Genomic DNA, 57,671 nt, shown 5'->3' with positions numbered 1-57,671 from the left:
GATGAAATAGCTAATGAAATACTACCAGGTACAAAATTTGCCTTGATTACAGGACCAAGTTTTGCGAAAGAAGTTGCTCAAAAGCTTCCGACAGCTGTAGTTGTAGCATCGAAAGATATTAAATATGCCAAAGAAGTTCAGCAACTTTTTAGTAATGAAAATTTTAGATGCTATACCACAACAGACATTATAGGTGCTCAAATTGGTGGAGCAGTTAAGAATGTTTTAGCAATTGCTGCAGGGATAGCTGCGGGAATGAATTTTGGAGTAAATGCCCATGCTGCACTTATAACAAGGGGATTAGCTGAGATTAAAAAACTTGGACTTAAGTTAGGGGCTGATTCAGAAACCTTTATAGGTCTTAGTTGCTTAGGCGATTTGTTATTAACATGTTCAGATAATCAGTCACGAAATCGTAGGTTTGGGTTATATATTGGTCAGGGCTATTCTATAGAGGAATCTCTAAAGATGGTTAATAATGTTGTAGAGGGCTATTTTACTGCTCAAGCAGTTTATAACTTAGCTAAGAAGCATAAAGTTGATATGCCATTGGTGTTTGCTACATACCAAGTATTGTATGAATCGGCTGAACCAAAAAATATAGTTAAACAGCTTATGCAACGTGAGCTTAAAGGTGAAAGTTAGCCACCAGCAACTTCTTTAGGAACATAATCTTTTAGATTTGTTTCTTGCATTTTCACTTTAGTGTTAAAAGCATAGTCGCCAACTTTTACTAATTTTGGTACAAAAACGGAATTTTCCCAAAGAGAACTATCTTTTATTGAATCAAAAGAGTTAAGAGTAGAACAAATTATGGCAAATATAAAACTGTAGCGAATAATAGCAATAAAAAAAGCAAATAACGTGTTTGATAAAGTTTCTTTTTCTTTATTATTTTTCATGAAAACTTTCATGACACCAAATATTATAAGATATGCACCAATAAGGACTAAAATAAAAGATACTACATAAGCAGTGCCAGGATCACTTACTATAGAATTAATATAACTTTGCTGTATTTTTTGAGCTAAAATACCTGCTAGTATTACAGCAAAAATCATAAGAATAAGTAGTACTATATTTTTAAATAGCCCCTTTACAGCTGCAAACAAGCTTAATGTCAAGCTCAAAATGATAATCAAAATATCTAAAAAGTTAAGACTTTCTAAAAGATTCATAGTAATTTATCCCGTAATTATATCTTTAAGCTGGTTAAGGTTAGTTATACCTGTTATTTCTACATTATCGTTTTTTACTAGTTTGGAAATATTAGCTTTAGGAACAATTATTTTTTTAAAACCATGTTTTTTAGCTTCATTTATCCTTTCAACACCGTATGGTATGGGGCGTATTTCACCAGATAAACCTACTTCACCCATGATTAACATATCATGAGGTATCTCTAGTTCTTTTACGCTAGAGTAGATTATTGAGATAAGAGCTAAGTCTATACTTGTTTCTGTAATTTTTATACCACCAACTACATTTAAAAATACATCTTTATCATATAAATCAAGGTGCATATATCTTTGTACGATAGCTAAAATCATAGCTAATCTATTATTATCAATTCCTACACAAAGTCTTTTGGGCGGTTGGTTTATATTTTTATCGACAACGAGTGATTGTAGCTCTACTAGTAGAGGTCTTGTGCCTTCCCAAACTGAAACTATAACACTTCCAATCAAGTTCGTGCGACCATTATTAAGAAAGATAGCTGAAGGATTTTTAACTTCTTTCATGCCTTTATCAGTCATTGCAAATACGCCAATCTCATTAACAGCACCAAACCTATTTTTTAGAGTACGCATTAGGCGGTATCTACCATTGTCTTGGGATTCAATAAATACTACAGCATCTACTATATGTTCTAAAACTCTAGGTCCAGCAACATCTCCTGATTTGGTAACGTGGCCAACTAGAAATACAGAAATATCATATTGTTTAGCAACTTGAGTTATATATGCTGTAGACTCACGGACTTGCGATACTCCACCAACCATGGACTGTAACTCTGGATTATAGATTGTCTGAATAGAATCTATAACTACAACTTCAGGCTTATTTTTAATAATATAATCCGCGATTGTCTCAATATTCGTTTCACACATTACTAAAAGATTATCTTTAGGCAAATCAAGCCTTTCAGCACGTAGAGCGATTTGCTCTAGAGATTCTTCACCACTTACATATAAGACTTTCTTTTTTAGAGACAAAACAGCCATTATTTGTAGTAATATTGATGATTTCCCAATACCAGGATCACCGCCTACTAGGGTTACAGACCCTTTTACAATACCGCCTCCAAGCACTCTATCAAATTCTTGGATATAAGTGGAAGTACGTGTATGCTCTTTGCCTTTTATCTCAGCTAAAGAGATTGCTTTAGAGACACTGCCAGCAAACCCCATGCGTGATTTAGCTGGCTTTTTAGTGTCTGTTTGTATCTCTTCGACAAAAGTATCCCATTGATTGCAGCTATGACATTGACCTTGCCAGCGCGGCGAGGTTGCTCCGCATTCTTGACAAATAAAAGCTGTTTTATGTTTTGCCATGTGATTATTTTATTTTATAACCTAATAAGTATTTTGAAATTACTCTATCTGTTTCTGGTGCGTTAGGACCTATAAATTGTACTATATAATGATATTTATTACTGTCATTTTTTTCTGCAGTACGAATATTATGAGGAAATGCTGATATAATTCTAGCTTCACATCCTACTTGCTCTTTAAGCTCGGTTAACGTTACAGAAATCCTAACAATGTCATCAAGGTGTAAAATTTTTGATGTGTTGATTTCCATTCCACCACCTTTAATTACTTTTATATATAAGTAGTATATATCTTCGCGGTGATCAAAAACATACTCTAACTCTTGTTTAATATCAGCATCGCTATAGTTAACCCCGAGGTTGCCCTCTACTATATCGACGGTTTCATCATCAATATCATCAGAAGTTTTTTTATCATTTGAATCTAACTCTTTGTCTGTATTATCATCAATATCTTCAATGAAAGAACTTTCAAGGTTGATACCTTCGCTGTCATTAATATCTATTTCTATGACATTAACACTCTCTTTATCAATATCATCAGAATTTGAATTGTTATCTTCTAGTGCAGATGGAGTAAGCTCATTTTTAAAATCATCAGCACTTAAAAAATCATCAGTTGTGATATTTTTTTCTCTCAGCTGCTTTTGTTGAGCTTTGTCATCTAGCATCCCACTTCGTCTAGTGGATTTAGCAGATTCATCTTTTTGTACTGTATTAGCTTTTTTTAAAAGATCTAACCGACTCATTTGATTCGCCTCTTTGCTTTGGAACATACTATTTTATAACTAAAATATATGACACTTGAAATTAAAATAAGTATAAATATCGATAAGTATTTATTACTTGATATCCATTCTACAATATGTACATGGTCAACAAAGTTTAAGATTGCGTGACCGAAAAAAAAACCTAAAGTTATGTATATAAATGCCCAAACAAAGCTACTTATAGCGTCTAAGGTTATAAATTTTAACTTACTAACTTTGCTAAGACCAACTATAAATATAGTTATGGTTCTTAATCCATACAAAAATCTAATACTAAGAATTGCCCAATGATCATATTTATCTAAAAGTTTTAAAGATTGGTTGGCTCGTGCTTGCCATGATTGCTTTCTTTCAATAAATTTTTTGCCTGTAAGTTTTGAAAAAATAAAAACACCGTTATCATGAATTATGGCTCCTATAGTTGCTGCAACTATCACTAAAGGGTAGTTAAATAAAGAAGCTGCTGTGGCAATACCAACCATGACTAGAAATATTTCACCCTCTATTAAAACAGCTATAGCTACAGCAAAATAGCCCCAATCAATTAACAGTTGCCAAAAATCGTGTTCACTCATTAGAATATTCTCTATAGGCATTTGTAAATAGTAACTCATCAACTAAAACTAAAGCTAACATTGCCTCAGCTATAGGTACACCACGGATACCAACACATGGATCATGTCTACCTTTGGTAATTACTATAGTATCTTGTCCATGTGTGTCAATACTTTTGCCAGGTTTTAATATACTTGAGGTTGGTTTAAAAGCTAATTTAGCTATTACATCTTGCCCAGTAGATATGCCTCCTAAGATACCACCAGCATGATTAGATAAAAAGCCTTGCTCTTGGGAAATTTCGTCACGATGTTGACTTCCTTTTTGGGTTACGCATTCAAAGCCATCTCCAATACTTACAGCTTTTACAGCATTTATACTCATTAAAGCATAAGCAATATTAGCATCAAGTCTATCAAATACTGGTCTACCAAACCCAGCTTGCATGCCTGTTGCTATAACAGTTACCTCCGCACCCACTGAATCACCTTCTTTGCGTATTTGATGTATTAGCTCTTCACATTTTGTTTGAGCATCTATGTCTGCTATAAAAAAAGGATTTTGGTTAATAAAACCCTTATCTTTGAAGCTTATTTTTAAGTCACCTATTTGTGAACAAAAACCATAAATCTCAATACCATGCTGTTTGAGTATCTTCTTTGCTATTGCACCAGCAGCGACACGCATAGCAGTTTCTCGTGCAGAAGAGCGACCGCCACCTCTATAGTCACGAATACCATATTTTTTAAAATAAGTATAATCAGCATGACCAGGTCGAAATTTATCTTTTATTTCCCCATAATCTTTTGATTTTTGATCTTGATTTTTAATAACCAAGCCAATAGGGGTACCTGTTGTTTTACCTTCAAAAATACCAGAGATTATTTTTACTTCATCAGGCTCTTTGCGTTGTGTAGTAAATTTAGATTGGCCTGGTTTGCGTCTGTCTAAGTCTTGTTGAATATCAGCTTCAGAGAGTTCTATATTAGCAGGACAACCATCAATGATTGCTAAAAGAGAATCGCCATGGCTTTCACCACAAGTTGTTACTGTGAAAATTTTACCGAACGTATTACCTGACATAGCTATAAATTATCAAAAAAGTATAGGAATTATTTAGTTATAATAACATAAAATAATAAATGTAATCTTGTTGATTTAATTATTTTTTGTAAATGAATGGGTTGAGTAAGTTTAGCCTAAGTTTAGTATTTAAGTGCTCCATAAGCACTTTTTCTTGGAGTAGGTTGCTTAAGCTAGTAAAGAGCTATTTAAATGAGTATTATTAATATGCAAAATTAGGAAATAAGGGAGCTATATGAAGAAAAGATATAAATTATTTGGTGTTGGTTTTGTAGTATTGTTGTCAAGTTGTAGTTTTTTTAACAGTGATAAATCTTATGATTTAGAGCATGATGGTGAGCTAATTGTTCATCTAAAAAATACCCAAACTGGTAAAGATGTTGGTACAGTAACTATTTCTCCATATATTGCCGATAAAGAAATTCAGGGTATGATTTTTACGCCACATTTATATAATTTGCCACCTTCAAGTACACATGGGTTTCATATACATGTTAATCCAAGCTGCAGTAACAAAGGTATGGCAGCAGGTGGGCATTGGGACCCGGACAATACAGGTAAGCATTTAGGTCCATATAATGATAAAGGTCATAAAGGTGATTTACCAAAATTAATAGTCAAAGCTGACGGTACAGCAACTAAACCAATAATCGCACCAAAGCTGAAATCTCTAGAAGAGTTAGAAGGACATAGTTTAATGATTCACGAAGGTTCAGATAACTATTCTGATGATCCCAAGCCTTTAGGCGGTGGAGAGGCCAGAATGTGGTGCGGCGTTATTACAGATTAAACTTGAATAGATAACGTTTTTGGTCAATAATTAATGTTTATTTTACAAAAGTTTATGAAATTGGGATTTTATGGCTTCTAATATTAATCAGATTGGAAAAATTTATCAGCGTCCTTGGGGTACGTATCAAACCCTTAATTTTACAGAAAAAAGCCAAACTAAAATAATAACAGTTAAACCCAAAGGACAACTGTCTTTACAAAAGCATTTTAAGAGAGCAGAACACTGGGTTGTAGTTACTGGTAATCCAACTATTACAGTTGATGATAATGTATGTGAATATAAAGTTGGTGACCATATTTTCATACCTAAAGAGTCTATTCATAGGCTTGAAAATTTTACAGATAGTGATATTCAAATAATTGAGGTCCAAGTTGGTGATTATTTAGGAGAAGATGATATCGTACGTTTAGAAGATATTTATAAACGTGACTAAAATTGAAGGTTGATTATCAATATTTAACGTTTAAAAAGTGCTAGAGCAAGCCGGCGGTACGTTACTAGTCGTTAGACTTGAAGCATTAGAGTTATGTGAGCACGTCCAATTAAACATGCTACCGCTAATAACCCCAGTAAGTTTGATAGTGTCATTAGGATTTGTAAATGTGTCGGGGTTTGTTTTGCTTAAGTTAACCTCAATTGTGCCGCCAGATGAGCTACCATTAATTACTGAGACACCCTGGGGAGTTTCGTAAGTTTGGGTAGATATATCTATATTGTTATTTATATTGTCTTCTATTTTTGCTTTTATTCCACCTATGCTATTTATAGCACTAGTAATTTGTGCTCGTTCTTTATAGTTGGCATATATTGGAATAGCTATTGCTGCTAGGATGGCAATAATTGCAATCACCATCATTAGTTCAATGAGGGAAAAGCCTTTTTGTGTTGTTTTTTTCATATTGTATCCATAATTATAGTTAAAAGCCAAAAATACAAGACACTAAAATCTTGTAATTATATATTATAGGATAAAATATAACTTCATTTATAGTAAGTAGACGAAAGTTGTGACACAATTTAGTCATCAGACTTAAAATAAAGCATTTAGTTTTCGTATGAGAAAAGCTACTTATGTAGCTTTTGATATTGGAGATTAGTTATTTGTGCAATTAGAAGGAACTTGAGACGAAGTTACACCACTTACGTTACAAGCCCAAGTAATTGCGCCAGATGCTGCAGTAGGTGTAAGTGTTATTGTAGCACCAGATACCTCTGTTGATGTTAATGAGATTACACCATCAGTTACAGAAGCTCCACTTGGCAAGTCTGATGCCGTTACACCAGTTACAGATCCATTGTTATTAGCGATACCTTCAGCAACCTGAGCTTTTGCGCCGCCTAATTTTGAAAGCTCAGAACCTATCTTAGCACGAGTAGTATAGTTTGAATACATAGGTACAGCTACTGCTGCTAGAATAGCGATAATAGCAATCACTACCATTAACTCAACAAGTGAGAAACCTTTTTGGTTTGTCTTTTTCATAATTTGTTTCCTTAGTTTTTTGTTAGCTAAATGTTGTTAATTTTTCTTGAGAGTATAAGTCAAGGTTAAAACTATCAAGTACTAGCAATTATAAGGAGAATTTTTTGTACTTCAAGCAGTTTGTGGGACTTTTTTATCAAAATATACACAAAGCGTGTGGATAGGCATAATTTCTCTCCAAATAAATGCCAATTATTATTTAAACTGATTAAAAAATGGTTGAGAAGGTAGGAATTTTTAAGAAATAAAGATTTAGGGTTTTGTAGATCTTAATTAATAATTCTATTATTCGTGTTGTATACTATCATGTTAACTTAAATAGGGATATATGAGAGTTTGCCTTGTTTATTAAATAACCTAATTCAGCAATAGACTTATTATAGGATCTAAACTTCGTAGGAGTTTATTGAATGAAATAAGTAATCTTACCTAATAAATTCAACCATTCTTATCTTAAATTTGTTATCATATATATACCTTTTACTTTATTAAAAGTATAGTTGATCAGTCATGACTTTAATCGACGGTAAAGCTCTATCGCAAAATCTAAAGGTGCAACTTAAAGAGCAAATTCAAGAATACAAAAACAAAACCAATATCACGCCAAAACTTGTAGCTATAATAGTGGGGGATGATCCAGCTAGCCAAGTTTATGTTAGCTCTAAATCTAAAACCTGTGCTCAAGTGGGTATGGATTCAGATGTTATAAAACTACCAGAAAAAACCTCAGAAGAGGAGCTTTTGCAATTGGTTAAACAACTTAATAATGATAAACAAGTACATGCTATACTGGTACAGTTACCATTGCCAAAGCATATTGATAGCCAAAAAGTTATTAATTTTATAGCAGTAGAAAAAGATGTTGATGGCTTTCACCCAACAAATATAGGCAAACTACAAATAGGTGATAAAACTTGCTTACAACCATGTACCCCAAAGGGTATTATGACAATGCTTAAAAAGTATAATATTGATCTTATTGGAGCTAATGCTGTAGTAGTCGGTGCTAGCAATATCGTTGGTAAACCTATAGCACAAATGCTACTAAATGCTAAAGCAACAGTGACAGTATGTAATAGTAAAACAAAAGATCTTAGATCACATACCCAAACAGCTGATATTTTAGTGGTGGCGATTGGGAAAGCTAGGTTTATAACTGCAGATATGGTCAAATCAGGTGCGGTTGTGATTGATGTTGGTATCAATCGTGTAGATGGTAAACTATATGGCGATGTTGATTTTGAAGGTGTGAAAGATAAAGTTTCTGCTATAACTCCAGTACCAGGAGGTGTTGGTCCTATGACAATTACAGAGCTTTTGTTTAACACTTTCCAATGCGCTCAGGAGTTGAATGGGTAGTAGATGTATCTAAATAAAATAAAAAAATGAGTCCATCCTGAACTTGATTTAGGATCTTTAGTGTGTTGGTTATAAGTTAAGAGATTCAGAATCGGTGTCCGGAATGACAGGGCATTTTGAATTGATTAAAAAGGAAATAAAATGGCAGATCTAAAATATGAAGACGCTGGTGTAAGTATTGAGGCAGGTAACCAAGCCGTAGACAGAATGAAAAAGCATGTCAAAAAAACTTTTACAAAAAACGTGCTAACAGGTTTAGGTAGCTTTGGTTCTTTATTCTCACTGAAAGATATTGTTAATAATTATAAAGATCCAGTATTAGTACAGTCTATAGACGGTGTTGGCACTAAAACAAAAGTTGCTGTAATGTGTAACAAATTTGAAAATCTTGGTTATGATCTTTTTTCAGCTGCAACCAATGATATTGTAGTAATGGGTGCTAAGCCTATTACATTTTTAGATTATGTTGCCCATGATAAGTTAGATCCAGCTATTATGGAAGAACTTGTTAAAGGAATGTCAAAAGCATGTGCTGAATCTGGTGTATCTCTAGTAGGTGGCGAAACAGCTGAGATGCCAGGGGTTTACCAACCTGGTGAAATAGATATGGTTGGAGTAATCACTGGTATTGTTGAAAAAGACAAAATTATCAATGGTGAAAATATCCAACAAGGTGATGTTATATTTGGTCTTAGCTCCTCAGGATTGCATACAAACGGTTACTCATTTGCACGTAAGCTTTTCTTTGATGTTGCTAATAACAAGCATACAGATACTTATCCTGAGTTTGCTGGTAAAACTATAGGTGATATCTTGCTAGAGCCACATATCAATTATACAAATATTATCCATGACTTCTTAGATAATGGCGTTGATATCAAAGGTATGGCTCATATTACAGGTGGCGGGTTTATTGAAAATATTCCACGTGTGTTACCAAAAGGCTTGGGAGCTAAAATTAGTAAGGAAAGTTTTGAAGTTCCGGCAGTTTTTAAAGTTATGCAAAAAATTGGTAATATCAGTGATTTTGAAATGTACCGTTCATTTAATATGGGTATAGGTATGACTATAATCACAAACCAAGATCAATATCAAAAAATGCGTAAGCTAGCTTCTAAGTATACTAATACTAAACTGTATCAAATTGGTACTATTACAAACTCAGCTAAGGTGGAAATAGTCTAATGATTGATAAACAAATCATTATAAATAATATTAAAAATGTGTTGAAATCAACTAATTTAGATATCAAAGATAAGTACATTGGTAAAGTTAGAGACATGTATTTTGCTGATGATAAAAGTATTTTGATATCAACTGATAGACAGTCTGCTTTTGACAGATCATTAGGTTTTATTCCTTTTAAAGGGCAAATTCTAGCACAATCTTCAGTATGGTGGTTTAAAGAAACTGCTCATATAGTAAAAAATCATTTTATCACATCACCTGATCCAAATGTAATTGTAGCAAGAAGAGCCAAAGTATTACCTATCGAGTTTGTTGTAAGAGGTTATATCACAGGCTCAACATCAACATCATTATGGACACACTACAAAAATGGTAGTAGAGACTATTGTGGAAATATTCTCCCGGAGGGTTTAAGCAAAAACCAAAAGCTTCCTCATAATATTCTAACTCCTACAACCAAAGAGCAAGATCATGATAGACCAATATCAGCACAAGATATTGTTAAAGAAGGTTGGCTTACACAACAACAATGGGATTTTGCATCACAAAGGGCTTTAGAACTTTTTGAGTTTGGTCAAAAAATAGCTCAAGAACATGGTTTGATACTTGCAGATACTAAATATGAGTTTGGTATAGACCAGCTTACAGGTGAGATTATCTTAATTGATGAAATTCATACTCCAGATAGTTCTAGATTTTGGCTAAAAGATAGCTACCAAGATAGATTTGAAAAAGGCTTAGAGCCTGAAAATATCGATAAAGAGTTTTTTAGACTATGGTTTGCAAAAAATTGTGATCCGTATAATGATAAAGTTTTACCACAAGCACCAGAGGAGCTAGTTGTAGAACTATCACAAAAGTATATTACTCTTTTTGAAATGATTACAGGACAAACATTTGTTCCACCATCGGATAAAGAAGATATTAATAAGCGTATAGAAAAAAATGTTAAAAATTATCTAAATATGGAGAAAAATATGAATATTCTTCTAATAGGCTCAGGTAGTAGAGAGCATGCTATTGCAAAAGCTGTTAAAAGAAGTTCGATAGAAAATAAACTATTTTGTATAAGTAATGCTACAAATCCAGGTATTACTAAGCTATCTGCTGGCTATAAATTAGCAGATATATGTGATTGTGAGGCTATTGTAGATTATGCAAAATCACAAGGTATAAATCTTGCAATTATTGGTCCTGAGGCTCCATTAGAGATTGGGTTGGCAGATAGGCTAAAAGCAAATGGGGTCAATGTTGTGGGGCCTACTAAGGAGCATGCTCAATTAGAAACATCTAAAGGCTTTACTCGTGAGCTTATAGAGGAGTATAAAATTGGAGCTAATCCGTTTTTTAAAAAATTCAATTCTATGGATGGCGTTGAAGAAACACTTAAAAAATACCAAAAGCAATTTGTAATAAAAGCAGATGGTTTATGTGGTGGTAAAGGTGTACTTGTATGGGGAGATCACCTTCATACAATGAAAGAGGCTATTAAACATTGTCAATCATTAGTAGATGCTGGTAAAGAATTTGTTATTGAAGAAAAGCTTCATGGTGAAGAATTTTCTTTAATATCTTTTACTGATGGTGAAAACTTTATACACATGCCAGTTGTCCAAGATCATAAACGCGCCCATGAAGGCGATAGAGGGCCGAATACAGGCGGTATGGGTACGTATTCAGACGTAAATCATAGCTTACCATTTTTGTCTGATAGTGATATTCAAAGAGCTAAGGAAATCAACGAAAAAGTTATTCACGCATTAGCTGATAAGTTTGGGTCTCCTTATCAAGGGATCATTTATGGTGGTTTTATGGCAACAATTAATGACACTAAAGTCATAGAGTATAACGCCCGTTTTGGAGATCCAGAAGCTATGAATTTGCTGACTTTATTAGAAGGTGATTTTGTGGAAATAGCTAAAGCGGTAGCTACAGGTGATTTACAAGACGTTAAGGCAAGCTTTAAAAAACAGGCTACAGTATGCAAGTATTTAGTGCCTCTGGGGTATCCAAATCACTCGGTAAAAAACTTTGAAATCGATATATCTCAATGTCCTAGTGATGTTGAGCTATTTTTTGGTGCAGTAGATGAAAGAGAGGGTAAACTTATTGGGACAGGTTCAAGAGCTATAGCTGTGTTAGGTTTAGGTGACAATATTGCTGAAGCTGAGCAAAAAGCAGAAAATGGTGTGAAAAATATTTATGGTAAATTATTCCATCGACCAGATATAGGAACCAAGAAGCTTATAAATAAGCGTATTAACCATATGAATATTTTACGTGGTAAAAAATACAAAGAACTTAGCTAGTACGATGTCAAAATTAAAACTTGTAATTTTGGGCTCCACTCGCGGTAGCAATATGCAAGCTATAATAGATGCAATTACTATTAAGCAAGTTGATGCTAATATAGAGCTTGTAATCTCAAATAAGAAAGAAGCATATATTTTACAAAGAGCAAAAGAACATAATATACCAAACAAGTTTTTAAGTGCTAAAGGACTTGATCGTGAACAGTACGATCAGTTATTAATCCAAGAAATACAATCATATAACCCAGATTTGATAATGCTTATAGGCTTTATGCGAATATTAGGTAAAGATTTTATAAACTATTTTAGAGGTAAAATTCTAAATATACATCCTTCTTTATTACCAAAATATGCTGGTTTGATGGATTTAGCTGTACACCAGTCTGTAATTGATGCTAAAGAGATAAAATCTGGTTGTACTATTCATCAGGTTACAGAAGATGTTGATGGTGGTCAGGTAGTACTGCAACTAGAATGTGATGTTTTAGCTACAGATATGGCTGAAACTTTAAAAGAAAGAGTACAAAAGTTAGAAAGTAAAGCTTGGGTTGAGGTTATTAAAAATTGGAGAAAAAGTAATAAAAATTTGTGATAGAGCTAACAACACACAGGTTAGCTCCTGCGGATAAATATAAAAAAATAACAATGAAATGTAGGAGTCGATCAGTGTATCGACCCGGTATAGTTAAAATGGATACCACGATCAAGTCGTGGTATGACAGATTTTGAGTTATACAAGAATTGGAGAAATAAAAAATGAGCATAGACATTGGCGTGATAATGGGTTCTAAGTCTGATTGGAGCACAATGAAAGAGTGTTGTGATATCCTTGACCAACTTGGTATTGGCTATGAGTGTGAGGTAGTATCAGCACACCGTACACCAGATAAGATGTTTACATATGCAGAAACTGCTAAAAAACGTGGCTTAAAGGTTATAATAGCTGGAGCAGGTGGAGCAGCACATTTACCAGGTATGGTAGCTGCAAAAACAGAGCTTCCTGTGTTAGGAGTACCTGTGAAATCTAGTATATTAAATGGTAAAGATAGTTTATTATCCATAGTACAGATGCCTGCTGGTATTCCAGTAGCTACGTTTGCGATAGGGGTTGCAGGTAGTAAAAATGCTGCACTTTTTGCAGCTAGTATATTGCAATTTACAGATTCTAAAATAGCTGAAGCTTTAGTTAAATTTAGAGCTGACCAAACTCAAAACGTTTTAGAAAATCCAAATCCTAGAGAGCAATAATTATGAGAATAGGTATTATCGGAGCAGGGCAACTTGCAAGGATGTTAAGTATAGCTGGTACCCCATTAGGTTTTGAATTTCACTGTTTAGGCGAAGCTGGCGATTGTGCCCAAGAGGTTGTAAAAAGTGTTACAGATATACCATTAGATAACATTAATGAAGTCGTAAATTGGGCAAAACAATTTGATGTAATTACATTTGAGAATGAAAATATTTCTCATGAGCTTATTCAAGCAATTAATCATGAGGTAAATGTTTACCCATCAGCTAAGTCTATAGCTATTTCTCAAGATAGGTTGCTTGAAAAATCATTTATGCAGGATCATGGTATTGCTACAGCTCAGTTTGCAAATATTGATAGTTTGGTAAAGTTGGAAAAAGCAGTTAAAGAGTTTGGCTTACCAGCTATAGTCAAAACTCGAAGGTTTGGCTATGATGGTAAAGGTCAATTTGTGATAAAAACTCAACAAGACATAATAAAAGCTTGGAATGCCTTAAAAGATGCGCAAGATGGTTTAATATATGAAGCATTTGTTGATTTTAATTATGAGGTTTCTCAAATTTGTACAGCTGATGTTAAGGGTAATATAGCTTTTTATCCATTAGCTAAAAATATCCATAAACAAGGTATTTTAATTGAGTCTATAGCACCATTTGAAAATGATATTCTTTCTCAGAAAGCACAAGAAATAACAAAAATTCTAGTTAAAGAATTAGACTATGTTGGTACCTTAGCGATAGAATTTTTTGTAAAAGGTGATGAGTTGATAGTTAATGAGATAGCACCACGAGTACATAATAGTGGCCACTGGAGTATAGATGGTGCAGTTACATCACAATTTGAAAATCATATAAGGGCTATTACAGGACTCATACTTGGTGCTACAGATAGTCAAAAAACTATAATGTTAAATTGTATTGGTAATATGCCTCCTACTAGGGATTTAGCAGCTTTAGACTATGTAAAAATACACAGCTATAATAAAGCTCCAAGAAAAGGGCGAAAAGTTGGACACCTTAACTTAAATCTAAAAGATGAAACAAGTGAGTATCAGCTTTTGCAAGCTAGGAAGCTGATTGTTCTTTCTGAAGAGTTATAGATTAACTGTAGCTTTCATATTTACTATCGGTTTTATCATTATTCAGATCTTAATAAATATACGGGGTTTGTGAATTTTTTATAACTTAAGTTACTTAATTTTATATAAACTTATATTTTAAATAATTTTTTGATTTTCATAATTTACTTATGACTAGCTTGATTAGCGGCGATTAACATTTATATCTCACCTGTTGAATTGTCTGCGTTTTTGTAGACTTGGCGAGTAACCACAAGACTATAGTTTATATCTTTTAAATAAACTTTCATAGTCTCATGTTCTTGTAATTCTAATTCATCTATCCTACAGTAATTACCAGCTTTAGCATCAGCCTTACTCTTAGCCACTAAACGGTTACTGCATATACCTAAAACAAATTTGATCTTATGTTTGTTAAAGAAGTTTAAATTAGCTTTTGAGGCAAAATACCTATCTGCTATAAGATAATTAAAGCTTCCAATATTTTTTAGTACTTGTAAGACAATACTTCTAGCTAGTTGATTAATTGTATAACGTGCCTTACGCTTTAATCTATCCTTACCATACTTATCTTTCTCAACTACAAGCTGGTCTTTGATTTGCACTTCAAAACATACTGGAATATCAGCTTTACCTGAATGTAGTAAAGCACTAATTAGATTAATGCCTTTAACAGCTTTACCAACAGAATAATCATAAAACCAGTTTATTAATTCATTTATCTTACTATCGAGCTTATGAATTATCGTATTGTCTAGTGATAGTAATTTAAAGGAATTCTGTAGAGTTTTTAATACTGATTTACCTTTATTCCAAACATAATGACTACTGTAATCTCCTACTTGAAGCATCCTTGAAAAACTATCATGTTTTACTACATTATTTAACATGCTTGAACACATCGTTGCACTTGCTTGGGAATTTTGGCATAACAAAAATTCTGTGTACGAATTAGAACTTTCCTGTAGCTTTATATTTTACATATTTACATTAGTCGATTACTCTAAAAATAAGGTCTGATAAATATTTTTAAACCAAAAGTCCGTAACTTCAGTTCTTAAATCATTAAGACTTATCATTTCTATTTGATTCATAGCTAAATAAATTTCACGTAACTTTTACTACACATATTTTAACAAAATTTGCAATTGTCAGCTTTAGATTTCAACACTCCCATATTAGAGTCTCTAAAAAGTTGAAACCATGTCTGTGAATCTCACAAGTTTAGAAATAAAACCAGATTCAAACTGATGGACGACTGTTAGATGAAAGAGCCAAACTTATCGTGGTATTCTTCCTCTTCTTCAGAATCATCTTCTCTTTCTGCCTCAAGATATTTATTTTTTTCACCAGGAATAACCCATATTATTTGTTGATTATCTTTGCTATCAATACGCTGAATTTTAGAGAATTTAGTATCTTCTATTGAGAAATCAGCTAAATACCCTGCCCATGGATCAACCATCAAATATCGAGCTGGTTCAAAGTCAAAAATATGCCCAGGGTCACGTTGAGGATTTCCTTCGAAATCATATAAAACTAAAGCATGATCAACACCTACTAGCCCAACAGGATAAGCAACTCCTCCGCCTTTATGACGATTTAATATTTCCGCCATTGATCTAGCTTGATCTCCGCAGTTACCTATATTAGTCCTAGTAGTAATTGTCCGCCACTGTTCTTTTGATAAAAATTGGTTTTTACGCAATTCCGTCACTTTTTGGTTAGCGACTTTTTCAGGAGTTTTCATATAAACTTGCTTACGTTCAGGAGTCATTTTATCATAATTCATTGAAACTCCAGTATTTGAAACTTGAACTTTAGAAATGTACCAGTCAAATTCTCTTTGAATAATTTGTCTTTTTTGCTCTTTATTATTGAGCCTATTTTTAATATCTCTAAAGTACCCTATAATCGTTTCTTGCTTTTTTAAAGCGTCATGGTTTTTGTTGAAAAGGTGTCTGTCCAAGCCATTAATATATTCACGAAAATATTCCACTATTTGTTTAGGTGACTTGAAATGCGAAAAATTAGATTTATCTAACAAAGATGTTCCTGAGTCAAGACTTTTACAATCTACTTCGCTTTTTGAATTAAGGTGGTTTTTAAATAATTGTTTGTTGATAGGTGATTTATTAATAGTTTTAATTAAAAGCTTTGTGGTATTTGTTATATTACTTCTATTCCAATCTCCTCTTCTATTAATACTACTAATAAATATTATTAAATTGCATATAAGCGTGGACTGTAATTCATTAAAGGCATACAAATTTTTATTATATGAATGGATCTCTAAAATACGCGATTGTAGAAGTTTGAACAAGTCATACTTAAAATTCCCAGTGTTTCCAAAGAAATCTTTATTCTCTTTAATCAAAATATCCAATATTTGGATAAGCGCGTGAAAATTTGACATATGTTCTCCCCCAATTTTTTTGTATTTATTTAAGTTTTTATTTACTATAGCGAATCTTTACATATAGATAATACAAGTTAATGTGTATCGATCATATACGGGGAATTTAATAGAGAATAGGGCTTTTTAATAATAGACCTCTTGCATAACTTGCTGAATTGGTTAAACTTTTTATTTTTATTGGAATGATGTTGATGAAATTTGAGCAGATTAAAGATGAGTCACCAGAAGGATTTCGTAGACTTACAGGCGTTAAACGCACTACTTTTACTGTCATGACAATGATATTAAAAGAAGCGCAAGTCCACCTAAAAGCACAAGGAGGTAAGCCGAATAAATTGTCTATAGAAGATGGACTGCTTATGGCGCTGGAATATTTACGCGAATATAGAACATATTTTCATATTTCACGCAGCTATGGTCTAAGTGAAAGTGCTTGTTATCGTAATATACGCTGGGTTGAAGATACTCTGATTAAAGATGGGCAATTCTCATTGCCTGGACGTAAGGCATTATTAAAAAGTGATGTTGACTATGAGGTTGTACTGATAGATGCAACTGAAACACCCATTGAACGACCTAAAAAAACAAAAAAGCTTTTATTCTGGCAAAAAGAAGCGGCATACGTTAAAGACGTAAATTATCGTTGATAAAAAGAAAAACCGTGAACTGTCTAGTCAACATGTTCTGAATGAGAATGTGATCAGCATGGTTAAGCGATTTAAAATTATTGCCGATCGTTATAGAAATAGAAGAAAAAGATTTGGACTAAGATTCAATTTAATAGCTGGCATTTATAACCTGGAGTTACATAAATGAGTTTCGAAAGAGGTCTATTTTAGTTTATGTAATAATTTGCCCATATTCTCAATATTATCTTCGAATTCTTGTACATTTGTAGCTATAGAATCTTCAGTTAATTTCTTAGTTTTTAAATTATCCTCGATTATTTTTCTGTCGAAAGACTCTTTGGAAAATAAATAAATTGACAGAAGCCATTGTATAAGTGGTTTGAAGCATACGTTAGTTTGGAGCTTATTAGCGTAATCCTCTAACTCATTTAAAGTTTTTTTATATGAATATAACCCTTCGTGGAAATCATTCGCTGAGGTCTCGAGTAAGAAATTGAGAGCATAATAGATAATTTCTAAAGCTATTGAGTTATTCTTACTATTTTCAAAATCATGTTCATAAGCGAGCAAATATCCTTGATTATATAGAGTTTTAAATTGCTTATACTCATTCATAAGTGGTTTTTTATATTTTATATGTCCTTTCGTAGCATTACGGCCAGTATAAGCACTTACGTCATAAGTGATCTTGCCATTATCATGGTAAGCAGTTACTGAATGTTCACAGGTCTTGTTAAAATTAGGGTAAGAAGAATTTTCAAGTAATCCAGAGAGTTTAAGTTTATCGAATTGGGTAGATACTATTGTTAAGTAACCTTTGACATGAATATTGCATGAAAGTCCTTTTTGCAAAATTGAGTTTATAACATCAAAAGAATTAGTATCACCTGTTGCACCACTACAGTTAAGTAAGTTTACTTTTATTGGAATGGAATTTGATATTGACTTGCGTATAAATGAACAGATCCGTCCAAGCTCTTCTGCACTAATATTAGCACCTGAATCAGAAGCAAAAATCGCATGATTAGGCGCCCCATGCCCCATTAAAATTATTTTGATTTTTTGAAGATTTTGTATAGTTTTCAAATTTTGAATATAACGTTGTATATGAGGTTTTAAGACAGTGTCGCCTGTATGAAGATCAATCACATCAAATTTAGATTCAGGCGATTTAACTTTAGTATATTTTTTAGTTACAAAATTGCTAAGGATGTCATCTTTTGAATTTATAAACCTATAATGAAGTTTATTTCCTACTCTATCGAATGATCCTCGATATCCAAAAAAATCTTCATAAAATCTTGGTCTAATTCTGAAGCAAATATGTAATATCATATATTTTATTTCCTATGGTTTATAGTATTTTAGAGGTAGGCAACTTTTACTCAGTGTAGGTAAATTATATAAAGGTTAAGGTTTAATTTTATGTATAGTATATTTGATAGGGAGTAAAAAATTTTGATAAATATGGGAAAAAAATTATACATTAATGGGGTTCTCATAGTCAATTTAAAAGCAGTTACTCTCCAGGGCAATTGCATTAAAAATGTCTTGACAACCTTATCATTTTACAGTTATAACCAGTAAAGCTACTATTTTTGGTAGAGTGTCCACCTAAAATGCCTATAAATACAGCTTATTTAACGAAGTTATAAATAATAAAGCGTCATTTTAATCATGATCAGTTAATTTTAGGAGATCTGAAATCGCTTGCATTGATCTTTTAAAGAAGTTACACAGTTATTTGGAAAGTCCCGTTTAAGGATGTATAGCTAAACCAGTGTTTTAAAACCAGGTTATAATAAACTAATTATATTTTATTTTTAATTTATATATTATTTATTTTTTAAAAACCTTATGTTATATTGGCTAATAATTAATATTATAGAGTTATATGGTTATTCCTGTAAGTTACTAAAAGAGACTTTATAGTGTAAGTCAATTGGGTGGAGACTTTGAAAAATCGTTACTTTGGAAAATATAATGAGCTATTATGACAATTTAATAAAAAATATAAAAGATATTTCGGAATACTGTGGCTGGGGAGATTATTATACTGCTTTAGGGTTGCCCAAAGGTTTATGTTTTGGTATGGCTGCCATGTGGGGTCAAGCGTATCTATCTGATGATGTTGATACTTTTCATAAAAGATTACAACTACTTACAAGAGATAGTATATCGATATCGTTTAATAACAATAATTATAATAAACTAACTGACCTTATCAATGCTGTATGTAATTATGAAAAGCGATCATTTAAATGCAACACTAGACAGGTTGATCGTTATAGTAACCTAGAAATGCGCGAAAAGAAAATATACGATAATGTTATATCAATACGAGCTTTCTTAGATGGATTACTTGCATATCACACACCTTGCAATACATTCTTAAATAGCCTTGAAGGCAATAAAATAATATATCAAAATGTAGTAAAAACTTCACCGTTTGTTATAAACGAAAAATTAACTGCCGTTAGTCAAAAAATATTTGATAATCAAAGACCTAATATTACTTATCAAAAGGTTTCCCCGTTTATAGAAGTATATAATTATCCTTTTATTGGCAAAAAAGAAAATTACTGTAGTTTCTTAAAACCATTATTTATTAGGCAACTTAATAAAAGCAACTTTAACTTTTGCGTTAGCGTAAATAGTTTAGACCATGCAATTACATTTAATTCTAATTTAGAGTTATATGATGCTAATATGTTAAGTCTTGATAACTTTAAGGCCAGCAAATATTTCGATATTGAAAATTTAGTTATTAATATTTTTAAATCTTTTGATTTTAATATAGAACGAGATGGTCTTTTAGCTCTAAATATATTAGTTTATATAAGTCCCAAACATAGAGATTATATACCTGATTTAAAAAAAAGTCTTGGTAAGATTAAAATAGAAATAGACAATAGGTTACATAGATATATAAATAGTTTTTTTAAATGGAAAAATCATAAAAAACGCGCAACCTATACTAGGAATAAAGTAAGAGAAATAGATGTAGGCAAACTTCATACATTTATTAAAGAAGAAAACTATCTCTTACAAGGAGAAGGAAACTTAAGTAATCTAAAAGAAGCACATTACAAAAATAATAGGCAATCATCAGATAATAGTTTAAATAGGTCAAGATATAAGCAGATTATTGTCGAATCACTAAAAAATATTAGTGACACTTACGCTAATACTATAGTAGGTGATAAGGACTACTATAAAGTTGAATTACAAAAAGTCATTTCTAAAGGATATCACCAGAATACTAATTTACTATATATTGCATGTGAGAGGGGTCATAAGGAAATAGTTGAGTTACTACTAGCTAACGATGTTAATATAAATAAAGCTACAGATACTGGAGCAACCCCTTTATATATTACTTGTGCCAGAGGTTATAAAAAAATAGTTGGGTTATTATTAGCTAAACATGATATTAATATAAATCAAACAATTGATACTGGAGCAACCCCTTTATATGTTGCATGTGAGAAGGGTCATAAAGAAATAGTCGAATTATTGTTGGAGAATAGTGCTGCTATAAATCTTCCACAAAATACTGGAGCAACCCCTTTATATGTTGCATGTGAGAAGGGTCATAAAGAAATAGCCGAATTATTGTTGGAGAATAGTGCTGCCATAAATCTTCCACAAAATGCTGGAGCAACCCCTTTATATGTTGCTTGCCAGGAAGGTCATAAAGACATAGTGGGGTTATTACTAGCTAAACATGATATTAATATAAATCAAACAATTGATACTGGAGCAACCCCTTTATATGTTGCTTGTCAGGAGGGACGTACAGAAATAGTTGAGCTATTATTAAGTGAAATTTTATTAGCGACAAATAGCAACGCTATTGCCAGTTATTTTGTAGCAGGATGTAGCAAAGGATCAAACAATCAAGTCTTAGCATTGTTAAAAAGGCATTTTTGTGGGCATAATATTAATGCTCCATGGGATATGCCACTAGGAGGTGGGACAAAAAAACAGATAACTCCTTTATTGTATGGATGTCGTTTTATGTATAATAGAAGCATTAAATGGCTTTTAGATAATTATAGTTGTTTGAAAAATACCATCAGTGTAAATGGTTCATGTGCTTTAGAATGGTATCGAGTTTATAAAGACACAATAGGTTATGATCAGCATATAGAACAAAAATTAGAGTCATTAAGCTATAAGCGAATTAAAAGAAGCCGTTCAGTAACGTTAGCTAAAAATAATAGTCTTTAGGTAAGAGCTTACTCCTTATCCCAAAATTTTTTAAAGAGATAAATGGAAGTGTACATACCTAAAGCTAAACCAAATATTACATCGCTTGGATAGTGTTTTAAAACTATTACTCTTGTTGAAGCTATAAAGATCGCTAAAATTAACCATAGATACCTATGCTTTGGAAATATAAGCATTAAGCAAGCAAACAAACTTCCTATAGTTGTAGAGTGTCCAGAAGGCATGCTTGAAAAACCAGCTTCAAAAAAGTTAAAATGATGAAAATATGCTGCTCCATGCTCACTAAAAAGTACAGGTCTTGCTCTACCAATTATACATTTTAAAATTTGAACCAAAATCCCACTTAAAACGACACTTGAAAGTATAAATACACTAGGAGATAAAAGCTTATATATATTATGAGAAGTTATAGCTTCTTTTTTCCTAATTTTATAGACTGTTAAAGTAATGATTATTAGTAAAGTTGAAATTATTATCCAGCTTGAGTCTCCTAAAAAAGTTATAACCTTAAAAATTGATCTAATATGTTCTGGGATAAGTAGAACGAGATTTTCAGCCCTTACATCTATAAAGTAATAGAAAAAAATCACCATTATAGCTATAGGTAAGATTGAGTATTTAAGTTGTAAGTATTTTAGAAGTTTATATTCTTTTAAAAATTGTGGTTTTTCCATTGTTGTTTTGCCTTATCGTTACCTAGTATTATATATGGATGAAGATTTTTTATTACGCTAATATTTTTTGATTTATAATCAATATCTAAACCATCTCTTGTTATTAGATAGTGTGGATATTTGTTAGATACTTTAGCATCTAGCTCATTTAAATTGTTTATAATAGTATAGTTTTCTATACCTTGCGCTTTATTTGATTTTGCGTATTCTGTTGCAAAAGCATAATCATTGATTTTATCAGTGTTGAGATAGTAGTGTAGAGATGGCTTCATAATTGCTAATTCACTAACTACTGAATTTTTAGTTAGTTTACTTTTTAACTCAGTAGCCATATTTATCGCTGGCGTTTGTAACCATGAAATAGAAATAAAAAATATTAGTATAGCTAATAAGCTATATAAAAATCCACCAATGATAGTAGTTAATATCATGAAGTTAATATTTTTTCTACGATAAAAATACTTAAATAAGAAAATCACTAAAATACTTACAATACCAAGTAAAAACAATATCCATAGATAATTAGGTAAAGTTGCAGGTAGCGCATATTCAGTTGGGTTAAAATCTTGACTAACTGCATTACTAATACTGTCCCATCCAAAATAAATAGCAAAAGGGGCTACAAAACTAACTACAATGATAAGTAAAGAGCTTAGATAAGATATTGTCCAAAAAACACTTTTATATGGTATAAAAAAGTTGTTGCTAGTTTTTACATTGAGCCAAAAATAACCTACTAATATACCTAAAAATGGATAAATTGGTAGTATGTAATAAGGTAACTTAGTAGCAGATAAGCTAAATATTATTATAGTGATAATACTAAATACAGCTGATAGTAAAGCTAATTTATCCCAGGTGGATTCTCTAGATTCTAAACCTTTATTTAATGCTAATAAAAATCCAGATACTGCTGGAGCAATAAATGGGATTGTAGTTAATAAGATCGTAGCTATATAAAAAAATGCACCCCCTAAATTTGCAAATATTGCTGTACCACCAACTAAGCTTTTTGAGCTTCTATTAAATATTTGCTGGATAAAAAAATCATTCCAAAACTTATACCCAAGTTTCCAAAAAACTATAAAGTACCAAAAGTTGACGAAACAAAATATTAATATTCCGACAGGTATGTTTGCTCTAAAAAAAACATGCCAAAATCTACGTTGGATTAATAAATATATAAACATAGCTGGTAAAATTATAGCTACACCTACTGGACCTTTAGCTAAAAAGCTTAAGCCTAAAAAAAACCATGAAAAATAATACCATTTTCTATCGCAAGACTTATCCCTTTCCGTAGCTATAAAAAAACACAATAAAGTCAAAGTTGTAGAAAGAACTAAAGGAATGTCTATCATAGTAGTTCTAGATATAACTATTAGCAAAGGCATAAATGCTATAGAGGCACAAATTATAAGGCTAAGAGTTTTATCTTTTATAATTTTTCTAAGCAAAAAATTCATAGACAGAATTAATAATACTCCACAACAAGCAGCAGGAAGTCTAAAAGCAAAGATACTCTTACCAAGTAATAATGTTGAAGTTTGTATTAACCAATATAGCAAAATAGGTTTTTCAAGCCAATACTCATTATTATAAATAGGTAATAGGTAGTTGTGGTTATTAAGCATATTCATTACAACAGAGACATAATAACCTTCATCACGATCAAATAAAGGAGTAGCTCCAATAAACAACAAATACATTAAAGCTACTGATATTATAAAAACTAAAAATATGTTTTTTTTCAAAAAATTATACATTGCAAGCGTAGCTAATAATTAATGACCTGGAGCGTATTCTATACCAAAAATTGAGCTTTGTCTAAATTGAGGTTTGTTTTTTATCTTCGAATAAAAATTTATGCATTTCTTGCTGTAAGAATTCTTTAGCTTTGGGTTCTATCAAGTTAAGACGATATTCATTAATTAAAATTGTCTGGTGAGCAAGCCAATCTTGCCAAGCTTTATTCGAAATTTCAGCTTGAATTTTTTCTCCTAACTCACCTGGTAACGGTTTGTAGGGAATAGCGTCAAGTTGTTGGTTATATTTTTTACATAATACTTTAGTCATCTTTTCCTCTATATACATCTTTTAGGTTTTGGAAGCCCCGCTAATTTTGCAGCTTGAACAGCAGGAGAAATAGGAAACAAAACCTGTAAATATAAGCTGCTACCTAATTTATCACCGTATTCTTTCTTTAATGCTCCAACAAGCTCTCTTATTGCTGGGGATTTTTCATGTTTTTTATAAAAACTTCTAAGAAAATTGATAATTACCATATGTTCATCAGTCAACACTATATTTTCTTTAGCTGCTATTATTTGACAAAAAGTTATATCCCAATTGTTAGAGTCTAACAAAAAGCCTTCGCTGTCTGTGTTGTAGTTATCCACAAATATGGTAAAATTCTATATTAGTTTTTAGTATTCACAATTATAGCAAACAATAAGTAGAGTTTTAATTGTTTTAATCCCATAAAGGCAAGTTCAATGAAAGTAACGTTATATACAGCTAAATACTGTCCATATTCATTAAGAGCAAGGATTGCTCTAGCAGAAAAGAAGATGAATGTGGAAGTAATAGAATCAGGAGATTTATCATCAGAGATGTTAAAAAAAATCTCACCAGATGGCATATTTCCTGTTTTGAAAGAAAAAGATTATAGTATAAATAATAGAAAAGCTCTGTTAATTTATATTGACGAGAGATTTCCAGCACCAGGATTATTACCAAGTTTGGTAAATGAAAGGATTAGAGTTCGTTTGTCTCTAGATAAAATAGATAATGAGTGGTACCCAGTTTTAGAAGAAATCAAAAAAAATCGTAATAATAAAACTAAACTTGATTCCTTATTTAAAAATTTAAAAGAAAGTTTTTTAACGGTGGAAAAAGTTTTTACAGAGACTGATTTTTTTATCTGCTCAAATTTTACGTTGGCTGATTGCTATATAGCAGCGTACTTAATTTCTCTTGAAGCAGAAGGCTTTATTATAGATGAAAGTTTTGGTGCGATTTATAAGTATAAAAAGCGGATTTTTGCACGTGATTCTATCAAAAAAGCAAATTTGAAAGGAAATGCTAATGATTCATTATTAAAAACCTTACGAGCTCATAGGTAGGTAATTATGTGGTATCAAGGCTTTGTAGATTTTGTGTTTTTTATATTAAGCGCATTAGTAGTAGTATTTGCTATTGTATTTGTTGTAGGAAGTTTCTTTTCGTTGTTAGCAAAGGCAAAGCAAGAGGTGACCAAGCTTTCAAAAGGTAAGCTAGAAATTAATAAGCTAGGTGGTGAATATAAAGAAACTAAAGAAAAACTTTTAGAGACAGTATTAGACAAAAAAGAATACAAAAATTACCTCAAAAAACATAAAAAACAAACTAAAGAGACTCAAACAAAAAATAGAGTTTTTGTTTTGAATTTTAAAGGTGATATTTACGCTTCTCAAGTTGAAAATCTACGTAAAGAAGTTTCAGCTATATTGGCTATTGCTAAAACTGCAGATGAGATTGTAGTACGAATTGATAGTCCTGGTGGAGTAGTTAATGGTTATGGATTTGCTGCGGCTCAATTAGAGCGTATCCGTCAAGCTGGTATAAATCTGACAGTATGTATAGATCAAATGGCTGCAAGTGGCGGTTATATGATGTCTGCTGTTGCACATAAGATTATTTCAGCACCGTTTGCTATAGTTGGCTCTATTGGTGTAGTAGGAACCGTACCTAACATTAGAGAGTTGCTACAAAAAAATGGTATAAACGTTGAAATGCATACTTCTGGAGCGTACAAGCGTACTTTGACTACTGTAGGTGAGAATACTGAAGAAGGGCGTCAAAAGTTTAAGCAAGACTTACACAATATACATGAGCTATTTAAAAAACATATATTAGTATACAGACCAAACTTAGATATGCAAAAAGTTGCTACTGGTGAATATTGGTTTGGTAAAGATGCTTTAGAGCTAGGCTTAGTAGATGAAATTCAAACTTATGATGATTACATTATTAATCATTTGAGCAAAGAAAGCGATGTGTATGAAGTCAGTTTTGTTAGAAAAAAAGAGAAAGGTTTTTTAAAATCAAAACTAACATATTTTAAGAGCATGATTACTAACTTTTTATATGCACGTAAAATAATATAGGATTGAAGTGTTAGATCTTAAAACTCATAAAGAGCTTCTAGATAATTTTTTTGAGCAGAAGTCTTCTAAAACTCTACATCATGCTTTTATTTTTAGAGTTAAAGATGCTGTATTGTTAAATAGTTTTATTAATTCTTTATGTCAGGTTATTTTAAGTCAACGTGTAGAAAATTATCAAGACTGCCCATATATTACTATTGCTACAGCTGAAAATGATGAGATAAAAGTAGCTGAAGTCAAAAAAATCATAAAAAATTGCGAGTTAACAGCTCATAATAACCTAGCTAAAATTATAATTATTGAAGAGTTAGATTTTCTAAACGACTCAGCTGCAAATGCTTTGCTGAAAACATTAGAAGAACCAACAGAAAATACTTTTTTTCTAATGTTTACGCGCGATTACAATAATATATTGGCAACTATAAAAAGTAGATCTTTAGTATACGATATAAAGCTTAACGACGAAGATAAGTTTAGTTATCTTAAATACACTTTTGAGATGTCAAAAGAAGGTGTAGCTAAATCTTTACAAATAGCTCGTGATGATATAAATATTGTAGCAAAAATTAAGCTTGAGCCACACTTTTGGCAAACTAGGAATTTACTAATGAAGGTATTGGTAAATCAATTTAATGTAAATCTTTTTTTAAAGGAGGTATCTCCTCAGTATAAAGACGCTTTATATTGGCTTACAAGTATAGCTATAGATGTATATTATTATAAATTAGATAAAGAAAGCGATAATATAGCAAACTATGATAAGTTAGCTGTCATTAAACATCTAGCAACAAAACTAGATGGTGATAATGTGTATAAAATATATAGACAAGCTTTAGAAGCAAAGAATTATTTTGCAAATTTTAAAAATGTTGATAAAGAATTGATTTTAGAAAATTTAATATTGGAGATTGTAAAATGATAGTATGTGTAGCTTCAAATTAATATGAATAGAAACTTTCATATTAACTATTGTTTTCGCTACTTACTACGTAAGCTATAGCGACATACTTTTTTCATTGCAAAAAAAGTATGCAAAAATGCTAGCACATGCTATCGCTTGGTTGTACGCCAGCGACAACTACAAAACTCACTTGTGTTCAAACAGTTGTAGTTGTTACTTCGCTGGCTTAACAACCGCTAACCGCAAATGTGCTTTTTTAAGTAAACTTGTAGATGAAAATGGTATTTATCTTAAATACTAATTTTTAAAAAACATTTAAACAATATAAGAAAATAATAATAGGAATAAAAAATGGATGTAAAGCAGCAACAACAATTAAAGGGTTTGGCTCATAAATTAAAACCAGTAGTTTTAATAGGAGAAAAGGGCTTGACAGAAAACGTGATGCTAGAGATTGATTTAGCATTAGCATCTCACGAACTTATAAAAGTAAAAGCTGGTCGCTTACCAAAAGATGAAAAGCAAGCTTTAGCTCAAGAGATCACACGATCTACTAAATGTGAGCTTGTGCAAATTATAGGCAATATTTTAGTTTTATATAGGAAAAATCCTAATAAAAAGAAATAGGGATTAAAATATGAGTTTTCCAATATCACGACCACGTAGGCTTAGAACGTCCCAAAACTTAAGAGATATGGTTGCTGAAACTAGCTTAAGTGTAAATGACTTAATGTATCCTATATTTGTAGTACATGGTCAGAACATAAAAAAAGAAATCTCAAGTATGCCTAATCAATACCATTGGTCTGTAGATAGGCTGGGTGAACTTGTTGAGCAAGTTACAACAGCTGGAATTAAAAGTATAATGATATTTGGGGTGCCAAAAACTAAAGATCTAGTTTCATCTGAAAATTATGATCCTAATGGGATCACTCAACAAGCGATTAAAAAAATTAAACAACTTGCACCGGAACTAGTAGTTGCTACAGATGTTTGTATGTGTAGTTTTACACCGCATGGACATTGTGGAATATTAGACCAAAATGAGTACGTTGATAACGATAAAACATTAGAGATTTTGCAAAAAACGGCCGTCTCTCACGCGCAAGCTGGAGCAGATGTCGTAGCTCCAAGTGGTATGATGGATGGTATGATTATAGCGATGCGTCAAGCTTTAGATGAAGCAAATTTTGAAACTGTAGCAATTATGTCGTATTCAGTAAAATACGCTTCAGCTTTTTATGGTCCATTTAGAAGTGCTTGTGACTCTTCACTAAAAGGTGATCGTAAAACTTATCAGATGGATTACCGTAATAAAAAAGAAGCTATCCGAGAGGCTATAGCAGATATTGAGCAGGGTGCTGATTTTATCATGGTAAAACCAGCTTTAAGTTACCTTGATATTATCAATGAGTTAAGTCATATAGTTGATTTACCAATAGCAGCTTATCATGTAAGTGGTGAATATGCGATGATAAAAGCAGCTGCTCAAGCAGGTTTAGTAGATGAAAAAGCTATTACTATAGAAACGCTAACATCTATGAAAAGATCAGGTGCTAAAATTATACTTACTTACACAGCTTTAGATGTTGCAAGTTGGATTTAAGAGTTTAACAAGATGATAAATATAGCTTTATATGAACCAGAGATCCCACCTAATACTGGTAATATAATTAGACTATGTGCTAATGTGGGTGCTAATTTACATCTTATAGAACCTTTGGGTTTTAAGTTAGATGACAAACAGCTTAGACGAGCAGGTTTAGATTACCATGAGTTTGCAAACCTTAAAATCTACAAAAATTTTGATGAGTTTTATCAAAAAAATAAAACCAAAAAAATTTGGGCTTGTACAACTAAAGCAAAGCAATATTACCATCAAGTAGATTTTGATTGCGATGATATTTTATTGTTTGGTCCAGAAACCAGAGGGCTACCAGTTGAGGTTTTGGATCTACTTAAAACTACTCAAATCAAAATTCCTATGCGTAAAAATAGTAGAAGTCTGAATTTATCAAACTCTGTAGCTGTAATTTTATATGGCGCTTTGAGTAATATCGGTTTTGAAGATTTAGACCTTTTATGAAGTAACTTGTTTTATTTGGTATTTTAAAGGTTCGTTAAGTAAGCTGGGAGTAATATCATAAGTTTAGCTGTACAGAAATAATCAAATTAGTTGATTTTATTACTAAACTAGTGTCAGATTAAGTCTAAGCTAGTACATTTTGTAGTAGCTCAAACTTGATCTGACAGTCACCAATTAATTTGAGACTGAATTTATTTCTAAACTAGTGTCAGATTTATCAAACATATTACCTAAATTTTTCTCTTTTGCCAAAGGTTTTGAGTCAATAAAAGTTTTCATAGGCGTTTTTCCATAACAGTGCTTACCAGAATGTGGTCTATCGTTATTGTAATAATCCAGCCATATATCAACATCTTGCTGAATCTCCTCAATCGTTGAATAAACCTTTTTTCTAAACATTGTCTCATAACATTCATTTTTCATAGTTTTATGAAATCTTTCACAGATACCATTAGTTTGAGGGGAGTTAGCTTTTGTTTTAGTATGGTCAATGTCTTCTATGCTTAAGTACATCTGGTAGGAATGATTCTCCAGCTTTCCACAATATTCCGTGCCTCTATCTGTTAATACTCTTAATAGATCTATTCCATGTTCCTCAAAGAATGGTAATACCTTATCATTAAGCATATCAGCAGCTACTATTGCATTTTTTTCTGTATATAACTTAGCAAATCCTACTCTAGTATACGTATCTACAAATGTCTGTTGATATATCTTACCTATACCTTTTATATACTCTACATAGCTATCTTGAGATCCTAAGTAACCTGGATGATGCGTTTCAATCTCACCAGTAGCAACCTTTTTAGCTTTTTCTTTTTCTAAAGCTTGTAATTGAGCTTCTGTAAGTATAAAGCCATCTTGAGCTACTTTGGTCTCTAGTGCTGTTAATCGCTTCTTAAAATTCTCTAAGTCATGTCTAAGCCAAATAGATCTAACTCCACTTCCTGAGACTAATATTCCTTGCTTTGCTAATTCATTTGATACTCTATGTTGTCCATACGCCGGATATTCATAAGCCATATTAACTACTGCTTGCTCAATATGTGCCTCAACTCTATTTTTCTCTAATGGCTTCTTACGGGATATTTCTTGTAAAGCTAATTCTCCACCATTATCGTATAACTCTTTAAAGCGATAGTAGCTGTCTCTTGAGTAACCCATCACTTTACAAGCTTGCTTGACATTACCTAATTGTTTTGCTAATTCTAACAGACCTAATTTGGGTTTGATTATCTTTTGAGATGCATTCATTTTATTCTTCCTTAATTTGACATCTTATTTTATACACAATGTCAGATTAAGTCAAAGCTATTACAGAAAAAGGAAATTATTTGTACCAATTTTTGCAACGGCAAGAGGCATGACTTTAGATTATTTACTCACCTTACGCAATTTGGTCATGAATTTCTAATTTCATATAACTGCTTAAGAGCAATAGCGTTAGATCTAACCAAGAGCTTATATTTCAGGGCAAAGTGGTTTAGTGAAGTTTTTATCTTGAGCATTTCTAGTTTACAAAAAGCTACTAATGAGCAAAAAATATGATTTCTTTGAGTTTTCTCAACTTTAGTTGGTGAGGCTGATAAAGAAGTATTTTGCTTAATTGATTTATGATAAACCTCTATTTGCCATCTTTTTTGATAGTCATGATATAACTGATTAGAATCTATTTCTAAATCATTTGTTACAAGATATAAAATTCCTTTTGTACCGTTCTCGTTTATGAAAATCTTTTTTGTTAAAAGTACAGGGAAATTCATATCTTTAAGCCATATCTTTAAAGATTCTCCATCAGCAATATCAAGTTCAGAGAGTTTAATAAAATCCTTACTCTTTCTAGCGTAATCACTCAAGGCAACAACTCTATTTGACTTCATACCAAGTATGAATTTCTTCGATAATGTGTGATGTATGAAATTCATATTATCTTTAGAGCAAAACCAGCTATCTGCCAAAATATATTTAAACTTAACATGATTAATAACTGCTCGGTTTATCATGTTTTGAAATATTTGGTTTTTAGTAACTTTAGATCTTCTTTTATACCGCTTATCTTTTTCATCATAATATCGCTCATCCTTTTTCACTATTTCATAGTCTATTGGAATAGATAAATTTGATGTACTAAGCATACATGAGACTATATTAATACCCTTTACATGAACACCTTTAGCATGAGAGTGATGCCAACAGACTATATCATTCTCATCTGTACTTGGCTTTTCACTAATTGTATCATCCAAACAAAGAACATCGTATTCGCTATTATGTTTTCTAACTAAAGGCTTTATATATTTCCAAAATTCTAAGCTTGTTAAATCTGACTTACTTAAAAACCTTGTTATTTTGTCATGGGATACTTCTTGATCTAATATATCTGATAATTTTGTAGCCGTAGCATACTTAGTTTGGCTTATAAGATAATCTGTGTATATGTCTAGTAAATCCTTGTCCATCTCTTAGATAATACAATTTTTTTCTATGATCAGTATTCTAAATATCTTTTTAAAATTTACAATCTTTTGCGTAAGGTGAGTTATTTAAAGAATCTGGTGTTCATATCCACCCAGAGATAAAAAGCCTCACCGATACGGGCTATCAAGGGATACATAAGCTGCATCAGCATTCAGAATTGCCGAAGAAAAGAACAAGGAAGAACCCACTAACCAAAGAAGACAAAAAGAAAAACCGTGAACTGTCTAGTCAACGTGTTCTGAATGAGAATGTGATCGGCACGATTAAGCGATTTAAAATTATTGCCGATCGTTATAGAAACAGAAGAAAACGATTTGGTTTAAGGTTTAATTTAATTGCTGGAATTTATAATTTCGAGATATAGATCGGTTATGCAAGAGGTCTATTGTTATAACTAATCATTAAAGTATTATTATCTATGTAAATATTTTTAAACCAGCCGTAATTATCTGCTATACAATTAGCACTTTTATATATTTTTTTATTAACTATATCTGTGTAATAAAATATATTATTAGATACTTTAATATATTGGTTAGTAAGAACTATATTAGCATCTTTTGAAAATTCATAACTTAAACCTAAAATATTTATTGCCAAGAAAAACAATTTATCAAAACTATTACTAATCTTACTATAAAATATTATTTTTCTAGAGATCCCTAGATGTATTAAAAAATAAATGAAAGAATTTATAATTAACATATATTCTTCTTTATTAAGTTCAACATCATCTATAGTAAGCTTGATGTAATTATCCAGCTCTATTAGAGACTTTTCTAACGTTAAAAGTGGAGAGTGACTACAAGTATAGTGCTTAAATAAATTGAGAATGTTATCAGATATATTGAAAGGACAAATAATATCATTATTTAGCAACTCAACAATTTCTGAATTACTATTTAGACTTGAAATTTTATTATAGGAATTTATTTCTAATATGATTTGAATTTGTTGTAATGATAGTTTAAACGGTAAATTTTTATTTATATATTGATTATATATAGGATGCCTATTTAAGAAATATTCTGCATTTGAACCTATTGCCAAATTATTAATTTTTACCACTTTCTGAAGTAAATTGATTTTAAGTAATGGGTTTATAATAAAAGATTGTTTAGAATAATTAAAATTATAGTTTTTTGGCTTAATCAAATACTTTTCAGACGAGATAGCTATGACACCATTGTAATCATTCTTATGAGTAACCTTAGTCTCTTTTAGCATATTAAACAAATACTGTTCACCAAAGACCTCTATAGAACATTTTTTAAACAGTTTGCTTAACCATGTTTTGTAAACATTTGAATGAATATATTTACCTCCTCTTTCAAAAAAAGGCTCTGGTTGCCCATCTCCTAAATGAATATGAGGCAATAATATAACAGATCTACTCTTCTTAACTACTCTCTGAGCCTCTGTTAAAACTAATTTAGGTTTATGATGGACTATATCATATCCATGTAAAAAAAATATAGAGTCACTTTTAATTGGTAATTTTGAATTACTATTAATAAAAATGACTACTAAATTCTCTGGTTTATTTTTATACCAATAATTAAATCCCTGATAGCCTAAAGGAGAATTCTCAATTTCACAAAGAGAGATAACTAGGTTATCTTTAAATTGATTAGCCAACAAATCTCCTGAGAAGCCATTCCAATTCTTCATATCAAGAATAATATCTCCTTCAGCAATAAACGTCTTTATGTTTTCAATAAAGCAGTTTATAGTTCTAGTTGATTCATTTATTGGATGAAGCGCGCAATATGGATCTATCAACTTTTTTTTCTCTTTAATAAATACGAATTTATCATAATCACTTCGATTACCAAATAGTTCTTTTTTTAATTCTTTTAAATCATTTAATGTGTATCTTTCAAAGTTTGAAATAGAGAAAATTGGAAAACTATTTATTACTGGATAACATATAGAACAATCTTTACATGATAAGCTCGCATCAATATCACTATAATTATAGCAAGATAAATCACCTCCACAGTTTGGACATGCTAGTATGTCGAATAGATTTTTGTCATAAAAAAGCACTATTATCCTCCCCAGTAAATAAAATCTTTAAAACTAACTGCTACACTTGTTCTTACTATTAATATTACAATTATGACAAAACAGACCACTGTAACAATATCAACTAACCAAGCTGGTAAATATTTTTTTAAAAAGTTATAAAACTGCATGAGTCAATCCCATCGTAAAAAGTACAGGTATAGTTGATAATATCCATGCAAAAACGTATAATCGAGACAATGCATTTCTAATATAAAATGGTATTTTCTTATTGATATTAGAAAATCTACTTACATATGCTTGAAAGATTACTATCCCCAGTGCTTGATATACTCCCCATACTAAATAATACGTAGATATCTGATGCCATAGTCCAATAACTATTAATGCTAAGATAATAGCTACTGTTCTACTTCTAAATTTAGAAAAAACCGGCATAAAAACGTAATCCTTAACCCAAGATGTTAAAGTCATATGCCATCTTTGCCAAAAGTCCATTATGTTTTTTGCTTTATATGGGTAATTAAAGTTCTCTTGAATTGTAATACCAAAACAGCCTGAAAACCCTATAGCTATATCAGATAAACCACTAAATGCAAAATATAAATAAGACCAAAACACTATAGACAATCCATATAAATTTAATATAGATGTAGTATCTGTACTTATTAAAGGCAGTAATTTTAACGATACAATGTAATTAGCTACAAATATAAATTTAAAGCATCCATAAACAATTCTTTCTATAGACATTGATAATTTCTTACTATCGAATTTTAATCTCTTGAATTGTCTTTCAAAATTTTGATATCTATTTATAGGTCCAGTATAAATAGTAGGTAAAAAAAGTTGATACATAATATAATCACTAAAACTAAACTTACTTATCTGCCCACTGTACACATCTATAAGGCAATGAATTTGCCTACACATAAAGTAACTAAAACCTATTACTGTCAAGTTGATGTATCCATTATCTACGACCAGTTTTACACTAAGAAAAAAAAGCATAAATCCATATATAAAAACGATAATTAAGTTATCTTTCTTATTCTTAATATAAGAGCTTGATGCCTGAAAACTCAATATAGATGTCATTAGCAATATCAACATACTATAAATAGATATATATAACATAAATATCACAGACACTATATTTAAGAAAAGTTTTTTATATTTATATGGAACTACCCAAAATACAATACACATTATAGATAGGTAACAAAATAAGTCAAAAAACTCTTTTTTCATGCGTAACTAAACTTCCTTTTCAATTTGTAGAGCTATCCAGTTTGATAACTTTTCTTTACCTTTCTCATTAAGATGTGCATTATCTGAATAGTAAAAATCACTCATTGGATTAAAAACTAAAACATTTAGGAAAGGATACTCTTTTTTAAATCCATCTATTGTTTTGTTTTTCATATTCTGATAATTAAAAGTTTCCTCTCTTGAGATTGAAGGGCTAATATATACAAATAGAACTTTTACTCCACTAGTTTTTAATTTTTTCAAAGCTTCTAGTGTTTTATAAGAAAGTTTATTAAGTTGAAATTCTATCTTTGAGTCTACCTTTTATCCGGATAATACAGGCTCAGGATCTTGATAGTTCATATTGTATTCTTGTCGGTTAGATTTAATAGAAGTATTTGATACAATATTCTGAAAAAAACCATAATTTCCTTTTCTTAGGAATGGATTTAACTCAATCATTAAAAAACCTACATTATTTCTGTATTTAGCAAGCCATTGTATTAAAAACTCTTCTTCACTATATGGAATAGAAGACCTACTAATTCTTATAAAATTAAGATTGTCTGGTAGATTATATATTTTTTTAATTTTTGCAAAAAACTCTTTGTCAAAATATACTCCTCGTCCCACCAGAGAAGATCCTATTACAATGGCATTATGATCTAATTTATTAAGTCTACTTAAATTATAATCATACGAAGGTGAATACAGTCCCAATATAGTCAAAATAATCAGCGATAAAACACTTACAGCAAGCCATAGTTTTAGCGGTAATATTTGCTGTTCCATAATTTATGATAGGAGTATGTTTTTAATATCTTTTAAACATTTTATACTCATGATATCTTTAGCACTAAATTTCCTATTAAAAGTTTCTTCAACAAACATAATCAATTCTAAATGTCTCATAGAATCCCATAAATGAATGCTATCTATACTATCTTCTATTGAAAGATTATCAATTTTAAATACATTAGATGCTATTTGCAAAAGCTTTTCTTCATCAAAATCCTTATAGTTATTTTCACGATTTTTATATTCAAGATATATTTTATATATCTCTTCTTGATCAATTTTACCAACTCTATTTTTTGGCAATGAATCTACTATTAATATATCTACAGGAGTTTTATATGATTCAAGTTGGCTTGAGCAGTATAAAAAAATATCATTTTTATTCATGACAGAAACAACAATTGATACAGGAACTTCATTATTTTCTGTTTCCACTTTTGTAGTATACGCTTCCTTTATTCCTTTATTCCTTTATTCCTTAATAAAACCTCATCTATTTCTTCTGGAGTAATATTTCTACCATTACAGATTATTATATTCTTAAGCCTTCCAACTATTTCAATATATCCTTCTTTATCAATATTAGCTATATCCCCTGTTTTAAACCAACCATCAATAAATGCTTTTTCTGTACTTTCTGCATTCTTAAAATATTCCTTGAATACACTATCACCTTTTAGAATAAGTTCACCATTTCCATATGGTAAGATTTTACCATTACATAGTAATGCCGCTTTTATATCTATAGCTTTAGCTTTCTTATTGGCTTCACCAAACACTGCTCCACTAACAGTTTCAGTTAAACCATACATATCATATATTCTGATATCAAATTTTTCTTCTAAATTATCCCATAAGTTTTTAGATAACTTCGCTGATACTGAAATAATATATTTCAAGCAATTTTTATCGAATATATTTACATCATCAATATATTTATTTATCCAATCTAATATTATTGGTGGACATATAAAGTGCGAAACATTGTATCTATACATCATATTAAGATTATCATTTAGATTCTGAAGAGAGAATTTATCTGGCCTCACTAAAGTTGCACCAACTATTGCACTTAATACAGGACCATGAAACATCCCATCTGCATGAGAAAGGTCTAAATTATTAAATATAATAGATTTATTTGTATAACTATAAACCTTTATAAGAGTTTGAAGATGCGATAAATAACTTTTATGAGTATGTACGACTCCTTTTGGAGATGTTGTAGTTCCTGATGTATAAATAATATAAGCATTATTATTATCATTAATATTCATTACAGGTTTTTTAGCTTCATAGTTCGTTAAAATTGAAGGAAATTTATTGCTATCGTGTTTATTAAATAGCTTCTTAAATAAATTACTCTTTTTATTATCATTATCAATTCTAATGATTTTTTGACTTTCATATTGTACAGATAGATCAGAGTCGACAAATATTAGATCTGGTTTAACATCTTTTAAAATCTGTTTTAGGCGTATGCTATTTATATCTGTTGGTAAAAGAACCGTACATATTTGATTACATAATGCAGATAAAAATATTGATATAGAATCTTTCTGACTGTTAGAAATAATTAAGATATAAGCATTTTCGTCTAATTGATATTTTTCAAATAAGGCTGTCATTCTTAAAATATCATCATATAGTTGTTTATAAGTATATTTAAATGAAATAAAATTTATGAACGTTTTATTGTTATAATTAAGTTTCTTTATTTGTTTAAATAGTATGTTTTCCATTTAGTTTATGACCTTATATATTTTTCCTAAAATATTTCTCTTTATAATAGCATTCTTAAAGTTGATATTTTTCAATTTTTTTAAATCATATGACACTGAAAGTATTCCATATATATCTCTTATGTTCAAACCATCCACATAACATGTATAGTTCTCAATGGAAAATTTATTAAAAATATCAAGAAATGCATCTTTAGCCCCATTTTTCTTTAAAAGAAGTTCTAGCTCATCGGCAAATATAAAGTCACTACCATCTTTTGTTTTAAAAATTCGATTCTCTCTTCCTATAAAAATTAGCTCATCATTACATACTTTTACAAGATCTCCTGTGTAATAAAAATTTTTAACATGAGACAATTTGCTACCTAAATAACCTAAAAAGAGATTGGGTGTCTTTACACATAACTTATAGGAGCCTTCTTTATGAGACTTTAGCCTGACAGCTACTCCCTCTATTGGTTGTGGTAAAGAATCTGATTTTAATACAGTCTTATCATTTTCAGCCATTACTATTCCACAGGTTTCAGTAAGACCATAATATCTATAAATAATACCATCATAAAGTGTTTTATATTTCTGTATTTTTTGATAATAAAGACTAGATCCAGTAGATAGTATTTTTGTTCTAGATAATCTATTACCTATAAGTCTTTTAGCATTTATAAGATAATCAATAATTGAAGGTCCACAAATAATATAGTCATATTGTTTTTCAATTAAATGATCAACTATAGAGTCTTTAATAAAAAAAATACTAATATCATAAAAGGTTTTGATTACCAAAGACCTAAAACCTGACATAGTTGATATATCTGCTAAACAAAGAATACTTTCTCTAGATTTAATATTAAACACTTCTTTGAAAGAACTGACAGATCCTAGAATGTTTTGGTATGAGTGACATATTGCTTTTGGTTTACCTGTAGATCCAGAAGAATATAATATAAAAGCAACATCATTTTCTTGCCAGTGATAACCTATACCTGATGAACTATCTTCAAAATCTGCTTTATCTATATACATGTAATTGGTTATATATTTTTTTAGTTCTTGCTCTAATTTCTTACTATTAGAATTTGGTGGAAAAACTATAATACAAATACCATTTAACCAAGCATGCTTAATAATCTTAGTAGCAACCTCAATATCCATGTCTGATTTTAATATAAAGGCGACATCTATATTTTTTTTCATGATTTATTCAAAATTGAATTTTACTCTAAAACCCACTGACCCTTTTTGCTGATTTGCTCATACATTACGTCAGGAGCTAGATCCAAACCATTTTCCCATGTTACAGTACCGATTTCTCTATCAATAAAAACTTTTTTAAACTCATTTTCATCTTCTAAAGACTTAAAAACTCCTCTAAATCGAGAAGGGTAAAAGATTATCTGACCTTTAAGCCCATCTTCGAATAAAACCTCTAATGTGTTTTTAGAAGTAACTTGTACATTAATAGGATCCTTCCACATATCTTACTCCCTCTATCTTAATGGTTCTATTTGCATAGGCTGTTTATCTTTCTGACACAGTTCCCAATTTTGTAGCAATTCTTTTTGATGGATCTCAGCCCAAGCTAAAACAAGCCTCTCTTGTTTCTTTGGAAGCTCTCCGACTATTACTGATATATTAGTAATGCTAACTGAACATTTATATTCACCAAATCTTACATGAAAGTGAGGAGGATTATGCTCATCCCAATACATACTGATAATTATACCGAAGAATCTGCTAATAGTTGGCATATCGTTCCTTTAAAGAAACTTAGAGTTCCTATTATGTGGTTGATATTATAATGAATTTATAGTACATTTCAATCGCTAGATTGTATTCTGAAAGTTTTAAAATAGTTGAAAGAGAGTTTCAGAAGTAGTTTATTAGGTTTGTGAAGATCAAACCCAGATTCTAAATAGGAATGCACCAATAATAATTTGATAAAGACGATGATTGTTTTCATATTTTACTATAGAAAATATGGGGCATTTATAGCACCTTTTAAATAGTAAATTTTAACTGGTAAGCTAAAGTTGCAAAAGCTATAGTTTTGGTTTGTAATACTTAGGCTTAAACTCTATACCATATTTGACATTCATCCACATTCTACTTATAAAACTTTGCATTTCTGCATCATGGATGTTTAGCACATACATTTTTTTAATTGCTTCATCGGTAGGCTTAATGTTTTCGTCGTTAAATATAGGATCCATATACTTATCATTTTGTGTAACAGCATTGGGTTGGTATAGATAGTTACTATTTTGAGCTGATACATAAGGATCTATTATATAATTCATAAGTTCATATGCTTTATCGAGATTTTTAGCACCTTTAGGTATCATAAGTGTATCAAACCAAATATTAGTGCCTTCTTTAGGTACAATATAAGCTAATGTAACATTTGGATTGACTGATTTAGCTCTTTCAACAGATCTAACAACATCACCAGAGTAACCCATCACTAAACATAAATTACCAGCGGTAAAATCATTTTGGTATTTATTACTATCGAAATATTTAATAAAAGGGCGAATATTTCTAATTATATCAAGAGCAGCTTTTTCGTAGTTAGCTTTGTTAGTAGTATTTGGATCTATTCCATGATAAAAGAAATAATTACCAAAAATCTGTTCAGGTTCATCAAGTAAAGATACGCCACATTTAGCTAACTTACTTAGATATTTAGCATCAAATACATACTCCCAACTATTGGGAATAACTCCTTTACCAAGCTGTTCTTGTATTTGTTCTTTATTATAAGCAAGGCCAGTTGTACCATAGCTATAAACTACAGCATATTTGTTACCGGGGTCGTTGATTTGTGAAACCTTGTCATAAATAACTTTATTACGATACTTAAGATTTGGTAACTTTGATTTATCAAGTTCTACAAGAGCCTCGGAAGTTATTTCAGTGTTTAAATACAAGGCCCCTTGCTCAATAAGGTCAAACCCTGAGGAGCCAGTCATAACCTTAGCTCTTGTCATATTATCATCAGACGTATAAATATACTTAATTCTGGTATTAGAGAGTTTAGAAAAACAAGGAACTATATCAGGAGCTATATAATCAGCCCAATTGGTAAAATTTATTTGTCCTTTTTCTTGTGAGTAGACTATAGGAGTTTTAAGTACATCACTACTACAGATATAAGACTCATCTTGAGCGTAGCATAAGTTTAGTATAGTAAGTAACAAAATAATTAGAATACTTTTAGCTCTCATTTGTCAACTTAGGTTTGGTTGTTATGAATTGGTTTTAAGTATATACTAAATTGGTTATTGACGAAATAAATTCTGGTTTTCATGGAACAGGTTGTTAGTAGTAAAAAATTTGGTTTAATAAGGCTAGTGATGATAAACATTATAGCCGTAGATAGCCTTAGAAATATATCAATCACAGCCCAAGCTGGTTGGATTGTAGTAAGTTTTTATATATTAGCAGGAATATTTTTCTTAGTACCTTGTGCATTATTAACAGCAGAGATGTCAACAGGTTCGGCTCAAGAAACAGGTGGTATTTATATTTGGGTGAAAAAAGCCTTTGGTAAACGTTTAGGGTTTTTAGTTATATGGTTACAGTGGGTATATAACTTGGTTTGGTTTCCCTCGATTTGTGGTTTTTTTGCTGGAGTGATAGCCTATGTAATGGCACCAGTTTTAGGGCAAAATGCAGCAGATTTAGTATCAAACCCTTGGTATATGATTTCAATGAGTTTGGTAATGTTTTGGAGTGCAACAGCTATAAACCTATTTGGAATAAAAACCTCTAGTACGGTTAGTACATTAGGAGCTATTATTGGGACTTTATTACCTATGCTTATTATTATAGCTATGGCTTTTTTATGGGCGCTTTCTAATACACAAAGTATAGTATTTCCACACGTATCAGATTTTATTCCATCTGGTAATAATATTAGTAGTTGGGCTTTGTTTATTACGGTTATGTTTAGCTTGTTTGGTCTAGAAATGAGCGCTATTCATGCTGCTAATGTAAAAAATGCTAAAAAGAATTTTCCTAGAGCTTTATTAATATCAGGTTCGGTAATTTTAGGTTCACTAATACTGTCTAATATAGCTGTAATATTAGTAAGTAGTCAGTTACAGATTGGTGATGTTGATATCGTTACAGGTTTGATGGTTTCTTTTAATTATTTTTTTAACCAAATAAATATGCCTTGGATGACGTATTTTATTGCAATTACGCTAATATTTGGGGCTTTTACTACAACCTCAGCATGGATTATGGGGTTATCTAGAGCCTTTATGGTTGTTAGTAATGATAATATTTTGCCTCATGCATTCGGTAGAACTAATAAAAATGATGCTCCAGATACTCTGCTAATAGTACAAGCTTTGATTTTTACCGTATTTTGTTTTTCTTATATATTTATGCCATCTGTAAACGAGGCTTATTGGTATCTTAGTGATTTAACAGCGCAGTTAGCAGTTATAGCATATATACTTATGTTTATAACAGCTATTAAGCTAAAAATTAGTCAACCATTGCAACAAGGGCAGTACGAAATATATAAAGGATTATTTGGTACAGTTACAATGGCAATTTTAGGTTGTGTGGGTTGTTTTATAGCTATTGTAGTAGGCTTTATTCCTATAGATAATATGGATATGAATATAATGCATTTTGATGCTTTATTACTTTTTGGTATAGTTGTTACATTAATTGTTCCTTTCGTGATTACTATTAAAAAATAAACAAAATTTAGTATCAAGCTACAAAGTTATACAGAGTCCCTTTAGCTATTTAAAATTAAGTACATATATTTTTAAAAACTGATAAAATAATTAATAAGAGCAGTAGAGCACTTTTAGTAATGATTTTTACAACACTCAAGTCTTGGTATCAAAAGAAGTATTTAAATAATGAGCCTTTTATTTTTATTGGTTTAATGCTGTTTTTTTACTTAGTTTTAACTTTTTTAGGAAACTATATAGCACCAATACTAGCTGCCTTAGTTATAGCCTATTTATTAGATACTTTTGTTAATATCCTTCACAAAGCAACTCGGATAAATAGGCAATTTTTAGTTTATTTTGTATTTATTATCTTCTTAATAGTTTTATTATCGGTAATATTTGTACTATTACCTATTATGATTAATCAGTTGATTGATTTTATAAAACAAGGTTCGCATACATTATCTAGCTTAAAAAATAGCTTAGAAGAGTTATCTCTAAAATACCCAAGCTTACTTACTGAAGATAGGATAAATAATATAGTAAGCTGGTTTGATACAATTGATTGGCAAAAACTCAGCTCTAATTTTGGTTCATTTATACTCCAACGTACAGCAGCAACTCTACCAGTACTATTTTCAGCGTTAATTTATTTATTCTTGGTACCTTTGATGATTTTTTATTTCTTAAAAGATAAAGAAAAAATAATTAATTGGTTTAAAGGGTTTTTACCACAAGAAAATGGTGCGTTATATTATGTCTGGAATGATTTAAAGCCAAAATTGGCTGATTATGTTCGAGGTAAAGTTATTGAGTTTATTATAGTATCTATTACTACATATATAGGATTTGCTTATTTTGACCTTAACTATGCAGTACTATTAGCTTTTGGTGTGGGTATTTCTGTTATCATTCCATACGTTGGAATGGTTTTGGTTACTATTCCGGTGGTAATGGTTGCAATGTTTCAGTATGGTTTTAGCATGACGTTTGTATGGATGTTAACCGTATATTTTACAATACAAGCTTTAGATGGTAATTTGCTAGTGCCGTTGTTATTCTCAGAGGTTTTAAACATGCACCCTGTGGGAGTGGTTTCTGCTATATTAATATTTGGTGGAATGTGGGGATTATGGGGCATTTTCTTTGCGATACCTTTAGGATTATTATTTATGTCTGGTGTTAATATGTTTAGAAATCATGTTAAAGGTAAACGAGAAGCATCTAATTTAAATTTATGTTAGTTAGGCAAAAACAAATTAATAAGCAAGTCTATGACTATTTAATATCTAATAAATACGATTCATTTATAGCTAAACTCATTGCTACAAGAGTACAAAATATAGACAGCTTAGATTTAATAATAAACGGAACAATTAAAGATTTATCTTCACCATTTTTGTTTAAAGATATCCAAAAAGCTGTAGACAGGCTTTACCTTGCCTTGCAAGAAGGAGAGGTTATTGGCTTAGAAACAGACCATGATTGTGATGGGCAAACATCTCAAGCGATACTTTATGAAGCTTTAACTGAAATTTTTAATCATCCTAAAGAAAAAACCAGATCATATATTGGTCACAGAATGAAAGAAGGCTATGGTTTATCAGAATCTGTAATGAATAGGATTCTGACAGATAGTGTCCGACCAAGTTTGATTATAACAGCAGATAATGGCTCAACAGATGAAGCTAGAATTTCTATTCTTAAGCAAAATGACATTGATACTATAGTCACAGATCATCATGGTATTCCACCAGAAGGGCCACCTAAAAGCGCTGTAGCAGTATTAAACCCTACTCAAGATGGTTGCCAGTATCCAGATAAATCTATAGCTGGATGTATGGTAGCATGGCTTTTTATGGCTGCATTACGCCGTAAATTTATTCAAAATAACAAAGCTATTTCTGGTGAATATAGTTTAAGTGACTTACTAGATTTAGTAGCTATAGGTACAGTAGCAGATTGTGTTAGTATGGCTAATAGTCATAATAATCGTATAGTAACTAAATTAGGCATTAGTCAGCTTAAAAAGGGTACTAGAAACTGCTGGGAGTTTTTTGATAGAGATAAAATTTCAAGTGAGTATATAGGCTTTAGTATAGCTCCTATATTAAATAGTGATGGAAGGCTAGCTGATGCTCTAGGCTCAGTAAATTTTCTATTAGAAAATGACGCAGAGAGAATAACGGATCTTTTCCAGAACCTTAAAGAGCAAAATAACCAACGCAAGGAAATCCAAAAGCAGCTTTCAGATGAAGCCATACAGCAAGCACAAGAGCTTAATTGCACTAAAAATTCTTTATGTATTTTTCTCAAAAATGGTCATACAGGTATACATGGTATATCAGCAAGTAAACTTAAAGAAAAGTTTGGTAAGCCTATCATTATATTTTCACAAACTCAGATAGATCCTAACCTAATATCAGGATCAGCTAGAAGCGTAGATGATATAGATATTAAACAAATATTAGATATGATAGCAAACACGAATCCCACCTTGATGTTAAAGTATGGAGGCCATAAAGGTGCTGCAGGTTTAACTATCAGAAAACAAGACTTTGACAGCTTTTATGAGGTTTTCGAGGAATATATAAATAAAGTAGTTAAAGAGTTTGGCCTAAGTTTAAAGCCTTATGTGGAATATGATTTTGAGCTTGAGGAGAGCTATTTTAGCTTGGAAACTTTAGATAAAATAGACTTTTTAGAACCTTTTGGCAGAGAGTTTGAGAAACCAATTTTTTACAACAAGTTTATAGTTGAAAATTTCCGGCTAGTTGGCAAGGATCAAAATCATGCACAAATGGTTTTACGTTATAATGATGTTCAGTCACTTAAAGCAATCTGGTTTAATGCTTTAGATAGTGAAATCGTCGATAAGATTAGTGTTGGAGATACTGTTACAGCCTGTTATCAACTACAAAAAGAAGAATTTCTTGGGCAAGTATCTTTGTCATTAAATATTAAAACTGTGCAGTTATGAAAAACCATAAATTTATAGAAGAACATTTACATAAGTATGTAGGTGATATAGAGATAGAGCACTTTGAGAGTATAAATTCTACGAATGACTTTATACTAAATAAAAATTTTACTCATAAATACCACCTATGCTATGCGGATGCACAGATAAAAGGAAAAGGTCAAAGAGGGGGTGATTGGGTTTCTAAAAATAAAGATAATATCTACGCAACCCTAGGATTTTCGTGTGATTTTAGCATAAATCAAAATACTTTAAGTAGTATTAAAGTAGCTATAGGAGTGCTGAAAGCTATTAGAAATTATATACCAATACAATTAAGAGAAAGCCTAAAGATAAAACTACCTAATGACATTTATTATAAGGATCAAAAATTAGCAGGAATATTGATCGAGACAAAAAACATCAAAAAGTCTAGCTTTGATATAGTCATTGGAATAGGGATAAATGTTAATATGTTTGAATTAGATGAAAAGATTGATCGTTTATGGACATCATTAGCTGTCATTAATGGACAAACTATAGATAGCACTAGCTTGTTAGTATCTATGATTATTGAAATTATAGAGTCTTTTAGAAAAAACATAGATGAAACTTTAGAAACTTTTGCAAAGTATGATTATGTATTGAATAAGCAAATAACTTTTAACTATGGCGGTCAAATCTATAAAGCGACAGCAAAAGGTATATCAAATGATCTTAAGCTTACTTTAGAGTTAGAGAATATGAATAAGCTTGAAATAGATATAGCAAGTATAAGTAAAATTAGAGTAGTAGAAAATGAGTATAACTAACATTAGAAAGAGAGCAGAATATTTAGAAAAAACCCGAGAATATTTTAAAGACATAAACGTTTTAGAGGTAGACACTCCATTAGCTTATAACTATGGTGTTACAGACCCATTTATAGATGTATTTTCAATTGATACTGTATTAGGTAAAAGATATCTACAAAGCTCTCCTGAGTACGCGATGAAAAGACTTCTGGCTGCTGGTAGTGGCAGTATATATCAAATATGTAAAGCATTTCGTGATGAACCGGCTTGTGGTAGTTTACATAACTTTGAATTTACCATGATAGAGTGGTATAGGGCAGGAGTAGATTACCTTCAGCTTATGAAGGAAATGGAATCCTTGTTTTTAAAACTTAAGCCTAGTCTTAAATTTCGTTATTTAAGTTACCAACAAGCATTCGAGAAGTATTATGGTTTTAACCCACATTCAGTAAATCTAGAACAATTACTAGACTACGTAGATAAGTATGTTGGTAAAATTCAAGGTTTAGATAATCCAAGTGTAGCAGACTGTTTAGATATATTATTTAGTTACAATATTGAAAAAAACCTTAATGAAGCAGGTACCGTGTATTTTATCTTTAATTATACTGTTGAACAGTCAGCTTTGGCTAAAAAAGTTATAGATGATAATGATCAGCTAGTAGCTGCAAGGTTTGAGGTTTTTTATAATGGTATAGAGCTTGCTAATGGTTACTATGAGCTTATTGATAAACAAGAGCAGTTAAAGCGTTTTCAAGCAGATTTAGAAACTCGTAATCAACAGGGTAAGGCAATTCTAGATATAGATAAAAACCTACTTGATTGTCTTAATAAAATTCCTCAATGCTCTGGAGTTGCACTAGGTTTTGATAGGCTACTTATGAGTTTTGAAAATATCAAAAATATAAAAGATTTATCTATCTTTTAGAAAAATATTGAGAGACCATATCATTTATAGAATCACTATTAATAAGGGTTTGGTGGCTTTGGTTTTCTTGATTATTATTAGTTTCAGTTGGTACTGAACTTTCTTCTGTAGTGTCTGTGATATTAGGATTATCTATAATTACGTTGCTCATATTTGCATCAGCAGGTGGGTGGGCTGATATTTGTTTACTACTAGTAGCAGTAGCTGTTGCTGAATTATCTTCTGAACTACTTTCTTTAGAAGTAGTATCGGCGTCATAATTTATAGGCGTGTAAATTATAGAAGTTTTAGAGTCTTTAGTATTAAAAGTTATAGCATCATAAACGCTTGCTTTAATAAGTTTAACAACTAAAACTATTAACGTTACAGTTATTATTATTATTGCGAGCCTATTAATGTAGTCAAAAAGTTTTAATTTCCCATACTTAGACTTTTTATAGTATAAAATGTCAATTTTATTTAGTATAGATATGATTTTTTTCTCAGGAATCTCCAAGTATTCACAGTATCTTCGAACTTGATTTTTTAGTAAAGTACTAGAATTTTGTAATAGGGTGCCATTATCAGAACTTTCTATAGTCTGAATAGCCTCTACCGAGAGATTTGTAGCATCTGCAATAGTTTTTTGTTCTAAGTTTTTAGATTCTCTAGTACTTTTTAGAAAATTTTGGAAATTATGCATAGTTGTGCAATCTTATTTTGTTTGGATAAAAGTATATAAGAAAAAGAGAGAAATTAAAATGAAGATATAGACGATACTATTTAGAATTTTTCTTGTTTTCCAACATTTTTTCTAAGAAATGAATATTTGTTCCACCTTTAACAAAAGCTTCATTGCTTAGTATCTCTTGATGTAAAGGGATATTGGTTTTAATACCATTAATAACCATTTCTTCAAGAGCTGCACGCATTTTTTGTAGAGCAGTTTCTCTATCATGTGCACGTACAATAACTTTTGCTATCATAGAGTCATAATTTGGTGGTACAGCATATCCTGAGTAAATATGAGAATCTACGCGTACCCTTGGACCACCTGGTGGGTGATAAACATTTATCATTCCTGGTGAAGGGATCATCCTTTCAGGGTCTTCTGCATTAATTCTACACTCTATAGCATGCCCAACAATAGTGATATCTTCTTGTTTCCAGCTTAAACCTTGACCATTAGCAACTTTTATTTGCTCTTTGATAAGGTCCGTAGATGTGATAGATTCTGTAACCGGATGTTCAACTTGGATTCTAGTATTCATTTCGATGAAATAGAATTCTTCGTTTTCATATAAGAACTCAAATGTTCCAGCGCCACGATATTTAAGTATTTTACAAGCTTTTACACATTGCTCACCAATTTGTTTTCTTTGTTTGTCAGTAAGTCCAATTGCAGGAGCTTCTTCAATAACTTTCTGGTGTCTTCTTTGTGTTGAACAGTCTCTTTCAAATAAGTGTATAGCGTTACCTTGACCATCTCCGAAAACTTGTATCTCGATATGACGAGGGTTTTCTAAGAATTTTTCCATATAAACCATATCGTTATTAAAAGCGATTCTTGCTTCACTCTTAGTTAAAGAAATAGCACTTATTAAATCTTCTTTTTTTCTAACGATACTCATGCCACGACCGCCACCACCACCAGCAGCTTTAATAATCACTGGGTAGCCAATTTTTTCAGCAATTTCTAGGTTTTTTTTGTCATCGCTACCTAGAGGTCCCCCTGAACCAGGTACACAAGGCACCCCTGCTTTTTTCATGTATTTGATAGCTTCAACCTTATCACCCATAATTTCTATACTTTCTGGGCGAGGGCCTATAAAAATGAAACCGCTTTCTTCAACAGCTTTAGCAAATTTAGCGTTCTCTGATAAAAATCCGTAACCAGGGTGTATGGCGTCTGCATTAGTAATTTCAGCGGCTGTGATTATACTTTGAATATTCAAATAACTAAGATTAGGTGCTGGCGGTCCAATACATACGGCCTCATCAGCTAGCTTAACATGCATAAGGTTAGCATCAGCAGTAGAGTAAACAGCTACAGTTTTAATTCCTAATTCTCTACAAGCTCTTAGAATCCTAAGCGCTATCTCACCTCTATTGGCGATTAGTACTTTTTTAATCATTTCATATTACCTCTTAAGAGTTTAGACCGACTTTCTCTATTTTCTATTAATAAAATGTTTCAATCAAATTACTCAATTATAAATAGGGGTTGATCGTATTGAACTGGATCGCCATCTTTAGCAAGGATTTTAATTATTTTTCCAGATTTTTCAGCTTCAATTTTATTCATTATTTTCATCGCTTCGATAATACATAAAACATCACCTTTTTTAACTTCTTGACCTTCTTTAACATATGCAGCTGCATCTGGAGAAGGTGAGCTATAGAAAGTCCCGACCATAGGAGATTTAATTTCTTCACCATTTAATACTTCTTCACTAGCAGATATAGTAGCTGCTGTGTGAGTAGAAGACACTGAAGTTAAGCTAGCTGCTGAGGTTGATGATGCAACAGGAGTTATACTACTTGCAACAGGTGCAGAAACTACACTTGTGGTAGCTGTATTATTCTTGGTCATAAAAATACTAGATCCGCCATCTTTGATTTTTATTTCTTTAATGTCGCTAGAATTAAGAATTTCAGCTACTCTATCTATTGCTTTTAATAAATCCATCTTTTTCTCCTTTAGTATTTATATAATTTATAGCTTCTATTATAGCTAAGGTGTAGCCATTCGTACCAAGACCAAATATGCCTCCATAAGCAATGTCAGAGAGAAGTGACTTAGACCTAAACCCTTCCCTATTATATATATTAGACAAATGTATTTCAATAAAAGGCTTACCTGTAGCTAAAAAGGCATCCCTTATTGCTACACTAGTATGTGTATACGCAGCGGGGTTTATGATAATAAATTTAGCAGACGTTTGTTGTATTTTATCAACAATATTACCTTCATGATTGTTTTGAAAAAATTCTAAAGTTACTTTATGTTCTTTAGCTATATTAGAAAGCTCAAAATTTATATCTTCAAGTGTTTTATTGCCATATAAATCAGGCTCTCTAGTCCCCAATAGATTAAGATTTGGACCATTAATTACTAGTATATCCATTTAAATATTCCTATAACTTTTAATTGCATTAATACTAATGATTTTTTTATTTTTGGTACAGTAGCAAGTTAGTTTACCACCAAATACACATCCTGTATCTAGGGCTATTATATTTTTGTTACCAGTCACACCTTTAAGTGCAGCCCAGTGACCAAAAATTAAAATTTTGTCTGTGCTAAATTTTTTATGTTTAAATTTAAACCATGGTTCAAACCCATTTGGAATATTTTCGATAGTTGAACTAAATTTTAGGTCTAGTTCGCCATTTTTCTTTATAGCTCTCATCCTAGTAAAGTAGTTAAGTATACACAGCCATCTTTCTATTCCTTCTAGTTCTTTATTCCACTTTGCAATTTCTTCGTTAAAGAGATTAGCTAGTAGTAATTTTCTTGTAGTTTCATTTTTTAAGATAAATTCAACTTCATTAGCTCTCTTTAGAGCTTTTTTAGGTGACCATATATGTGGAATACCCGCATGTGTTATATAATAATTATCAAGCTTTATTAGAAATTTTTGATTACAAAGCCATTCTTGGATTTCTTTAAGATTAGAAGCGTTTAAAATTTCATCAAAAGTATGCTTGTTATTTGAGGATAAAAAATTATAGCTGATAGCTAAAAATAGTATTTCATGATTTCCTAGGATAAGCTGAGCTCTCTCTTTAAGTGACATAATAAAATTTATTGTTTCAAGTGATTTTGGACCTTTATTTATAATGTCACCAGCAAAAATAAGCTTATCGGTATTTTTATTAAACTTTATTTTTTCTAACAGCAATTGTAGCTCGTCATAGCAGCCTTGTACGTCTCCGATTACATAAGTAGCCATTATTACTCCTAGCTTAAGAAGTTTGCCAAATTAACAAAATCATTAACACTTAGGTTTTCTGCTCTAAGACTTGTATCAATAGGCAAGCAGTTAGAGTTAATGTTTCGTTGTTTTAAAATTTCCTTAAGATTATTATGCAGAGTTTTTCGACGTTGTGCAAAGCTTAGCTTTACAAGTTTTTCAAAAAAATCTTGATTTTTTAAGTATGGTTTATCAACTCTGGGCTTTAATCTAATTATTGCTGAATCAACTTTTGGTTTGGGATAGAAAACTTCTGGTGGAATTTTAAGGATACAACTACAGGTGAAATGATATTGTAAAATAACAGAAAGTCTTCCGTAAACTTTAGTGTTTGGCAGGGATATTATTCTATCAACCATTTCTTTCTGGAGCATAAAGTGAGCATCAACAACTTTGTCACCCAAGGTTATTACTTTAAATAATATTGGAGTAGAAATGTTATAAGGTAAATTGCCAATGAGCTTTATTTTGTTATTTGACGTAGTTAGTTTATCAGTATCAAATTTAAGAAAGTCTTCATTAAAAACTGTAGGTTCGCCATAAGCTTTACAGTTATCCAGTAGTGACTCTATGATTGTACCATCAAATTCAACTACATTAACATTATTCGACTTAGTAAGTAAATGACGGGTTAATGCTCCTAAACCTGGTCCTATTTCTAATACAGTATCATTTTTATTTAAGTTAGCTAGTTGAACTATCTTTTGGATTATATTTTCATCTTGTAAGAAATTTTGTCCCAAAGATTTTTTTGCTTTAGTTTTATATTGCATGTGACTAACCTATTTAATACAACTCTGGAGTTTGAAGATCACTTTCTAGGATTTCTATGTAAGCGTCATCTTTCATAGAAGTTAGCCAGGTTTTATATATTTGCTGAGCTTTTTCTGAAAAAATAGCTTCTAAAGCTTTTTGTTCTTTTAACTCTTCTGCAGCATTATATTTTTTTGTTTTTGTATATTTTATAATCATCCAAGTTTTTGAATCAGCTTGAAAAACATCGGAAAACTCATCTTCTTTGAGAGTCTGTAGTTTTGCAAAAGCAGCAGGTGGTAGAGAAGGGGGGCTATCTAAAGTTGACACCCAACCAAATTTACCATCTGCATGATCATAATCTTGGTTGAATTTTTCTGCTACTTTAGTGAAATCCTCACCGCTTGATAGAGCAACAAATGCTCTATCAAGAGAACTTTTTGCACCATTCTCAGTCATGCTTCCAACTGCTTTTATAACTATACCATAGACGTAGTATTTAGTGATTTCTTTACCTAATAAAGGAGCTTGAACATCTATTTTATCGATATAAACCATTTGTATAGTGTTATTTACTATAAAAGGCTTAGATACTTGATTTTGCTTAAGTTTTTTCACCCTTGTCTTATAAATACTCGGTATAGCATCAAATTTAAGAGGATGACTAACTATTCCTCCTATGCTTGCATTGGGAGCTTCTGAGAATTGTTCTACAACATCAGAAAAACTAATATCACCATTATTAATGGCCATCGCTAGTTTTTTTAACAAATCAAGTTTATCTTTTTTCGCTTTTTTTGATTCTGGTAAAGCTATGATTAGATTTTTAAGATTATAAGTTTTAATTGGAGACATTTGTCTATCAAATTCTTTTTTATGTTTCTTTATGTATTTTTGAATCTCTTCAGGAGAGACATATACTTGTTGAGCAATAGCTTGTTGTTGTAGTTGGCTAACCATTAGCTGCTCACGTATTTTGTCTTTATATTTACTAAACGACATACCAGATGCTTCTAGATTTAACTTTAGCGAATCTATGGACATATTATTCTTAGTGGCTACTTCTTGTATGGCAGAATTTAACTGCTGCTCTGATATTGTAATGTTATTTTGTTCAGCTAGTTGAATTAATACGCTTTGAGATATTAAATCTTGGAGCGCACGTCTTTTTATAGCCAGGTCATCTGGGTTGAATTGAGTTATCTGTGGATTGCTAGCTTGGAGTTTTTGAACCTCTTGGTTAAGTTCAAGTGAGGTTATGGGTTTATTGTTTACTATAGCAATAGTTTTGTTGACGAGGTTTTTTTTGTTAGAGTCCTGGGAAGAAGTTGTACTTGTTTCATTATTGTTACCAAAACTTGAGTTAAAAGAATTTTGAAACAAATTAGATGCTATATCTGCATAACCATTATAAAAAAAAATAGATAAAAAGCTTATGGAAATAAGAAGTTTTTTTATCATGATTTTGCACCTCCCCATTCACCTGGTTCATAGCCATTTATTTGACTTAAACGAGAAGCAATGTTGCTGCTACTACCAACGCTTCCTAGGCCTTTTAGCTCAAACTCAAGCATATAGGAGTTAACTAAATTTCCTAATTTTTGAGGATCATTTGGATCAGAGTTTGTATATGCACTTTTTTGCCATAGTGCTCTAACAGCCCAAGATTTATCGTTGTATTGCAGACCAACAAATGCATCTGCTAACTGGTTTTGCTGGAAATTGTAGTTCCACAACCCTGCTATTGCCCAGCTATCATTTAGATTGATTATGGTTGAAAGGGTTACAGTTTCTTGCGGTGTTGGTTTTACACCGTTGTTAATTTGGTCTTGAGTTAGAGAGTTCCAGTTGTTAGCAATGTTGTTGTATGAAACATTAAAGATATTCTCACCTTCATCTTTGTAAGAAAGTTGATACACTTGGTAATCCACATTTTGCTGTTGTATGCGGTAATTAATCTGAGCAGATAAGTAAATATTTTTCATTATCTGGTACTCAAATGATGACATAACAGGAGAGAATGTTTCTTTTGCAAATACATCTGTCATTTCTGGGTTATTACAAGTTGAATTACCTTGACAAAGCGTAACCATTCTATCAGCAAAGTACATCATCTGACCAATCTTAGCTGATGCTAAAGTAGAGCCGTCTTCTTGGTTGATCGTTGTTGACTCTAGAGCGTATGTAAGCTGATTGGCGTTGTTTATTCTGTCGTGCCCTGTAAATCTATTTACCTGAAACATCTGCATATATTGTTCGTTTTGCAAACTGGTGTCAAATAAAGGTATATCAGTTTGATTCTGATAGGGGATATAGGTATAGAATAATCTAGGTTGTAAGGTTTGTGTGTAAGCTTCTTCTTTTGTTGTGTATTCACGATCAAAGTATAATCCGGAATCAATGTTAAAAATGGGTAGGATACTTGTAACACTATTTTTACTAAATTTTATAGTATCTGTTGGTTTATTATTTAGCTGGTAATAACGTATAGGCACTTCTAAAGAAGGAGTTAAATATCCCCAAGTTTCTGAAAAATTACCAGTGATTTTAGGTGATTCATATCCTCTAAAAGCGTTTACGTTTGTTCCTATAGCAGGGCTTTGGCTAGGGTTTATTGGGTACGCTGCTTTATAGAAATAAGTATTTAATGTTTCGATACTTAGGCTTACAGAGTCAGGAGTATAACCATCAGCTGTGGCATTGAACTTTATTTCTGGTAGTTTAGCATAAGGTATGTTTGCAAGGTTCATCTCTGGATTAACTACACCATAGTATAATGCGGTTAATCCTGCGGTTATATTCTCATTGCTATAGTTTAGGTCAAATTCTCTATCTAAAAGGGTTTTTGTAACTAGGTTAATATTACCTACAGAGAAATCATCATAGTAATCTTTATCACTGACGTAGTCATACTTTAGTCTTGTAGTGATACCATTACCAAAATCACCACTATTTGAGAAAGTAAAAGCTCCTCTCATCGTATGAGTTTGGAAATCGTAAGGTACTATTGAGCCTTCAAATTGCCCCTGAAAAATATCAGTCATGTATCTGAAAGTACCATTTTCCATCAGACCACGTTTTAACCAAAAAACTGTCTCAAGCAATAAATCATAATTTGGTGCTAAGTTGAAATAATATGGTATTGCAACCCCATATCCAGAAAGTTGACTATTAACGAAGTTTGGAGTTAAGAAACCAGATTTTCTTTTGTTACTTATAGGATATGAAAAATAAGGGATGTACATAACTGGTATATCTTTAATTTTAAAGAAGCCATCTTTAACATAAGCCATTTCTTTACCAGTATCAATATTAATATTTTTTCCGGTTATCTTCCAAGCGTTATCAGTAGGATCACCAGAAGTCAGATAAGCATCTTCCATTATTAAGTTATCTTGGTCTTCTTTTTCAAAAGTTTTTGCATAACCTCTTAAGTGTCCACTAAAGTGTTCTTTATCATACATAAGCGTATTTGGTACTTCTCTAGCCATTCTAAAGTACGTTTCACCAGCACTATAAGTGCCATCGTTTGTGTTAGCAGCAAGCTCTTTTGTGCGGATAACTATACCAGTAGATGGTTGTCTAGCAATCACATCACCAGTCATTACGATTGATTGGATAGAGTTTTTATCAGTGTTAAAACTAACTATAGCATCATCACTATACATTTCTTGGTCACACTGTAATACTTCTACGTTTCCAGAAGCTATAAGTGTCCCATCTGTATCATACTCAGCATCTTCATAACTAAGTTCTGTTTTTTTAGATTCACATAAAGATTTGGTGAAAGCACTGTCATTATTATAGTAGCCACCAACAAAAGTTTTCGCTTGTGGGACCCATCCTAAGTCATCTGACAAGGCTTTTTGTTTTTCTTCTGGTTTTAATTTTTCATCAAAGACGTTCGCTGGCTGTTTAACTCGGTCACATTTCCATTCATTGTCTACAATTTTACAGCTCCAGTCCTCTTTTATAGGGTTTTCGTTCATAATTCTCGCAGCATGGCCAGACGCTGTAATAAATACAGTGCCAAAGCTAACCCACAGATATTTATGAATACCCTTTAACATATTGATTTTAGGAGCCTTTTTGTTGAGTTTTAAAAAATAACCATGATATTATATCTGTATTTGCTACATATTTCTATGTTAAATTTGGAAGGTATAGGAATAGTTTTATCTTGGATTTATAAAAAATGAATATAGAAGTTTATCTATCAAAAATATTCGCAAAAGCTTTTCAAAAGTTAAATTATGGGGAAAGTTTTGCCAAAGTTGTTGTCTCAACTCGTGAGGGAATAGGACATTTTCAATGCAATGGGGCTATGCCTTTAGCTAAATTTGCAAAAAAGCCACCATTTGTAATTGCTCAAGAGATCATTGAATGTATAGAACAAAAGGATATTTTTAGCAAAATTGAAATAGCAAAGCCAGGCTTTATAAATATCACGCTTTGTCCAAACTTTTTGTCTAAGGTTGTAAATGATTTTTTTAAAACAAATAGCTTTGGGGTAGAGAGTAATCCTAATCCCAAAAAAATAGTTCTAGACTTTGGTGGACCAAACGTTGCAAAACCTATGCACGTTGGGCATATAAGGTCAGCTTTATTAGGAGATGCTTTACAAAGGCTTTACCGTTTTTGTGGTGATGAAGTTATTTCTGATGTGCATTTGGGAGATTGGGGTACTCAAATGGGTATGCTTATAGAAGAAATAAAGTTACGCTCTCCGGAGCTAGTTTATTTTGATAAAGAATATACTAAAGAGTATCCTAAAAAATCACCTGTGACAGTTGCTGAGTTAGCACAAATATATCCACAAGCCTCAAAAAGATGTAAGTCTGACATGAGTGAAATGGAAAAAGCAAGGCAAGCTACTTTTGAACTACAGCAAGGTAGAAGAGGTTATGTCGCCTTATGGAAACATTTTGTAAGGATTTCTATAGAGGCTGTTAAGAAGGATTTTCAAGAGCTTGATATAAATTTTGATCTCTGGTTGGGTGAGAGTGATGCTAATAAGTATGTGGGTGAAATGGTAGAGTACCTAAAATCTAAAGATTTTATGTATGAAGACGAAGGTGCTTGGGTGATAGACACAGGCAAACAAGATACGCCGCCACTTATTATTGTAAAAAGTGATGGTGGTATTATGTATGGTACTACAGATTTGGCAACATTATGGCAGCGTAATAAAGATTTTGACCCTGATAAGGTAGTTTATGTTGTAGATAAAAGACAGTCTCTGCACTTTAAACAAGTATTTAGCGTAGCTCAAAAGACTAATATAGTTAACACTAAGTGTCAGCTAGAGCACATTGCTTTTGGTACAGTAAATGGAAAAGATGGCAAACCTTTTAAAACCAGAGAAGGTGGCGTAATGCATTTATCTGACTTAATATCACAAGCCAAAATATGTGCTAGGCAAAGGATGCCGGAAGAAAATGATGAAGAGGTTATAAATCAAGTAGCTATGGCAACAATTAAGTTTGGTGATTTAGTGAATAATTATTCAAACGATTATATATTTGATTTAGAAAAGTTCGCACAATACGAAGGTAAAACTGGACCTTATCTTTTATACACAGCTGTTAGAGCAAAATCGATAATTAGAAAAGTATTTGGTGATGAGTATAATTTACAAGATTTGGTTAAAGACTATAATGTTTCTGCTGCTACTAATGAATATGAGGAGAAGCTTCAGCTTCAACTTATACAGTTTCCAATGGCTATAACTAGAGCTTATGATACTTCCCAACCTCACATTATTTGTGAGTTT

Annotated in this window: 54 protein-coding genes and 4 pseudogenes (2 of these 58 cut by a window edge); 24 read left to right on the top strand and 34 right to left on the bottom strand. The window is 31.4% G+C overall.

What is annotated here, in order from left to right:
- Positions 1 to 645, top strand: the 3' portion of a protein-coding gene (locus FRA_RS05630) for an NAD(P)H-dependent glycerol-3-phosphate dehydrogenase (protein WP_035719978.1). Its footprint begins 354 nt before the window's first position; 645 of the gene's 999 nt are visible here — the last part of the coding sequence; its start codon lies off the left edge, out of view; the stop codon is at positions 643 to 645.
- Here FRA_RS05630 and FRA_RS05625 read toward each other — a convergent pair.
- The 5 genes from FRA_RS05625 to aroC are packed head-to-tail and all read right to left on the bottom strand — an operon-like array spanning position 642 to position 4,962.
- Positions 642 to 1,178 (bottom strand): CvpA family protein, encoded by a 537-nt coding sequence (locus tag FRA_RS05625; RefSeq protein WP_035719766.1) that lies wholly within the window; start codon positions 1,176 to 1,178, stop codon positions 642 to 644. The genes FRA_RS05630 and FRA_RS05625 overlap by 4 nt on opposite strands.
- Before the next feature lie 6 nt (positions 1,179 to 1,184).
- The gene (gene radA, locus FRA_RS05620) at positions 1,185 to 2,555 is read right to left on the bottom strand and encodes a DNA repair protein RadA (RefSeq protein WP_035719764.1); all 1,371 of its coding nucleotides are present in this window, start codon (positions 2,553 to 2,555) and stop codon (positions 1,185 to 1,187) included.
- A 4-nt stretch (positions 2,556 to 2,559) separates the two neighbouring features.
- The gene (locus FRA_RS05615; protein ID WP_035719763.1) at positions 2,560 to 3,303 is read right to left on the bottom strand and encodes a PilZ domain-containing protein; all 744 of its coding nucleotides are present in this window, start codon (positions 3,301 to 3,303) and stop codon (positions 2,560 to 2,562) included.
- On the bottom strand, positions 3,300 to 3,899 hold the full coding sequence (locus tag FRA_RS05610; protein ID WP_035719977.1) for a DedA family protein: 600 nt from the start codon (positions 3,897 to 3,899) through the stop codon (positions 3,300 to 3,302). Before FRA_RS05610 ends, FRA_RS05615 begins: the two co-directional genes overlap by 4 nt.
- Positions 3,892 to 4,962, bottom strand: a complete 1,071-nt coding sequence (aroC, locus tag FRA_RS05605; RefSeq protein ID WP_035719761.1) for a chorismate synthase — start codon at positions 4,960 to 4,962, stop codon at positions 3,892 to 3,894. The genes FRA_RS05610 and aroC overlap by 8 nt, the downstream gene beginning before the upstream one ends.
- Before the next feature lie 235 nt (positions 4,963 to 5,197).
- On the opposite strand from aroC, the gene FRA_RS05600 reads away from it, so the two are divergent.
- Both FRA_RS05600 and FRA_RS05595 read left to right on the top strand, forming a co-directional pair.
- The gene (locus FRA_RS05600; RefSeq protein ID WP_035719759.1) at positions 5,198 to 5,752 is read left to right on the top strand and encodes a superoxide dismutase family protein; all 555 of its coding nucleotides are present in this window, start codon (positions 5,198 to 5,200) and stop codon (positions 5,750 to 5,752) included.
- 70 nt (positions 5,753 to 5,822) lie between these two features.
- Positions 5,823 to 6,188, top strand: a complete 366-nt coding sequence (locus FRA_RS05595; protein ID WP_035719756.1) for a phosphomannose isomerase type II C-terminal cupin domain — start codon at positions 5,823 to 5,825, stop codon at positions 6,186 to 6,188.
- 30 nt (positions 6,189 to 6,218) lie between these two features.
- Here FRA_RS05595 and FRA_RS05590 read toward each other — a convergent pair whose 3' ends face one another.
- Both FRA_RS05590 and FRA_RS05585 read right to left on the bottom strand, forming a co-directional pair.
- Positions 6,219 to 6,653: a pilin gene (locus FRA_RS05590; protein WP_035719754.1), complete on the bottom strand. Its 435-nt coding sequence runs from the start codon at positions 6,651 to 6,653 to the stop codon at positions 6,219 to 6,221.
- Between the two features lie 195 nt (positions 6,654 to 6,848).
- The gene (locus FRA_RS05585) at positions 6,849 to 7,238 is read right to left on the bottom strand and encodes a pilin (RefSeq protein WP_035719752.1); all 390 of its coding nucleotides are present in this window, start codon (positions 7,236 to 7,238) and stop codon (positions 6,849 to 6,851) included.
- Positions 7,239 to 7,748: 510 nt separating this feature from the next.
- Between FRA_RS05585 and folD the strand changes: the two genes are divergently transcribed.
- From folD to FRA_RS05555, 6 genes are all read left to right on the top strand, one after another.
- Positions 7,749 to 8,597 carry a bifunctional methylenetetrahydrofolate dehydrogenase/methenyltetrahydrofolate cyclohydrolase FolD gene (gene folD / locus FRA_RS05580; RefSeq protein WP_035719750.1) on the top strand — a complete coding sequence of 283 codons (849 nt, stop codon included), beginning with the start codon at positions 7,749 to 7,751 and terminating at the stop codon, positions 8,595 to 8,597.
- Between the two features lie 141 nt (positions 8,598 to 8,738).
- A complete protein-coding gene (gene purM / locus FRA_RS05575; RefSeq protein ID WP_035719748.1) occupies positions 8,739 to 9,782 on the top strand; it encodes a phosphoribosylformylglycinamidine cyclo-ligase in 1,044 nt (347 codons plus the stop codon).
- The gene (locus tag FRA_RS05570; RefSeq protein WP_035719746.1) at positions 9,782 to 12,094 is read left to right on the top strand and encodes a phosphoribosylaminoimidazolesuccinocarboxamide synthase; all 2,313 of its coding nucleotides are present in this window, start codon (positions 9,782 to 9,784) and stop codon (positions 12,092 to 12,094) included. The genes purM and FRA_RS05570 overlap by 1 nt, the downstream gene beginning before the upstream one ends.
- A 4-nt stretch (positions 12,095 to 12,098) precedes the next feature.
- Positions 12,099 to 12,689, top strand: a complete 591-nt coding sequence (gene purN, locus FRA_RS05565) for a phosphoribosylglycinamide formyltransferase (RefSeq protein ID WP_035719974.1) — start codon at positions 12,099 to 12,101, stop codon at positions 12,687 to 12,689.
- A gap of 164 nt (positions 12,690 to 12,853) precedes the next feature.
- Positions 12,854 to 13,345, top strand: a complete 492-nt coding sequence (gene purE, locus FRA_RS05560; RefSeq protein WP_035719743.1) for a 5-(carboxyamino)imidazole ribonucleotide mutase — start codon at positions 12,854 to 12,856, stop codon at positions 13,343 to 13,345.
- 2 nt (positions 13,346 to 13,347) lie between these two features.
- Positions 13,348 to 14,445: a 5-(carboxyamino)imidazole ribonucleotide synthase gene (locus FRA_RS05555; protein WP_035719740.1), complete on the top strand. Its 1,098-nt coding sequence runs from the start codon at positions 13,348 to 13,350 to the stop codon at positions 14,443 to 14,445.
- A gap of 182 nt (positions 14,446 to 14,627) precedes the next feature.
- Here the strand turns inward: FRA_RS05555 and FRA_RS05550 are convergent.
- A pseudogene (locus tag FRA_RS05550) lies at positions 14,628 to 15,398 on the bottom strand (IS701 family transposase); the annotation flags it as partial.
- A 287-nt stretch (positions 15,399 to 15,685) separates the two neighbouring features.
- The gene (locus FRA_RS05545; RefSeq protein ID WP_035719736.1) at positions 15,686 to 16,840 is read right to left on the bottom strand and encodes a hypothetical protein; all 1,155 of its coding nucleotides are present in this window, start codon (positions 16,838 to 16,840) and stop codon (positions 15,686 to 15,688) included.
- 194 nt (positions 16,841 to 17,034) lie between these two features.
- Between FRA_RS05545 and FRA_RS05540 the strand changes: the two are divergent.
- A pseudogene (locus FRA_RS05540) lies at positions 17,035 to 17,659 on the top strand (transposase family protein).
- A 14-nt stretch (positions 17,660 to 17,673) separates the two neighbouring features.
- Here FRA_RS05540 and FRA_RS05535 read toward each other — a convergent pair.
- Positions 17,674 to 18,807: a hypothetical protein gene (locus FRA_RS05535; protein ID WP_035718519.1), complete on the bottom strand. Its 1,134-nt coding sequence runs from the start codon at positions 18,805 to 18,807 to the stop codon at positions 17,674 to 17,676.
- 648 nt (positions 18,808 to 19,455) lie between these two features.
- Here FRA_RS05535 and FRA_RS05530 point away from each other — a divergent pair.
- Complete coding sequence (locus FRA_RS05530; protein ID WP_035719706.1) at positions 19,456 to 21,705, top strand: ankyrin repeat domain-containing protein; 2,250 nt, start codon at positions 19,456 to 19,458, stop codon at positions 21,703 to 21,705.
- 8 nt (positions 21,706 to 21,713) lie between these two features.
- Here the strand turns inward: FRA_RS05530 and FRA_RS05525 are convergent, their stop codons facing one another.
- The 4 genes from FRA_RS05525 to FRA_RS05510 all read right to left on the bottom strand — a co-directional run bounded on the left by FRA_RS05525 (position 21,714) and on the right by FRA_RS05510 (position 24,778).
- Positions 21,714 to 22,379 carry a phosphatase PAP2 family protein gene (locus FRA_RS05525; RefSeq protein ID WP_051686760.1) on the bottom strand — a complete coding sequence of 222 codons (666 nt, stop codon included), beginning with the start codon at positions 22,377 to 22,379 and terminating at the stop codon, positions 21,714 to 21,716.
- Positions 22,358 to 24,145: an ArnT family glycosyltransferase gene (locus FRA_RS05520; protein ID WP_035719705.1), complete on the bottom strand. Its 1,788-nt coding sequence runs from the start codon at positions 24,143 to 24,145 to the stop codon at positions 22,358 to 22,360. The genes FRA_RS05525 and FRA_RS05520 overlap by 22 nt, the downstream gene beginning before the upstream one ends.
- Before the next feature lie 61 nt (positions 24,146 to 24,206).
- Positions 24,207 to 24,455 (bottom strand): oxidative damage protection protein, encoded by a 249-nt coding sequence (locus tag FRA_RS05515; protein ID WP_035719729.1) that lies wholly within the window; start codon positions 24,453 to 24,455, stop codon positions 24,207 to 24,209.
- 8 nt (positions 24,456 to 24,463) lie between these two features.
- On the bottom strand, positions 24,464 to 24,778 hold the full coding sequence (locus FRA_RS05510) for a TusE/DsrC/DsvC family sulfur relay protein (protein WP_035719704.1): 315 nt from the start codon (positions 24,776 to 24,778) through the stop codon (positions 24,464 to 24,466).
- A gap of 96 nt (positions 24,779 to 24,874) precedes the next feature.
- Between FRA_RS05510 and sspA the strand changes: the two genes are divergently transcribed.
- The 6 genes from sspA (at position 24,875) to trmL (ending at position 29,514) form a co-directional block, all read left to right on the top strand.
- A complete protein-coding gene (gene sspA, locus FRA_RS05505; RefSeq protein WP_035719703.1) occupies positions 24,875 to 25,504 on the top strand; it encodes a transcriptional regulator SspA in 630 nt (209 codons plus the stop codon).
- Between the two features lie 6 nt (positions 25,505 to 25,510).
- The gene (gene sohB / locus FRA_RS05500) at positions 25,511 to 26,527 is read left to right on the top strand and encodes a protease SohB (protein WP_035719701.1); all 1,017 of its coding nucleotides are present in this window, start codon (positions 25,511 to 25,513) and stop codon (positions 26,525 to 26,527) included.
- A 7-nt stretch (positions 26,528 to 26,534) separates the two neighbouring features.
- The gene (locus FRA_RS05495) at positions 26,535 to 27,446 is read left to right on the top strand and encodes a DNA polymerase III subunit delta' C-terminal domain-containing protein (protein ID WP_035719700.1); all 912 of its coding nucleotides are present in this window, start codon (positions 26,535 to 26,537) and stop codon (positions 27,444 to 27,446) included.
- A gap of 333 nt (positions 27,447 to 27,779) precedes the next feature.
- The gene (gene yhbY, locus FRA_RS05490) at positions 27,780 to 28,055 is read left to right on the top strand and encodes a ribosome assembly RNA-binding protein YhbY (protein WP_035719699.1); all 276 of its coding nucleotides are present in this window, start codon (positions 27,780 to 27,782) and stop codon (positions 28,053 to 28,055) included.
- Between the two features lie 10 nt (positions 28,056 to 28,065).
- Complete coding sequence (gene hemB / locus FRA_RS05485; protein WP_035719698.1) at positions 28,066 to 29,034, top strand: porphobilinogen synthase; 969 nt, start codon at positions 28,066 to 28,068, stop codon at positions 29,032 to 29,034.
- A 12-nt stretch (positions 29,035 to 29,046) separates the two neighbouring features.
- Entirely contained in the window at positions 29,047 to 29,514 is a 468-nt protein-coding gene (gene trmL, locus FRA_RS05480) for a tRNA (uridine(34)/cytosine(34)/5-carboxymethylaminomethyluridine(34)-2'-O)-methyltransferase TrmL (protein WP_035719696.1), read from the top strand.
- A gap of 174 nt (positions 29,515 to 29,688) precedes the next feature.
- Here the strand turns inward: trmL and FRA_RS05475 are convergent, their stop codons facing one another.
- Both FRA_RS05475 and FRA_RS05470 read right to left on the bottom strand, forming a co-directional pair.
- The gene (locus FRA_RS05475) at positions 29,689 to 30,768 is read right to left on the bottom strand and encodes an IS481-like element ISFw3 family transposase (protein WP_464110824.1); all 1,080 of its coding nucleotides are present in this window, start codon (positions 30,766 to 30,768) and stop codon (positions 29,689 to 29,691) included.
- A 146-nt stretch (positions 30,769 to 30,914) separates the two neighbouring features.
- Positions 30,915 to 31,973, bottom strand: a complete 1,059-nt coding sequence (locus FRA_RS05470) for an IS701 family transposase (protein ID WP_464110823.1) — start codon at positions 31,971 to 31,973, stop codon at positions 30,915 to 30,917.
- 80 nt (positions 31,974 to 32,053) lie between these two features.
- On the opposite strand from FRA_RS05470, the pseudogene FRA_RS05465 reads away from it, so the two are divergent.
- Positions 32,054 to 32,356: pseudogene (locus tag FRA_RS05465) on the top strand (transposase family protein); the annotation flags it as partial.
- A gap of 5 nt (positions 32,357 to 32,361) precedes the next feature.
- Here the strand turns inward: FRA_RS05465 and FRA_RS05460 are convergent.
- From FRA_RS05460 to FRA_RS05415, 10 genes are all read right to left on the bottom strand, one after another.
- Positions 32,362 to 34,041, bottom strand: coding sequence for a Trm112 family protein (locus FRA_RS05460; protein WP_035719693.1), 1,680 nt, complete (start codon positions 34,039 to 34,041; stop codon positions 32,362 to 32,364).
- A 135-nt stretch (positions 34,042 to 34,176) separates the two neighbouring features.
- Positions 34,177 to 35,031 (bottom strand): MBOAT family O-acyltransferase, encoded by an 855-nt coding sequence (locus FRA_RS05455; RefSeq protein WP_321174105.1) that lies wholly within the window; start codon positions 35,029 to 35,031, stop codon positions 34,177 to 34,179.
- Between the two features lie 246 nt (positions 35,032 to 35,277).
- Positions 35,278 to 35,445: a hypothetical protein gene (locus FRA_RS05450; RefSeq protein ID WP_155960872.1), complete on the bottom strand. Its 168-nt coding sequence runs from the start codon at positions 35,443 to 35,445 to the stop codon at positions 35,278 to 35,280.
- A 150-nt stretch (positions 35,446 to 35,595) separates the two neighbouring features.
- The gene (locus tag FRA_RS05445) at positions 35,596 to 36,063 is read right to left on the bottom strand and encodes a hypothetical protein (RefSeq protein WP_035719689.1); all 468 of its coding nucleotides are present in this window, start codon (positions 36,061 to 36,063) and stop codon (positions 35,596 to 35,598) included.
- Between the two features lie 3 nt (positions 36,064 to 36,066).
- Positions 36,067 to 36,504, bottom strand: a complete 438-nt coding sequence (locus FRA_RS05440) for an acyl carrier protein (protein ID WP_035719687.1) — start codon at positions 36,502 to 36,504, stop codon at positions 36,067 to 36,069.
- Between the two features lie 20 nt (positions 36,505 to 36,524).
- Positions 36,525 to 37,811 (bottom strand): class I adenylate-forming enzyme family protein, encoded by a 1,287-nt coding sequence (locus tag FRA_RS05435; RefSeq protein WP_035719685.1) that lies wholly within the window; start codon positions 37,809 to 37,811, stop codon positions 36,525 to 36,527.
- Positions 37,812 to 39,005, bottom strand: a complete 1,194-nt coding sequence (locus tag FRA_RS05430; RefSeq protein WP_035719684.1) for an AMP-binding protein — start codon at positions 39,003 to 39,005, stop codon at positions 37,812 to 37,814. It lies immediately after the preceding gene.
- A gap of 20 nt (positions 39,006 to 39,025) precedes the next feature.
- Positions 39,026 to 39,286: a DUF2442 domain-containing protein gene (locus FRA_RS05425; RefSeq protein ID WP_035719683.1), complete on the bottom strand. Its 261-nt coding sequence runs from the start codon at positions 39,284 to 39,286 to the stop codon at positions 39,026 to 39,028.
- A gap of 12 nt (positions 39,287 to 39,298) precedes the next feature.
- Positions 39,299 to 39,559, bottom strand: a complete 261-nt coding sequence (locus FRA_RS05420; protein WP_035719680.1) for a DUF4160 domain-containing protein — start codon at positions 39,557 to 39,559, stop codon at positions 39,299 to 39,301.
- A 291-nt stretch (positions 39,560 to 39,850) separates the two neighbouring features.
- The gene (locus FRA_RS05415) at positions 39,851 to 41,035 is read right to left on the bottom strand and encodes a polyamine ABC transporter substrate-binding protein (protein ID WP_035719659.1); all 1,185 of its coding nucleotides are present in this window, start codon (positions 41,033 to 41,035) and stop codon (positions 39,851 to 39,853) included.
- Positions 41,036 to 41,116: 81 nt separating this feature from the next.
- Between FRA_RS05415 and FRA_RS05410 the strand changes: the two genes are divergently transcribed.
- The 5 genes from FRA_RS05410 to epmA all read left to right on the top strand — a co-directional run bounded on the left by FRA_RS05410 (position 41,117) and on the right by epmA (position 47,189).
- The gene (locus FRA_RS05410; RefSeq protein WP_035719658.1) at positions 41,117 to 42,526 is read left to right on the top strand and encodes an APC family permease; all 1,410 of its coding nucleotides are present in this window, start codon (positions 41,117 to 41,119) and stop codon (positions 42,524 to 42,526) included.
- 119 nt (positions 42,527 to 42,645) lie between these two features.
- Positions 42,646 to 43,752, top strand: coding sequence for an AI-2E family transporter (locus tag FRA_RS05405; RefSeq protein ID WP_035719657.1), 1,107 nt, complete (start codon positions 42,646 to 42,648; stop codon positions 43,750 to 43,752).
- On the top strand, positions 43,746 to 45,488 hold the full coding sequence (recJ, locus tag FRA_RS05400) for a single-stranded-DNA-specific exonuclease RecJ (protein ID WP_035719655.1): 1,743 nt from the start codon (positions 43,746 to 43,748) through the stop codon (positions 45,486 to 45,488). The genes FRA_RS05405 and recJ overlap by 7 nt, the downstream gene beginning before the upstream one ends.
- Positions 45,485 to 46,279 (top strand): biotin--[acetyl-CoA-carboxylase] ligase, encoded by a 795-nt coding sequence (locus FRA_RS05395; RefSeq protein WP_035719652.1) that lies wholly within the window; start codon positions 45,485 to 45,487, stop codon positions 46,277 to 46,279. The genes recJ and FRA_RS05395 overlap by 4 nt, the downstream gene beginning before the upstream one ends.
- Entirely contained in the window at positions 46,266 to 47,189 is a 924-nt protein-coding gene (gene epmA, locus FRA_RS05390; RefSeq protein ID WP_035719650.1) for an EF-P lysine aminoacylase EpmA, read from the top strand. Before FRA_RS05395 ends, epmA begins: the two co-directional genes overlap by 14 nt.
- Before the next feature lie 127 nt (positions 47,190 to 47,316).
- Here epmA and FRA_RS05385 read toward each other — a convergent pair.
- The 8 genes and pseudogenes from FRA_RS05385 to FRA_RS05350 form a co-directional block, all read right to left on the bottom strand.
- Positions 47,317 to 47,871, bottom strand: a pseudogene (locus tag FRA_RS05385) (helix-turn-helix domain-containing protein); the annotation flags it as partial.
- A gap of 76 nt (positions 47,872 to 47,947) precedes the next feature.
- The gene (gene accC / locus FRA_RS05380; RefSeq protein WP_035719649.1) at positions 47,948 to 49,303 is read right to left on the bottom strand and encodes an acetyl-CoA carboxylase biotin carboxylase subunit; all 1,356 of its coding nucleotides are present in this window, start codon (positions 49,301 to 49,303) and stop codon (positions 47,948 to 47,950) included.
- Between the two features lie 68 nt (positions 49,304 to 49,371).
- On the bottom strand, positions 49,372 to 49,857 hold the full coding sequence (gene accB, locus FRA_RS05375; RefSeq protein ID WP_035719647.1) for an acetyl-CoA carboxylase biotin carboxyl carrier protein: 486 nt from the start codon (positions 49,855 to 49,857) through the stop codon (positions 49,372 to 49,374).
- On the bottom strand, positions 49,832 to 50,296 hold the full coding sequence (gene aroQ, locus FRA_RS05370) for a type II 3-dehydroquinate dehydratase (RefSeq protein ID WP_035719645.1): 465 nt from the start codon (positions 50,294 to 50,296) through the stop codon (positions 49,832 to 49,834). Before aroQ ends, accB begins: the two co-directional genes overlap by 26 nt.
- Positions 50,297 to 51,124 carry a symmetrical bis(5'-nucleosyl)-tetraphosphatase gene (locus tag FRA_RS05365; RefSeq protein WP_035719644.1) on the bottom strand — a complete coding sequence of 276 codons (828 nt, stop codon included), beginning with the start codon at positions 51,122 to 51,124 and terminating at the stop codon, positions 50,297 to 50,299.
- An 8-nt stretch (positions 51,125 to 51,132) separates the two neighbouring features.
- Positions 51,133 to 51,918, bottom strand: a complete 786-nt coding sequence (gene rsmA / locus FRA_RS05360) for a 16S rRNA (adenine(1518)-N(6)/adenine(1519)-N(6))-dimethyltransferase RsmA (RefSeq protein ID WP_035719643.1) — start codon at positions 51,916 to 51,918, stop codon at positions 51,133 to 51,135.
- 13 nt (positions 51,919 to 51,931) lie between these two features.
- Positions 51,932 to 53,356 (bottom strand): SurA N-terminal domain-containing protein, encoded by a 1,425-nt coding sequence (locus tag FRA_RS05355; RefSeq protein ID WP_035719725.1) that lies wholly within the window; start codon positions 53,354 to 53,356, stop codon positions 51,932 to 51,934.
- Positions 53,356 to 55,968, bottom strand: a complete 2,613-nt coding sequence (locus FRA_RS05350) for an LPS-assembly protein LptD (RefSeq protein ID WP_035719642.1) — start codon at positions 55,966 to 55,968, stop codon at positions 53,356 to 53,358. Before FRA_RS05350 ends, FRA_RS05355 begins: the two co-directional genes overlap by 1 nt.
- A gap of 125 nt (positions 55,969 to 56,093) precedes the next feature.
- On the opposite strand from FRA_RS05350, the gene argS reads away from it, so the two are divergent.
- Positions 56,094 to 57,671, top strand: partial view of an arginine--tRNA ligase gene (argS, locus tag FRA_RS05345; RefSeq protein WP_035719641.1) — the 5' portion only. The gene runs 168 nt beyond the window's last position; 1,578 of the gene's 1,746 nt are visible here — the first part of the coding sequence; the start codon lies at positions 56,094 to 56,096; its stop codon lies beyond the right edge, outside the window.

Source organism: Allofrancisella heilbronnii (assembly GCF_000710735.2).
Classification (GTDB): Bacteria; Pseudomonadota; Gammaproteobacteria; order Francisellales; family Francisellaceae; genus Francisella; species Francisella frigidaquae.
Note: the sequence above shows the minus strand (reverse complement) of the source record. Positions and strands in the feature narration are given on the sequence as shown.

Excerpts from the sequence above, each read along its gene's own strand:
- FRA_RS05615 (WP_035719763.1), bottom strand. The coding sequence starts at position 3,303 with ATGAGTCGGTTAGATCTTTTAAAAAAAGCTAATACAGTACAAAAAGAT.
- FRA_RS05435 (WP_035719685.1), bottom strand. The coding sequence starts at position 37,811 with ATGGAAAACATACTATTTAAACAAATAAAGAAACTTAATTATAACAAT.
- FRA_RS05420 (WP_035719680.1), bottom strand. The coding sequence starts at position 39,559 with ATGCCAACTATTAGCAGATTCTTCGGTATAATTATCAGTATGTATTGG.
- FRA_RS05545 (WP_035719736.1), bottom strand. The coding sequence starts at position 16,840 with ATGTCAAATTTTCACGCGCTTATCCAAATATTGGATATTTTGATTAAA.
- FRA_RS05600 (WP_035719759.1), top strand. The coding sequence starts at position 5,198 with ATGAAGAAAAGATATAAATTATTTGGTGTTGGTTTTGTAGTATTGTTG.
- hemB (WP_035719698.1), top strand. The coding sequence starts at position 28,066 with ATGAGTTTTCCAATATCACGACCACGTAGGCTTAGAACGTCCCAAAAC.
- FRA_RS05430 (WP_035719684.1), bottom strand. The coding sequence starts at position 39,005 with ATGAAAAAAAATATAGATGTCGCCTTTATATTAAAATCAGACATGGAT.
- epmA (WP_035719650.1), top strand. The coding sequence starts at position 46,266 with ATGAGTATAACTAACATTAGAAAGAGAGCAGAATATTTAGAAAAAACC.
- FRA_RS05555 (WP_035719740.1), top strand. The coding sequence starts at position 13,348 with ATGAGAATAGGTATTATCGGAGCAGGGCAACTTGCAAGGATGTTAAGT.
- yhbY (WP_035719699.1), top strand. The coding sequence starts at position 27,780 with ATGGATGTAAAGCAGCAACAACAATTAAAGGGTTTGGCTCATAAATTA.
- FRA_RS05455 (WP_321174105.1), bottom strand. The coding sequence starts at position 35,031 with ATGCTTTTTTTTCTTAGTGTAAAACTGGTCGTAGATAATGGATACATC.
- FRA_RS05350 (WP_035719642.1), bottom strand. The coding sequence starts at position 55,968 with ATGTTAAAGGGTATTCATAAATATCTGTGGGTTAGCTTTGGCACTGTA.
- sspA (WP_035719703.1), top strand. The coding sequence starts at position 24,875 with ATGAAAGTAACGTTATATACAGCTAAATACTGTCCATATTCATTAAGA.
- rsmA (WP_035719643.1), bottom strand. The coding sequence starts at position 51,918 with ATGCAATATAAAACTAAAGCAAAAAAATCTTTGGGACAAAATTTCTTA.
- FRA_RS05410 (WP_035719658.1), top strand. The coding sequence starts at position 41,117 with ATGGAACAGGTTGTTAGTAGTAAAAAATTTGGTTTAATAAGGCTAGTG.
- purM (WP_035719748.1), top strand. The coding sequence starts at position 8,739 with ATGGCAGATCTAAAATATGAAGACGCTGGTGTAAGTATTGAGGCAGGT.
- FRA_RS05475 (WP_464110824.1), bottom strand. The coding sequence starts at position 30,768 with ATGAATGCATCTCAAAAGATAATCAAACCCAAATTAGGTCTGTTAGAA.
- FRA_RS05365 (WP_035719644.1), bottom strand. The coding sequence starts at position 51,124 with ATGGCTACTTATGTAATCGGAGACGTACAAGGCTGCTATGACGAGCTA.
- trmL (WP_035719696.1), top strand. The coding sequence starts at position 29,047 with ATGATAAATATAGCTTTATATGAACCAGAGATCCCACCTAATACTGGT.
- recJ (WP_035719655.1), top strand. The coding sequence starts at position 43,746 with ATGTTAGTTAGGCAAAAACAAATTAATAAGCAAGTCTATGACTATTTA.
- FRA_RS05425 (WP_035719683.1), bottom strand. The coding sequence starts at position 39,286 with ATGTGGAAGGATCCTATTAATGTACAAGTTACTTCTAAAAACACATTA.
- aroQ (WP_035719645.1), bottom strand. The coding sequence starts at position 50,296 with ATGGATATACTAGTAATTAATGGTCCAAATCTTAATCTATTGGGGACT.
- FRA_RS05585 (WP_035719752.1), bottom strand. The coding sequence starts at position 7,238 with ATGAAAAAGACAAACCAAAAAGGTTTCTCACTTGTTGAGTTAATGGTA.
- accB (WP_035719647.1), bottom strand. The coding sequence starts at position 49,857 with ATGGATTTATTAAAAGCAATAGATAGAGTAGCTGAAATTCTTAATTCT.
- purN (WP_035719974.1), top strand. The coding sequence starts at position 12,099 with ATGTCAAAATTAAAACTTGTAATTTTGGGCTCCACTCGCGGTAGCAAT.
- folD (WP_035719750.1), top strand. The coding sequence starts at position 7,749 with ATGACTTTAATCGACGGTAAAGCTCTATCGCAAAATCTAAAGGTGCAA.
- FRA_RS05515 (WP_035719729.1), bottom strand. The coding sequence starts at position 24,455 with ATGACTAAAGTATTATGTAAAAAATATAACCAACAACTTGACGCTATT.
- sohB (WP_035719701.1), top strand. The coding sequence starts at position 25,511 with ATGTGGTATCAAGGCTTTGTAGATTTTGTGTTTTTTATATTAAGCGCA.
- purE (WP_035719743.1), top strand. The coding sequence starts at position 12,854 with ATGAGCATAGACATTGGCGTGATAATGGGTTCTAAGTCTGATTGGAGC.
- FRA_RS05395 (WP_035719652.1), top strand. The coding sequence starts at position 45,485 with ATGAAAAACCATAAATTTATAGAAGAACATTTACATAAGTATGTAGGT.
- FRA_RS05470 (WP_464110823.1), bottom strand. The coding sequence starts at position 31,973 with ATGGACAAGGATTTACTAGACATATACACAGATTATCTTATAAGCCAA.
- FRA_RS05625 (WP_035719766.1), bottom strand. The coding sequence starts at position 1,178 with ATGAATCTTTTAGAAAGTCTTAACTTTTTAGATATTTTGATTATCATT.
- FRA_RS05445 (WP_035719689.1), bottom strand. The coding sequence starts at position 36,063 with ATGGAACAGCAAATATTACCGCTAAAACTATGGCTTGCTGTAAGTGTT.
- FRA_RS05595 (WP_035719756.1), top strand. The coding sequence starts at position 5,823 with ATGGCTTCTAATATTAATCAGATTGGAAAAATTTATCAGCGTCCTTGG.
- FRA_RS05535 (WP_035718519.1), bottom strand. The coding sequence starts at position 18,807 with ATGATATTACATATTTGCTTCAGAATTAGACCAAGATTTTATGAAGAT.
- FRA_RS05520 (WP_035719705.1), bottom strand. The coding sequence starts at position 24,145 with ATGTATAATTTTTTGAAAAAAAACATATTTTTAGTTTTTATAATATCA.
- FRA_RS05450 (WP_155960872.1), bottom strand. The coding sequence starts at position 35,445 with ATGAAAAACAAAACAATAGATGGATTTAAAAAAGAGTATCCTTTCCTA.
- aroC (WP_035719761.1), bottom strand. The coding sequence starts at position 4,962 with ATGTCAGGTAATACGTTCGGTAAAATTTTCACAGTAACAACTTGTGGT.
- FRA_RS05610 (WP_035719977.1), bottom strand. The coding sequence starts at position 3,899 with ATGAGTGAACACGATTTTTGGCAACTGTTAATTGATTGGGGCTATTTT.
- FRA_RS05415 (WP_035719659.1), bottom strand. The coding sequence starts at position 41,035 with ATGAGAGCTAAAAGTATTCTAATTATTTTGTTACTTACTATACTAAAC.
- FRA_RS05530 (WP_035719706.1), top strand. The coding sequence starts at position 19,456 with ATGAGCTATTATGACAATTTAATAAAAAATATAAAAGATATTTCGGAA.
- FRA_RS05570 (WP_035719746.1), top strand. The coding sequence starts at position 9,782 with ATGATTGATAAACAAATCATTATAAATAATATTAAAAATGTGTTGAAA.
- radA (WP_035719764.1), bottom strand. The coding sequence starts at position 2,555 with ATGGCAAAACATAAAACAGCTTTTATTTGTCAAGAATGCGGAGCAACC.
- FRA_RS05405 (WP_035719657.1), top strand. The coding sequence starts at position 42,646 with ATGATTTTTACAACACTCAAGTCTTGGTATCAAAAGAAGTATTTAAAT.
- accC (WP_035719649.1), bottom strand. The coding sequence starts at position 49,303 with ATGATTAAAAAAGTACTAATCGCCAATAGAGGTGAGATAGCGCTTAGG.
- FRA_RS05525 (WP_051686760.1), bottom strand. The coding sequence starts at position 22,379 with ATGGAAAAACCACAATTTTTAAAAGAATATAAACTTCTAAAATACTTA.
- FRA_RS05590 (WP_035719754.1), bottom strand. The coding sequence starts at position 6,653 with ATGAAAAAAACAACACAAAAAGGCTTTTCCCTCATTGAACTAATGATG.